Origin of the sequence: Microbacterium karelineae (genome assembly GCF_009745985.1) — a bacterium.
GTDB lineage: Bacteria > Actinomycetota > Actinomycetes > Actinomycetales > Microbacteriaceae > Microbacterium > Microbacterium karelineae.
In genome coordinates, this window is record NZ_WFIX01000182.1 from 1 (window position 1) to 57,372 (window position 57,372).

A 57,372-nucleotide genomic window follows, 5' to 3' on the forward strand; every position below is an offset into this window, starting at 1 on the left:
GCACGAAAGGGTCGCCCAGCATTGGGCGACCCTTTCGTCTACGTGAAGTCCGGCGGCGACCTACTCTCCCACACCGTCCCCGGTGCAGTACCATCGGCGCTGAGAGGCTTAGCTTCCGGGTTCGGAATGTAACCGGGCGTTTCCCTCTCGCAATAACCACCGAAACACCTACCACCACACACCCCTCAAAAGAGGCGCAGGCAAACCTGTGCTTCAACAGCTGGACACTGTTTACTTGTCCCCACAAGTACGGCGCAAACCATACCCTGAGAACCACAAAGTGGACGCGAAGATCGTTAAGAAGAACGAAGTGTTATCAAGTCATCGGCTTATTAGTACCAGTCAGCTGCACACGTTACCGTGCTTCCACATCTGGCCTATCAACCCAGTAATCTGCTGGGAGCCTCACGGGCCGAAACCCATGGAAGTCTCATCTTGAGGCCGGCTTCCCGCTTAGATGCTTTCAGCGGTTATCCATCCCGAACGTAGCCAACCAGCCATGCACCTGGCGGTACAACTGGCACACCAGAGGTTCGTCCAACCCGGTCCTCTCGTACTAGGGTCAGATCCTCTCAAACTTCCAACGCACGCAGCGGATAGGGACCGAACTGTCTCACGACGTTCTAAACCCAGCTCGCGTACCGCTTTAATGGGCGAACAGCCCAACCCTTGGGACCAACTCCAGCCCCAGGATGCGACGAGCCGACATCGAGGTGCCAAACCATGCCGTCGATATGGACTCTTGGGCAAGATCAGCCTGTTATCCCCGAGGTACCTTTTATCCGTTGAGCGACAGCGCTTCCACAAGCCACTGCCGGATCACTAGTCCCGACTTTCGTCCCTGCTCGACCTGTCAGTCTCACAGTCAAGCTCCCTTGTGCACTTACACTCGCCACCTGATTGCCAACCAGGTTGAGGGAACCTTTGGGCGCCTCCGTTACTCTTTGGGAGGCAACCGCCCCAGTTAAACTACCCACCAGGCACTGTCCCTGAACCGGATCACGGTCCGAAGTTAGATGTCCCAAGTGACCAGAGTGGTATTTCAACAACGACTCCACAATCACTAGCGTGATCGCTTCACAGTCTCCCACCTATCCTACACAAGCCACACAGAACACCAATACCAAGCTATAGTAAAGGTCACGGGGTCTTTCCGTCCTGCTGCGCGAAACGAGCATCTTTACTCGTAGTGCAATTTCGCCGAGTTCGTGGTTGAGACAGTTGGGGAATCGTTACGCCATTCGTGCAGGTCGGAACTTACCCGACAAGGAATTTCGCTACCTTAGGATGGTTATAGTTACCACCGCCGTTTACCGGGGCTTAAATTCTGAGCTTCACCAAACGGTTAACTCGTCCTCTTAACCTTCCGGCACCGGGCAGGCGTCAGTCCGTATACATCGTCTTGCGACTTCGCACGGACCTGTGTTTTTAGTAAACAGTCGTTCCCCACTGGTCTCTGCGACCCACACACCCTTTCAGCAGCAAGTGCCTATAAGTGCTGGGCGCCCCTTCTCCCGAAGTTACGGGGCCATTTTGCCGAGTTCCTTAACCACGATTATCTCGATCTCCTTGGTATTCTCTACCTGACCACCTGAGTCGGTTTGGGGTACGGGCAGCTAGAACCTCGCGTCGATGCTTTTCTCGGCAGCATAGGATCACCCACTTGAAACGCATCACGTCTCAGCCTCATGGGTCACGGATTTGCCTATGACCCGGCCTACACGCTTGCACTGGACACCATCTGCCAGCTGGGCTGCCTTCCTGCGTCACACCTGTTAATACGCTAACCGCACCAGCATGGGGTCGCGCGCTAGCCCACCCGGTGCCACCCGAAGGTGACGATGGATGGATTCGGGCGCTTAGCACCACTGGATTAGCTTGGACGGTTCTTCGCCGGTACGGGAATATCAACCCGTTGTCCATCGACTACGCCTGTCGGCCTCGCCTTAGGTCCCGACTTACCCAGGGAAGATTAGCTTGACCCTGGAACCCTTGGTCATTCGGAGGACACGTTTCTCACGTGTCATTCGCTACTCATGCCTGCATTCTCACTCGTGTGCCGTCCACGGCTGGATCACTCCGCCGCTTCACCCGGCACACGACGCTCTCCTACCCATCAACACGACTGAACCACGAAGGCTAGCCGCATGTGTCAATGCCACAACTTCGGTGGCGTGCTTGAGCCCCGTTACATTGTCGGCGCGGAATCACTTGACCAGTGAGCTATTACGCACTCTTTCAAGGGTGGCTGCTTCTAAGCCAACCTCCTGGTTGTCTAAGCAACTCCACATCCTTTCCCACTTAGCACGCGCTTAGGGACCTTAGATGGTGGTCTGGGTTGTTTCCCTCTCGACTATGAAGCTTATCCCCCACAGTCTCACTGCTGCGCTCTCACTTACCGGCATTCGGAGTTTGGCTGACGTCAGTAAGCTTTTGGGCCCCATCGGCCATCCAGTAGCTCTACCTCCGGCAAGAAACACGCAACGCTGCACCTAAATGCATTTCGGAGAGAACCAGCTATCACGAAGTTTGATTGGCCTTTCACCCCTATCCACAGCTCATCCCCTCAGTTTTCAACCTAAGTGGGTTCGGCCCTCCACGACGTCTTACCGTCGCTTCAGCCTGGCCATGGATAGATCACTTCGCTTCGGGTCTAGAACACGCGACTCGATCGCCCTATTCAGACTCGCTTTCGCTACGGCTACCCCACCCGGGTTAACCTCGCCACGTATCACTAACTCGCAGGCTCATTCTTCAAAAGGCACGCCGTCACCCCTACAAGGAGGCTCCGACGGTTTGTAAGCAGACGGTTTCAGGTACTATTTCACTCCCCTCCCGGGGTACTTTTCACCTTTCCCTCACGGTACTTGTCCGCTATCGGTCATCTGGAAGTATTTAGGCTTATCAGGTGGTCCTGACAGATTCACACAGGATTTCACGGGCCCCGTGCTACTTGGGATCCCCACAACCGCAGAACACGCATGTCGACTACGAGACTGGCACTCTCTCTGGTCCCGCTTTCAAACGGGTTCGTCTATACGCTTCTGTACGATCGGAATCACGGCAGCGACTCCTAGTAGGTCCCACAACCCCGCACGTGCAACGCCTGCCGGCTCTCACACACGCACGGTTTAGCCTCATCCGCTTTCGCTCGCCACTACTCACGGAATCACTTTTGTTTTCTCTTCCTGTGGGTACTGAGATGTTTCACTTCCCCACGTTCCCTCTACCCGCCCTATACATTCAGGCGGGAGTCACCAGAACACATAAATGCGCCTGGCGGGGTTTCCCCATTCGGAAATCCTCGGATCACAGCCCGCTTATCGGCTCCCCAAGGCTTATCGCAGATTGCTACGTCCTTCTTCGGCTCCAGATGCCAAGGCATCCACCGTCTGCTCTTAAAGACTTGAAATCACATGAGTCACAGACAAAGATCAAAAAGACCCTCGCCTGTGTTCGCTTTCTTTAAGATGCTCGCGTCCACTGTGTAGTTCTCAAAGTACGGTCGCACCCCGAACTCCACACCAACAGGTGCTTCATCCCGGGGGCCGAAAGCTGCAGCCAAACGACTGAGCCTTCAGGACCCAACAACGTGCACGCGCCCCGCTCCGACAACCCCGACGTTCCCACAACCAAAAAGGGCCGCGTACTGATCAGAACCATCATCACGAGACGCCTTGTCAAATGTTCCACCCATGAGCTCACCCCTCGAAGACATTCGCTCCGAGCAGGCGCCTTAGAACCAGACCCGATCGAAACCGGACCGATTCAAGATGCTCCTTAGAAAGGAGGTGATCCAGCCGCACCTTCCGGTACGGCTACCTTGTTACGACTTAGTCCTAATTACCGATCCCACCTTCGACAGCTCCCTCCCACAAGGGGTTAGGCCACCGGCTTCAGGTGTTACCGACTTTCATGACTTGACGGGCGGTGTGTACAAGACCCGGGAACGTATTCACCGCAGCGTTGCTGATCTGCGATTACTAGCGACTCCGACTTCATGAGGTCGAGTTGCAGACCTCAATCCGAACTGGGACCGGCTTTTTGGGATTCGCTCCACCTCGCGGTATCGCCGCCCATTGTACCGGCCATTGTAGCATGCGTGAAGCCCAAGACATAAGGGGCATGATGATTTGACGTCATCCCCACCTTCCTCCGAGTTGACCCCGGCAGTATTCCATGAGTTCCCACCATAACGTGCTGGCAACATAGAACGAGGGTTGCGCTCGTTGCGGGACTTAACCCAACATCTCACGACACGAGCTGACGACAACCATGCACCACCTGTACACCGACCACAAGGGGGCGACCATCTCTGGCCGTTTCCGGTGTATGTCAAGCCTTGGTAAGGTTCTTCGCGTTGCATCGAATTAATCCGCATGCTCCGCCGCTTGTGCGGGTCCCCGTCAATTCCTTTGAGTTTTAGCCTTGCGGCCGTACTCCCCAGGCGGGGAACTTAATGCGTTAGCTGCGTCACGGAGACCGTGGAAAGGCCCCCACAACTAGTTCCCAACGTTTACGGAGTGGACTACCAGGGTATCTAAGCCTGTTTGCTCCCCACTCTTTCGCTCCTCAGCGTCAGTTACGGCCCAGAGATCTGCCTTCGCCATCGGTGTTCCTCCTGATATCTGCGCATTCCACCGCTACACCAGGAATTCCAATCTCCCCTACCGCACTCTAGCCTGCCCGTACCCACTGCACGCTGGAAGTTGAGCCTCCAGTTTTCACAGCAGACGCGACAAGCCGCCTACGAGCTCTTTACGCCCAATAATTCCGGATAACGCTTGCGCCCTACGTATTACCGCGGCTGCTGGCACGTAGTTAGCCGGCGCTTTTTCTGCAGGTACCGTCACCCGAAGGCTTCTTCCCTACTAAAAGAGGTTTACAACCCGAAGGCCGTCGTCCCTCACGCGGCGTTGCTGCATCAGGCTTGCGCCCATTGTGCAATATTCCCCACTGCTGCCTCCCGTAGGAGTCTGGGCCGTGTCTCAGTCCCAGTGTGGCCGGTCACCCTCTCAGGCCGGCTACCCGTCGACGCCTTGGTGAGCCATTACCTCACCAACAAGCTGATAGGACGCGAGCCCCTCCCGGACCGAAAAATCTTTCCCACCATCGAAGATGCCTTCATGGTGCGTATTCGGTATTAGACGCCGTTTCCAGCGCTTATCCCAAAGTCCGGGGCAGGTTGCTCACGTGTTACTCACCCGTTCGCCACTAATCCACACCAGCAAGCTGGTGCTTCATCGTTCGACTTGCATGTGTTAAGCACGCCGCCAGCGTTCATCCTGAGCCAGGATCAAACTCTCCAAAAAGAAAAAATGCATACCCACACGGGAAAACGAGTGAGCAGCGAGTTTGATGCTGACCAATGTGATGTCATCTGACACCAAATGATCCAAAAAGGAATTGCTCTGACCAAAAGGCCAGGGACAATCAATAAATTGGCATTTGACAAGTGCACGCTGTTGAGTTCTCAAGGATCAGACGCACCCGGCCCTCAGCCTCCCGACTGAGCCCTCCGGGGCAACTTCTCTATCTTATCCCCCAGGTCCTCGCTGTCAAACCCGACACGCCGTAGCTGTGATCGAACCCAACCGCTTGAGCCCTGAGGCACAAGAGACAACCTTACGAACCGCACCTGAGTGAAACCTGAACGCCCTCGAACCGAGAAGCCTGCTCACACAGGAGCGAATCCGAACCAGTCATCTTCGCTGTGTCGCCTGTCTGGGATGAAGGAACCTTCCGGCTCAACCTCACCGCTTGGCGGCGACAAGTGAATACATTACGCGTGGCCGACACCGGCGACAAACGCGGCCACGTCCGGGCGTGTCGCGATGTCCGCGACGAGCGCCGCCGCGTCGCCGGATCCCCCGCCGAGGACGGCGCCCAGCAGGGCGACCGCCCCGATGAGCACGCCGACCAGGACGAGGATCGCGAGGATCCCTCCGACGAGGATCCCGCGTCCGGCCTTCTTCAGCCCGTGCGCGACCGCGTCGCCCTCGAGCAGCCGCGTCATCGCCTCGCGGCGCTCGTCGATCGACAGCCCGCGCCCCGTGAGGCGGGTCACGAGCTCGTCGCCCGCTCCCCTCCCGTACTCGGCCATGAGCTGCGCGCGCCCTTCGGCCGTGCGCAGTGCGCGCGATGCCTCGAGCAGACGTTTCGCCTCCGCGTCCTCCACGCCGTATCGCTCCGCGAGGCGGCCGGACATGTGCACGCCGAGCTCCTGCATGGCCTCGCGGCGGCCCTCCGTGGTGGCGAGCGCCTCCGCGCGCTGCGTGATCTCGCTGGCCTCGACCTCGATGCCGACCTTGTCGGCGTACTCGCTCGCCATGTGCACGCCGAGCTTCTGCAGCGCCTCGCGCCGGTCATCGCCCGCCATGGCGGCATCGATCACGGCGTTCGCGTCACCTGCATCGACGCCGGCCCGCCGTGAGATCTCCTGCGCAATCGCGTCGCCGTGCTGCTCCGCCACCGCGCCGGCGGCATCCCGCGCGGCGGCGCCGGGATCCGCGATCGCGGCATCGATCCCATCGCCTGACGTCCGCTGCGCCCACGGCATCGAACTCGGCCTGCTCTGATCAGTCACGGATGGTTCCTCCTCAGCCCACGCTAGCCACGATCCGCGCCCCGCGCACCACCCCGACGGATCCGCTCAGGCGAGGAACACTCCCGCGAGAGCCTTCTTCCCGCGACGCAGAACCGACACCCCTCCGGGGAGGGATCCGCCCACGACGGCCTCGTCCGAGTCGACCTTCCCGCCGTCGATCGAGACGCCGCCCTGCTTGAGGGCGCGCCGCGCCTCGGACACCGACGCGACCAGCTCGGTCGCGACCAGCGCGTCGATCACCGACGTGCCGCGCACGACGGTCGCGTTCGGGAGCTCGGCGAGTGCCGACGCGAGCGTGTCGGCGTCGAGTGCGGCGAGGTCTCCGCGACCGAACAGCGCCTCGGAGGCCGCGATCGCCTTCGTCGTCGCCTCGGTGCCGTGCACCGTCGTCGTCACCTCGAGCGCGAGCCGCTTCTGCGCCGCGCGCCGGAACGGCTCCTCGGCGACGAGCCGCTCGTATTCGGTGATCTCGTCGCGCGTCAGGAAGGTGAACACCCTCAGCCTGTCGATCACGTCGCGGTCGTCGGTGTTGAGCCAGAACTGGTACAGCGCGTACGGGCTGCACATCTCGGCGTCGAGCCAGATCGCGTTGCCCTCGCTCTTGCCGAACTTCGTGCCGTCGGAGTTCGTGATGAGGGGCGTGCCGAAGGCGTGGACCGAGACACCCTCCACGTGGCGGATGAGGTCGGTCCCGCTCGTGAGATTGCCCCACTGATCGGATCCGCCCGTCTGCAGCACGCAGCCGTACTGGCGGTGCAGCTCGAGGTAGTCGAGACCCTGCAGGACCTGGTAGCTGAACTCGGTGTAGCTGATGCCCGCGTCGGAGTTGAGCCGTGCGCTCACGGCGTCCTTCTTCAGCATCGTGCCGACGCGGAAGTGCTTGCCGATCTCACGCAGGAAGTCGATCGCCGACATCGGCGCGGTCCAGTCGAGGTTGTTGACCATGCGCGCGGCGTTGTCGCCCTCGAAGCTCAGCAGGCGCTCGATCTGGACGCGCAGCTTCGTCACCCACTCCGCCACCGTCTCGCGCGTGTTCAGCGTGCGCTCCGCGGTGGGCCGCGGATCCCCGACGAGCCCCGTCGAGCCGCCGACGAGCCCCAGCGGGCGATGCCCCGCGAGCTGCAGCCGGCGCATCGTGAGCAGCTGCACGAGGTTGCCGAGGTGCAGGCTCGGCGCCGTCGGATCGAAGCCGCAGTAATAGACGATCGGATCCCCGTCGAGGAGCTCGCGCAGGGCGCCTTCGTCGGTGGATACGTGCACGAGGCCGCGCCAGACGAGCTCGTCCCAGAGCGTGTCGAAGCTGGGATCGTTCGCCTGTGCAGCCACGGTCGCTGCGGGTGTCGTCATGGGAGCCAAGTCTACTGACCGGTGAGCGCCTGGAACGCCTGCTGGGCGCGCTCGACGAGCTCGGTCCGCTGCTCCGAGACGCGCGCGGGGGCCGTACCGCCCACACCCGCCCGCGAGGCGACGGATCCTTCGATCGTGAGCACCTCGCGCACACCCGGCGTGAGATGGGCAGACACCTCGGCGAGGAGCGCATCGTCCGCGTCCTCGAGGCCGATGCCGCGCTGCTCGCACGCGCGGACGAGTGCGCCCGAGATCTCGTGCGCGTCGCGGAACGGCACGCCCTGCTTCACGAGCCACTCGGCGACGTCGGTCGCGAGCGAGAAGCCCTCTGGCGCGAGCTGCGCCATGCGGTCGGTGTGGAAGGTGAGCGTCGCGACCATGCCCGTGAAGGCCGGCAGGAGCACCTCGAGGGTCTCGACCGAGTCGAAGATCGGCTCCTTGTCCTCCTGCAGATCGCGGTTGTACGCGAGCGGAAGCGCCTTGAGCGTCGCGAGCAGCCCCGTGAGGTTGCCGATGAGGCGCCCCGACTTGCCGCGCGCGAGCTCGGCGATGTCGGGGTTCTTCTTCTGCGGCATGATGCTCGAGCCCGTCGAGTATCCGTCGTCGAGCGTGACGAAGTCGAACTCACGCGTGTTCCACGCGATGATCTCCTCCGCGAAGCGCGAGAGGTCGATCCCCACCTGCGCCGCGATGAACGCGAACTCGGCGATCACATCGCGCGAGGCCGTCGCGTCCATCGAGTTCTCGGCGGGGCGGTCGAGGCCGAGCTCGCGCGCGACGAGCGCCGGATCCAGGCCGAGGGTCGAGCCGGCGAGAGCCCCGCCGCCGTACGGCGAGACGCCGGCGCGGACACGCCAGTCGCGCAGCCGCTCGAGGTCGCGGACGATCGGCCAGGCGTGCGCCTGCAGGTGGTGCGCGAGCAGCACGGGCTGGGCGTGCTGCAGGTGCGTGCGCCCGGGCAGGATCGCGTCGGCGTGCGCCTCGGCCTGGGCGACGAGGGCATCGACGAGCTGCAGGAGCTCGCGCGCGATGACCTCGGCGTGGTCGATGAGGTACATGCGCACGAAGGTCGCGATCTGGTCGTTGCGGCTGCGGCCGGCGCGCAGGCGGCCGCCGAGCTCGGCGCCGACCTCGTCGAGCAGCATCTGCTCCATCGCGCCGTGCACGTCCTCGTCGCCGGGGCGCGGTACGAGCTCGCCTGAGCGCACCTTCTCCGCGATGCGGTCGAGCCCGGCGTGCATCGCGCGCGCGTCGTCGGCCGACAGATAGCCGGCCTGCTCGAGCGCCGTCGCGTGCGCGTGGGATCCGCGCACATCGTAGAGGGCCAGCTTCCAGTCGAAGTGCGTCGACCTGCTGAGCGCCTCGAGCGCCGGGCTGGGGCCCGAAGCGAAGCGGCCTCCCCAGAGGGCGCCCTCGTTCGTGCCGTGCGGGGTGCTGTCGGGCTCTGTCGTGCTCACGCGCCCAGCCTAGCCGGGGACGCCGGCCGCCCCGGCGCCACGGCTCGAGCGAGGGCGGCGATCGCCCACTCGAGCGGCCCGCGTCCGAGCAGCAGCGCCCACAGCGAGCATCCCGCAAGCGTCGCCGCGGAGAGGGCCCAGAACGGCTCGATGGCGATGAAGCCGCGGTATGGGTCGACCTCCGTTCCGTCGGCCGAGCGCACCCAGACCCACACGCTCCACGCGATCAGCTGCGCGACATAGGCGGTGAGCGGCATGGCGCCGACGGCCCGCACCGGCCAGAGGATCCACCTCACCGGCGTGCGCCCGACGAGAACGCAGGCGCACACGATCGCGATGGCCAGCCCACCGGATCCGAGCATCTCCCCCACCCCGGTCCCGTGTGCCTCAGACGACAGCGCGGGAGAGCCGCTCCGGCCGACGACCGCGAAGCCGACGGCCGAGACGGCGACGCCCGCGAGACCCGCGGCGAGCACGACGCGCGCTCGCGAGAGCCCCGCGCGGCCCAGCGCGAGCCCCGCGAGGACGAAGGCGATCCAGGCGAGGAACGGGTAGTGCCACCCGAGCGCCGCGGACACGGCGCGGCCCACTGGCGTGAACCAGAACGGATCCGCATCGATCGCGGCGACCGCGAACGGCGCGATCACCGCGATGCCGACCGCCGCCGCGACGAGCGCGAGCGGTCGCCAGCGCAGCACCGGCAGGGCCAGCGCGAACAGGATCCCGTATGCCGGGAGGATCACGTAGACGGGCGTCGGGAGCAGCAGGAGGAGCACCCCGACGACGAACACGCATCCCGCGCGCACGCCGATGCGCGCCCGATCCGTCGCGAGGCGCGCGCCGGCGTGCGGCGCGGATCCGCCCGTCACGAGCGCGAGGGACACCCCCGCGAGCGTCGCGAACAGGATTGATGAATTGCCGTTCACCGCCGCCGTCCACGACGACGGGTCGCCCCATGCGAAGGCATCCGCGGTCACGACGACGTGCGCCGCGAACATGCCGAAGACCGCGAGCCCGCGCGCCAGATCGACGCCGGGCTCGCGGCCGGGATCGTCGAGCCGCGCCCGACGAGAGGGAGGTGCGCCCGCTACGCCGCGTCCTGGCGCAGCAGCCATACGAGCAGCGCCTTCTGCGCGTGCAGGCGGTTCTCCGCCTCGTCCCAGATGACGCTCTGCGGCCCGTCGATCACCTCGGGGTCGACCTCGTAGCCGCGGTCGGCCGGGAGACAGTGGATGAAGATCGCGTCGTCGTTCGCGAGCGCCATCACCTCGGTCGTGACCTTGTAGCCGCCGAGGTCGAGCAGGCGCTGCGCCTTCTCGTCCTCTTTGCCCATCGACACCCACGTGTCGGTGACCATGACGTCCGCGCCGGATGATGCCTCGGCCACGTCGGTCATGAGGGTGAGGGATCCGCCGGTCTCGCTGGCGATCGCCTCGGCGTCGGCGACGATGTCGGCCCGGGGCTGGTAGCCCTCGGGGCTCGCGACGCGCACGTGCATGCCGGCCATGACCCCCGACAGCACGTACGAGTGCGCCATGTTGCTCTTGCCGTCGCCGAAGAACGTCATCGTCAGGCCGGCCGTGCGCCCCTTGTGCTCGCGGATCGTGAGCAGGTCGGCGAGCAGCTGGCACGGGTGGAAGTCGTCGCTGAGCGCGTTGACGACCGGCACCCGCGTGCCCTCGGCCATCTCCTCGAGGCCCTTCTGCGCATAGGTGCGCCACACGATCGCCGACACCTGGCGCTCGAGCACGCGCGCCGTGTCGGCGGGCGTCTCCTTGCCGCCGAGCTGGCTGTTGGCCGTGGAGATGATGAGCGGGGATCCGCCGAGATCCGCGATCCCGACGGCGAACGAGACGCGCGTGCGGGTCGACGACTTGTCGAAGATGACGGCGACCGTCTGCGGTCCCGCGAGGGTCTTCTCGGCCCAGCGATCCTTCTTCAGCTCGGCCGCGAGGTCGAGGATCTCGGCCTGCTCGGCCGGCGTGATGCTGTCGTCGCGCAGGAAGTGACGGGTCATTCGGGGGTCTCCACATTCTCGCGGGAGGCCGTGGCGTCGAGCGCCTGGCCGAAGAGGTCGATGAACTCGTGAATCTCGTCGTCGCCGATCGTGTAGGCGGGCGCGATGCGCACGACATCCGGGGCGGGCGCGTTCACGATGAGGCCGCGGGAGAGCGCCTCGGCGGCGACGTCCGCGGCCACGGGGCGATCGAGCACGATGCCGATGAGCAGGCCCGCACCGCGTGTGCCCGCCACGAGCGGGAGCGACGCGACCTTCTCGCGCAGCTCGGCGCCGCGGGCGCGCACGTTCGCGAGGAGGTCCTCCCCCTCGATGTGCTCGAGCACGGCGTTCGCGACGGCGCTCGCGAGAGGGTTGCCGCCGAACGTCGAGTTGTGCGTGCCGGGGTAGAACAGCTCGCTCGCGGCGCCGAAGGTGACGAGGGCGCCGAGCGGGAAGCCCGCCGCGATGCCCTTGGCGAGGGTGATCGCGTCGGGGACGATGCCCTCGCGCTGGAACGCGAACCACTCGCCCGTGCGGCCGGATCCCGTCTGCACCTCGTCGAGGATGAGCAGCGCCCCGTGGCGCGACGTCAGCTCGCGCGCCCGGGCGAGGAAGCCCTCGGGCAGCTCGACGACCCCCGCCTCGCCTTGGATCGGCTCGACGAACATCGCGGCGATGTCGCCGGCCGCGAACGCGGCCTCGAGCGCCTCGAGCGTCGCGGCGATCGGCCGCACGCCCGGCATGAGCGGGGCGAACGGATCCTGGTATGCGGCCTTCGGCGTCAGCGCGAGCGCGCCCGTCGAGCGGCCGTGGAACGCGCCCTCGAGGCAGAGGATCGTGCGCGCGCCCGTGCGCCCGCCGTGCAGGCGCGCGAGCTTGATCGCCGTCTCGTTCGCCTCGCCGCCGGAGTTCGCGAGGAAGACGCGACCGGCGTCGCCGGCGCCCGAGAGGCGCTTGAGGCGCGCGGCGAGCTCGAGCTGGGCGGGCGAGGCGAAGTAGTTCGACACGTGCGCGAGGCGCGCGGCCTGCTTCGCGACGGCGTCGACGAAGACGGGGTGCGCGTGGCCGAGGCAGTTCACCGCGATCCCGCCGAGGAAGTCGAGGTAGCGCCGGCCGGCCACGTCCCACACATGGGATCCCTCACCGCGGTCGAGGTTCGCGAGGCGCCCACCGAGGCTCATGAGGTCGCGTTCGGCCGCCTGCTGCCACTCGGTCGTCGTCATGCCACGACCTCCGTTCCGATTCCGTCGCTGGTGAAGAGCTCGACGAGCACCGAGTGCGGCACCCGTCCGTCGATGATCGAGGCCTTCTCGACGCCGCCGTCGACCGCGTCGAGGCAGGCCTGCATCTTGGGGATCATGCCCGACTCGAGCCTCGGCAGGAGCGCGCGCAGCTCTCCGGCCGTGAGGTGCGAGACGAGCGAGTCGCGGTTCGGCCAGTCGGCATAGAGACCCGGCACATCCGTCAGGACCACGAGCTTCTTCGCGCCGAGGGCGCGGGCGAGGGCGCTCGCGGCCGCGTCCGCGTTGATGTTCAGCGTGTGGCCCGGGTTGTCGAGATCGGGCGCGACGCCCGCGACGACGGGGATCCGGTCGGCGCGCAGGTGGTCGAGAACCGGGGTCGGGTCGACCTTCTCGACGTTGCCGACGCGGCCGAGGCTCTCCTCGACGCCTTCGATGACGACGCCGCGACGGCGCCCGCCGAACAGCGCCGCGTCCTCGCCGGACAGCCCGACCGCGAACGGCCCGTGCGAGTTGATCTTCGCGACCAGCTGCGGGTTGATCTGGCCCGTGAGCACCATGCGGACGACGCTGATCGCCTCGGTCGAGGTGACGCGATAGCCGCCCTTGAACTCGCTCGGGATGGCGAGGCGATCGAGCATGTTCGAGATCTGCGGGCCGCCGCCGTGCACGACGACGGGCTTGATGCCCACATAGCGCAGGTAGGCGATGTCCTCGGCGAACGCATCCTGCAGCTCCTCCGAGATCATCGCGTTGCCGCCGTACTTCACGACGACGATCTCATCGCGGTACTGCTTGAGCCACGGGAGCGACTCGATGAGGGTCGACGCCTTGAACTCGGCTTCCTCGGGACTCGTGTGCTGCAGATCGATCGGTGTCATGAGGAGTATGCGCTGTTCTCGTGTACGTAGGCGTGCGTGAGGTCGTTCGTCATGATCGTCGCGGTCTCGTCGCCCGAGAAGAGGTCGATCAGGACGTGGGTGTCGCGCGGCAGGAGGTCGACCTCGTCACGCGGGCGATCGGGGCCGCCCTTCGTGCAGACCCGCACGTCGTTGATCGTCACGTCGACGTCGTACGGGTCGAAGGTCGCGCTCGTCGTGCCGATCGCGGCGAGCACGCGCCCCCAGTTGGGGTCGTTGCCGAAGATCGCCGTCTTGAAGAGGTTGTTGCGGGCCACGGACCGCGCGACCTCGACGGCCTCGTCCTCGGTCTTCGCGTGGACGACCTCGATGCGGATGTCGTGGCTCGCGCCCTCGGCGTCGCGCATGAGCTGCGCCGCGAGGTCGACGCAGAGGTCGGTGAGCGCGTCGGCGAAGGCCTCGGGATCCGGGGCGACGCCCGAGGCGCCGCTCGCGAGGAGCGTGACCTGGTCGTTCGTCGACATCGCGCCGTCGGAGTCGAGCCGGTCGAAGCTCATGCGCGTCGCGTGACGGAGCTGCGCGTCGGCCTGCTCGGGCGTGAGCTGGGCATCGGTCGTGAGGACGACGAGCATCGTGGCGAGGCCCGGCGCGAGCATGCCCGCGCCCTTCGCCATGCCGCCGATCGTCCAGCCGTCCTGCGCGCGCACGGCCTGCTTCGGCACCGTGTCTGTCGTCATGATCGCGGCGGCCGCGTCGGATCCGCCCTCGCCCGACAGCGCCGCGATCGCCTTCTCCGCGCCGTCCAGCACCCGCGCCCGGAAGACATCGTCGCCCGTGCCGATGAGGCCCGTCGAGCAGATGAGCACGTCGACCGCTCCGATGCCGAGCAGCTCAGCGGCCCGCTCGGCGGTCTGGTGGGTCGTCTGGAATCCGAAGGATCCCGTGAAGCAGTTCGCGCCGCCCGAGTTCAGCACGACGGCCTCGACCCGGCCGTCGGCCACCGCCTGCTGCGACCACATGATCGGGTTCGCCTTCGCGCGGTTCGAGGTGAACACGGCGGCGCCCGTCTTCTGCGGGCCGCGGTTGACGACGACCGCGACATCGGGCCGGCCGGTGCTCTTGAGGCCGGCGGCGACTCCCGCCGCCTCGAATCCCTGGGGTGCGGTCACGCTCACGGCGCCACTCCGTTCACGGTCAGTGCGCGGTCCTCGGGGAGGCCGAGCGCGATGTTCATCGACTGGATGGCGGCGCCCGCCGTGCCCTTCGCGAGATTGTCGACGGCGGCCACGACGACGACGCGGTTCGCCGCGCGGTCGATGGCGAGGCCGATGAGCGCCGTGTTCGCGCCCGTCACATCGGAGGTGCGCGGCATCTGGCCCTCGGGCAGGAGCTGCACGAACGTCTCGTCGCCGTACGCGCTCTCCCAGGCGCCGCGGATCTCGGCGTCCGTGGCATCGCCGGCGATCGGCGCGGAGGTGGTCGCGAGGATCCCCCGCGCCATCGGCACGATGACGGGCGTGAACGAGATGCGGGGATCCGCGGCGCCCGCGGCGCGCAGGGCCTGCTGGATCTCGGGGATGTGCCGGTGGGTGCCGCCGACCGCATACGGGTTCGCGGATCCGAGGATCTCGCTGCCGAGCAGGTGCGGCTTGAGCGCCTTGCCGGCGCCGGAGGGACCGACCGCGAGCACGCTCACGATGTCGGTGGGGTCCACGACGCCGGCCGCGACGCCCGGCGCCATGCTCAGCGAGACGGTCGACGCGTTGCAGCCGGGGGCCGCGATGCGCGTGGCGCCGACGAGGTTCTCGCGCTGCCGGCCACCGGCCACGATGAGCTCGGGCACACCGTAGGTCCACGGCTCGTGGAATGCCCCGCCGTAGAACGCGTTCCACGCGTCCTCCGAGGTGAGGCGGTGGTCGGCGCCCGCGTCGATCACGAGCCCCGCGTCGCCGAGCGCGTCGGTGTACTGCCCCGACTGCCCGTGCGGCAGCGCGAGGAACACGATGTCGTGGCCCGCGAGGATCTCGGGGGTCGTCGGCTGGATCTCGAGGTGTCGCAGCGAGCGCAGGTGCGGCTGGTGGGCGACGAGCGGGTCGCCGGCGCTCGAGTGCGCGGTGACCGTGCGGATCTCGACGTCGGGATGGTGCGCGAGCAGGCGGAGGATCTCGCCGCCCGCATAGCCGGAGGCGCCGGAGACGGCGGCCGAATACGTCATGACTTCTACCCTATTGTGCGTGAACGGATTCCCGGATTCGGCGGGCCGCTCACGCACCGTCAGGCACGCAGGCTGCAGCGACCCGCCGAGATTCGGCGGTCGCGCAGGCGCAGGACGGAGACGCTCGAGGCGAGCATCGGATCCGTCGCGCGGGTGGTCATGCGGCGAGCGTAGCAGACGGCGGCCGCCTGCCGAGAGAACACGGTCTGCGCGAGAGGACATGCAATGTCATGTGCTCTCGCGCAGAACGTGTGCGCTCGCGGCTCAGTCGCGGATCGTCGCGCCGAAGCGCTCGGCCGCGACCTGCACGCCCGCCATCTTCGCCTCGGTCGCCTCGGCGGCCGTGAGCGTGCGGTCGGGCGCTCGGAAGCGCAGCGCGAACGTCAGCGACTTGGATCCCTCGTCGATGCCGGTGCCGCGGTAGTCGTCGACGAGGCGGGTGTGCTCGAGCAGCGCGCCGGCGCCCGAGGCGATCGCCGCCCGCACCTCGCCCGCGGGGACGGACGCCGGCACGATGAGCGAGACGTCCTGCGTCGCGGCGGGGTAGGTCGACAGCGACGACACCGTCACGCGCTCGCCCGCGAGGGCGACGACGCGGTCGAGGTCGAGTTCGACGACCGTCACGCGGCCGACGAGGTCGGCACCCTTCGCGACGTCCGGGTGCAGCTCGCCGAGGTAGCCGACCTCCTGGCCCGCCACCGTGAGCGCGCCCGCGCGCCCCGGGTGGAGCGCGGCGCGGCGCGCCTGCGCGACGTCGATGGAGACGCCCGCGGCCTCGCCCACCGTTCGGACGGCGTCGAGCGCGACCTCGAGGCCCGCGGGCTCGGCCGCGCGCCCCGGCTGCTTCGGCGCGATGTCACCCGCGAACAGCATCGCGACGTGGCGCGGCTGCGGCGGGATCGAGCGGTGGATCTCGTCGAGCACGGCGTCCGACGGGCGCTCGGCCCGCGGCGGATTGCGCTCGGTGCCGTAGACGACGCCTGATTCGGGGAGGAAGACGCTGCCGACCTCGAACAGGGACAGATCGGTCGTGCCGCGCGAGAGGTTGCGATGCGCCGTCTGGACGAGCCCCGGCACGAGCGAGCGGCGCAGGAACGGCGCCGTCTGGTCGAGGGCGTTCGCGAGGCGCATCGCCGGGGCGGGCTCGCCCGACGCCGATCCGTGCAGGTCGTTCGCCTCCCTCCCCACGAACGGGAACGAGATCGTCTCGACGAGTCCCGTGGCCGCGAGCGCGTCGGCGACGCGGCGGCGGGCCTGCTGTTCCCGCGTATAGCCGCGGCCCGACGGCGGGGTCGGGAGGATCGACGGCACCTTGTCGAGGCCGTCGACGCGCGCGATCTCCTCGACGAGGGTCCACTTGTCGATGAGGTCGGGGCGCCACGACGGCGTCGTCACGTCGAAGCCGCCCTGCGTGCGGTTCACGACGCAGCCGATCTGCTCGAGGATGTCCTGCTGCCGTGCGGGCGCGTAGTCGACGCCGACGAGCTCGGATGCGAAGGTCTCCGGCAGCTCGATGCGGGCCGCCTCGTGCGCGGAGGCCAGCTCGGCGCCCGCATCCCCCGCGGTGCCGCCCGCGAGCTCGACCATGAGGTCGACGACGCGCTGCGCGGCCGCGTGTGCGACGAGCGGATCCACGCCGCGCTCGAAGCGCTTGGAGGCCTCGCTCGGGAGCTTGTGGCGGCGCGCCGTGCGGGCGATCGAGACGGAGTCGAACGATGCCGCCTCGACGACGACGTTCGTCGTGCCGTCGTTCAGCTCCGTCGTGGATCCGCCCATCACGCCCGCGAGGCCGATGGGGCCCGAGTCGTCGGTGATGAGCAGGTCCTCGTCGCTGAGCGTGCGCTCGACGCCGTCGAGCGTCGTGAGCTTCTCGCCCTTCTCGGCGCGGCGCACCGTGATGCCGCCCGTGAGGCGGTCGGCGTCGTAGCCGTGGATCGGGTTGCCCAGCTCGAGCATGACGTAGTTGGTGATGTCGATGAGCAGGCCGAGCGAGCGGATCCCCGCGAGCTGCAGGCGCGCGCGCATCCACGGCGGCGTCGGCCGCGACGCGTCCACGCCCCGCACCGTGCGGAGGACGAACTGCGCCGCGCCCGCGTTCCCGCGGATCGGGCGCGCATCCTCGACCGTGAGAGGGAACCCCTCCCCCGCGCGCACCTCGTCGGAGAGGCGATCGGCCGGATCCGAGAAGGCCGCGCCCGTCGCGAGCGCGTATTCGCGGGCGAGCCCGCGGATCGACATCGCGTAGCCGCGGTCGGGTGTGACGTTCACGTCGACCGCGACGTCGTCGAGGCCGAGCAGCGTGATCGCGTCGGCGCCGACCTCGGGATCGAGGCCCCACTCGACGAGGCGGATGATGCCGTCGTGGTCGTCGCCGAGGCCGAGCTCCTTGGCCGACGCGATCATGCCGTCGGAGACGTGGCCGTAGGTCTTCCGCGCCGCGATCGGGAACGGACCCGGCAGGACGGCGCCCGGCAGCGTCACCACGACCTTGTCGCCCGGGTGGAAGTTCCCGGCGCCGCAGATGATGCCGCGCGGGGCGTCCTCGCCGACGTCGATCTGGCACCAGCGGATGTTCTTGCCGTTCTTCTGCGGCTCGACGTCGAACGAGATGACGCGGCCGACGACGACCGGGCCGGTCACGTCGAAGCCGATGGCCTCCTCCTCCTCGAAGCCGACCGACACGAGCGACGCGAACACGTCGTCGGTCGTCGCCCCGGCGGGAACCTCGACGTGCTCACGCAGCCATGAAAGGGGAACGCGCATCAGACCACCATCCCGAACTGCTCGCTGAAGCGCACATCGCCCTCGGCCATGTCGCGCATGTCCTTCACATCGGTGCGGAACATCAGGGCCCGCTCGATGCCGATCCCGAACGCGAAGCCGCTGTACACCTCGGGGTCGATTCCCGCGGCCCGCAGCACATTGGGGTTGATCATGCCGCAGCCGCCCCACTCGATCCATCGCGCTCCGCCCGCGAAGGTCGGGTGCCACAGGTCGAACTCGGCGCTCGGCTCGGTGAACGGGAAGTAGTTCGTGCGCAGACGCGTCTCGGCGTCGGCGCCGAACAGCTGCTTGGCGATGTGGTCGAGCGTGCCCTTGAGGTGGGCCATGGTGATGCCCTTGTCGACGACGAGGCCCTCTGCCTGCGTGAAGACGGGCAGGTGCGTCGCGTCGAACTCGTCCGTGCGGGCGACCTTGCCGGGCGAGAGCACGTAGATCGGCACCTCGCGCTCGAGCATCGTGCGCATCTGCACGGGGCTCGTCTGCGTGCGCATCACGAGGTGGCGTTCGGGCGGATCCACGAAGAACGTGTCCTGCATCTGGCGCGCGGGGTGGTCCTCGTCGAGGTTGAGCGAGTCGAAGTTGAACCACTCGTGCTCGAGCTCGGGCCCCTCGACGATCTCCCACCCCATGCCGACGAAGAGGTCCGTGATCGACTCCTGCATGAGCCCGATGGGGTGGCGCGCGCCCGCGCGGGTGCGGCTCGCCACGCCTGTGATGTCGACGCGCTCGGCCTCGAGACGCGCGGCGACCTCGGCGGCCGCGAGCTCCTCCTCGCGCGCGGAGAACACCTGGTTCACGCGCCCGCGCGCCTGGCCGACGAGCTTGCCGAACTCGGCCTTGCGCTCCTTCGGCACATCGCGCATCTGCGCGTTGAAGGCGGCCAGGGGGCTGCCGTCGCCCTGGTGGGCGGCGCGCGCCTTCTTCAGGGCCGCGGTGTCGGGGGCCGCGGCCGCCGCGGCGAGCGCGTCGGCGACGGCGGCGTCCACCCCCTCGGGCGTGATCGCAGGGTTGTCAGACACGAGAGTCCATCTTACGGGGCGCCGACTGGGCGTCGACGCGCGCGATTCCCTAGGACGGCGCGTGCATCGCGACGCCCTCGTAGGTCCAGTTCGGATCGTCGGTGCGCAGCTGGCGGGCCTCGGCCGCGTTCGCCGTATAGAAGTGCTTCTCGAACTTCGCGCTCCAGAAGCGGTGCACGGGGGTCGTGCCGGACTGTCCCTGCTTCGCCGTGCAGAATGCGAGGCCCTCGTATGACCAGTTCGGATCGGTCCTGCGCACCGTCGCCGCCTCGTCGGAGTTCGTCGTGTAGAAGTGGGAGGCGAACTTCGACGACCAGAAGCGGTGCACGGCGACCGTTCCGGCCCGGCAGCTTCCGTTCGAGACGGGCCACACGCGGAAGTCGGTTCCCTCGTAGGTCCAGTTCGGGTCCGACTGACGCAGCGCCTTCGCCTCGGAGCCGCTGACCGTGTAGAAGTGAGCGTTGTCGAACTTCGGGCTCCAGAACCGGTGCACGGCGCGGCTGTCGTTCGGGTCGGGCTTCGCGGTTCCTCCCCCGCCCGTCGAACCGAACCAGTCGGTGTAGTAGTTGTAGAAGTTGCGGTTGCCGTACGACGAGCACGCGTCGCCGGTGCCGTAGCCGGCCTTCAGAGCCGCGTCGTTCGGCTGGTAGGGCGTGTAGTAGTACAGGGCGGCCGTCGCGGCGTTCGCGATGTGCACGGGCCCGGATCCGCAGCTCGCGTTCGGGTGCCAGCGCACCTGCGAGGTCTCGCCGACGGGGTACCAGTCGAAGCCGTCATCCTTCGTGTACCGCTGCAGCTGGTAGGCCGCCATGTACATCTGGTTCTGGAAGCCCTTGTACGTCGCGTCGCAGCCCGCATCGTCCGGGCAGGCGTACCCCATGGCCCAGTCGTAGCGCCAGTCGCTCGGCCATGTGTGGGTGACGAGGCCCTGCTCCTTCTGCAGCATCACCGTGAGCACCTTCTCGCTCACCTTGCAGGCCTTCGACACCTTCGCGATGATCTGCGCGGCCGACTCGTTTCGCGCCCCCTGGTACGAGCCCGTGCAGTAGCTGTTCGGCGACTTCGAGGCCGTGTTCATCCGGAAGTCCTTCAGACACGTGTAGTCCGACTGGCAGCTCTTCACCTTCTGGTCGAAGAAGTACTGGAGCTGCTTCGCCGTCATGGTGCCCGACCTGTACATCTTGGCGTTGCTGATGATGTTCCCCGCGCTGAAGCCCGACAGGGTCGCCGCGTGGATCGTGTCATCGTGCGTCGAGTAGCCGCCCGGGTCGGCCTCGTCCTCCGTGTTCGACCCGATGTAGTCGCCGTCCTCCGGCGTCGGGATGTCGACGAGAGCGGTCTCGGCGGCCACCCGGGGCGCGACCGCCACGTCGGCGGTCGCCGCCCCCGGGAGCAGCGCGATCGTCAGCGCACCGATCGCGGCGACGGCGAGAGCGAATCGCCGCGGGGGCGTGCGGAACAGCGGCATACGTTGAGTACTCCTGTGGATCGGGTCGGGTGATGACCTACGCGGCGCCGCGACCGGGGTCGGTCTTCGTCGCGCCCTTCTGCGCGGCGATGATCTCCGTGACCGTGCCTTCGTGGGCGCGTGGGTCGTCGCCGTCCGGCCCCTGCAGGATCGCGCGCGTCTTCGGCGAGCGGCGGCTGCGCTTCTCGGCCCAGCTCGCAAGCCACGACAGCAGGAGGCACATAACGATGTAGATGCCGCCGATGACGATCGCGGCGGGCAGGATGGGACGATCCAACTGGGCCTGGCTCGCCAGGAGCTTCGTGTAGTAGAGCAGCTCGTGGTACGTGATGATGAACCCGAGTGCGGTGTCCTTCAGCGTGACGACGAGCTGCGCGATGATCACGGGCAGCATCGCGCGCACGGCCTGTGGGAGCAGGATCAGCATCATGACGCCGCTCTTGCGCAACCCGATTGCGAAGCCGGCCTCCCTCTGCCCGCTCGGGAGCGACTCGACGCCCGCGCGGAGCGCCTCGGCGAGGACGGAGCCGTTGTACGCCATGAGCGCGAGCACGACGGCCCAGTAGGGGTCCAAGCTGATGCCGAGCGCAGGCAGGCCCGAGTACAGGATCAGCATGAGCACGAGCACGGGGACGGCGCGGAAGGCCTCAGTGATCACCGTCACGGGGATCCGCACCCACGCGTGATCCGACAGCCGTCCGATCGCGAGGACGAAGCCGAGCGCGAGGCTCAGGACCCCGGCCATCGCGAACGCTCTGAGCGTGTTCAGGACCATCTGGCCGATGGAGGCCCACACGGTCGTGAAGGTGAACACGCTCCACTTCTCGGCGGAGAACTGCCCCGTGAGGGTGAACCGCCACAGCACGAAGCCGATGACGGCCACGACCACGACGACTGTGGCGACCGCGAGGATCGCGTTGCGGCGCTGGGCCCGGGGCCCAGGCACGTCGTAGAGAACAGAGGTCATCGCGCGATCCTCCAGCGCTTCTCGAGGACGCGCTGCAGCCAGGTGAGCAGCATCACCGCGGCCACGAAGAACGCCGCGACCCAAAGCAGGACAGTGAAGGAAGTGCCGGGCCTCGTGTGCGAGTTTGAGATCGTCGACTGGAGCGCGGGAAGGACGGCGATCGAGAACCCGGCCGCGACCGTGGTGTTCTTGAGCAGCGCGATGAGCACGCTCATCATGGGCGGCACGACCGAGCGGAACGCCTGCGGCAGCACGATGAGGCTCATCACCTGCCCGAACGGCAGACCGATCGCGCGGGCCGCCTCGGCCTGGCCGACCGGGACCGTGTTGACTCCGGCGCGCAGCGTCTCAGCCACATAGGTGGCCGTGTAGATGCCGATGGCGAAGATGCCGAGGACCGCGTTCGGCAGGCTGGGCAGCGCGAGCGCGCTGTACCCGAAGACGAAGAAGAAGAACACGAGCGTCAGCGGGGTGTTGCGCACGAGGTTGACGTACGCCCACCCCACGCCGCGTGCGATCGGCACGGGCGAGACGCGCATCGCGCCGACGATCGTGCCGAGCACGAGCGCGATGAGACCGCCGAAGAAGAACACCAGCAGCGTGAAACCGATGCCCTCGCGCCAGAGATCCAGGTTGCCGAAGATGGCGTCCACACGCCCTCCTTCTGTGGTGTCGGTGCGGGGCCGCGATGCGCGACCCCGCACCGGGGGTCACATGACCGGGTCGACCGCGGGCTGATCGATCTCGATGCCCGACTGCCCGAGCGTCGCGTCGAAGATGGCCTGCCACTCGTCGCCGCCCTCGGTGAACATCGTGTTGATGAACTCCTGCAGCGCCGTGTCGTCCTTCGGGAGGCCGACGCCGTAGCGCTCCTCCGTGAAGAGGCCGTCGAGCACCTTCAGCTCGTCGGGGCTCTGGGCCGCGTAGCCGATGAGGATCGCCGCGTCGGTCGTGACGGCGTCGACCTTGCCGGACAGCAGGTCCTCGACGCACTGGGAGTAGATGTCGTACTCCGCGGTGTCGATCTCCGGGAAGTTCTCCTTGATGTTCTGGATCGGCGTGGACCCCGTCGCCGAGCAGACCGTCATGCCGTTGAAGTCAGAGACGTCGCTGACCTCGGTCATCTCACTGTCGGCCGCCACGAGGAAGCCCTGGCCGGTCTCGAAGTACGGACCCGCGAAGCTGACCTGCTCCTTACGCTGGTCGGTGATCGAGTACGTCCCGACGTAGTAGTCGATGTCGCCGTTGACGAGCGCCTGCTCGCGGTTCGCGGACGCGATCGGCTCGTAGGTGATGTCGTCCTCGGCGAAGCCGAGCTCGGCCGCGATCCAACGCGCGATCTCGATGTCGAAGCCGCTGCGCTCGCCCGTGGTGGCGTCGAGGAAGCCGAGGTTCGGCTGATCCTCCTTGACGCCGATCACGGGGCCGCCGTTGTCGACCATCGCGTCGTAGGTGGGGCTGCCCTCGAGGACGACGTCCTCCGCGACCTCCTGCTCGGGGGCGTCGCCTCCGTCGCCGCCCGGCGTGCCGCTGTTGCAGGCCGCGAGGGCGAAGAGCGCTCCGGCGGCGAGACCCGCCGCCGCGATGTTGCGGAACTTTCGCATGGGATTCCTCCTGGTTGGTGGTGGCGCCGGGTGCTGTGCTGACGGTGGCGCCCGTGGGGGAGCTACTGGGTGAGGATCTTCGAGAGGAAGTCCTTGGCTCGGCCGGACTGCGGGTTCGTGAAGAACTCGTTCGGCGTCGCCTCCTCGACGATCTCGCCGTCGGCCATGAAGACGACCCTGTCGGCGGCCTTGCGCGCGAAGCCCATCTCATGGGTCACGACGATCATCGTCATGCCCTCCTTCGCGAGGTCGACCATGACGTCGAGGACCTCGTTGATCATCTCGGGGTCGAGCGCGCTCGTCGGCTCGTCGAAGAGCATGACCTTCGGGTGCATCGCGAGGGCGCGCGCGATCGCGACGCGCTGCTGCTGCCCGCCGGACAGCTGCGCGGGCAGCTTGTCGGCCTGGTGGGCGATGCCCACGCGGTCGAGCAGCTCGCGCGCCTCCTTGTCGGCGTCGGCCTTCTTCAGGCCGCGCACCTTGATCGGCCCGAGCGTGACGTTCTCGAGGATCGTCAGGTGGCTGAAGAGGTTGAACGACTGGAAGACCATGCCGACCTCGGCGCGCAGCCCCGCGAGGGCCTTGCCCTCCTTCGGGAGCTCCCTGCCGTCGATCGTGATCGACCCCGACGTGATCGTCTCGAGTCGATTGATCGTGCGACACAGCGTCGACTTGCCGGACCCGGAGGGCCCGATCACGACGACGACCTCGCCCCGATGGACGGTGAGTTCGATGTCCTTCAGCGCGTGGAAGTCACCGTAGTGCTTCTCGACGTGCTCTATGACCACGAGCGGCTCTGCCATGTGGGTCAGCCTAGGCGCACCGAGCCCGTCGTATCTACGCCACGCGCCGTCGAAACGCAGGCGTTACATGCCGCGTGGCCGCGCTCTCACGCGGAGCGGTGCGCGAACGCCGTCTCGTAGAGGCAGACGCTCGCCGCCGTCGCGAGGTTGAGGGACTCCGCGTGTCCGTAGATGGGCAGGCGCAGGCTGCGATCGCAGAGGGCGAGCGCCTCATCCGTCAGGCCGCGCGCCTCGTTGCCGAACACCCACGCCGTCGGGTTCTCGAGCGCCCCCTCGGCGCGCGCGCCGAGCAGATCCTCGCCCTTCACGTCGGCCGCGAGCACCTGCAGCCCCGCGCCCTTCATGCGACCCGTGACGTCGGCCAGGTCGGCGTCGACCGCGAACGGCACGTGGAAGAGGGATCCCGTCGTCGACCGCACGACCTTGGGGTTGAACGGATCCACCGTCCGGCCCGTCAGGACGACGGCGTCCGCGCCCGCCGCGTCGGCCGCGCGGACGATCGTGCCGAGATTGCCGGGATCGCGGACCTCCTCGCAGATCACGACGAGCTTCGGCTCCCCCGTGAGGATGTCCTTGAGCGCCGTCGGGTTCTGCCGCGCGACGGCGACGAAGCCCTGCGGTGTCACGGTGTCGGACATCGCCGCGACGACCTCCTCGTCGGCGTAGTCCCACTCGAGATCGGGGTTCTCTCGCTGCGCGTCGTCGATCAGCGCCCGGATGTCGGCGTGCTTCTCGAGCCCTGTCGGGGTCGCGTAGAGCTCCTCGACGAGGTCGGGGCGGTACGTCAGTGCCTCGCGCACGGCCTGCGGCCCTTCGAGCAGGAAGCGGCCCGTCTCGCGGCGCGCGTTTCGCTGGCCGAGCTTGCGGATCGTCTTGACGCGGGCGGCGCGGGGATTCTCGAGCATGCGCACGAGTCTATGGATGATGCCTGGGTCTCCCCTATCGTGGCGGAGCATGACCATCGAGATGGGCATCGTGCTCGCCATCGTCGCCGCGGCCCTCGTCCTGTTCGCGACGCAGAAGCTGCCACTCTACGTCACGGCGCTCGGGATCCTCGTGACCGTCGTCGTGATCCCCTTCCTCGCCGGGATCCCCGGGATCCGCGAGCTGCCTGTCGACCTCGCCGCCGCCTTCCCGACCGTGGAAGAGGGCCTGTCGGGGCTGTCGAGCCCCGCCACCGTGACGGTGCTCGCGATGTTCATCCTCTCGGCGGGGATCCAGCGCTCTGGCCTCCTGCACGTCGCGGGTCGGCGTCTGCTGCCGATCATCGGCACCTCCGAGATCCGCCTCATGCTCCTCGTCACGGGCCTCGTCGGCATCGTGTCCGGCTTCATCAACAACACCGCCGCCGTCGCCGTCGCGATCCCCTTCGTGCTCGAGATCAGCCGATCGATCGGCGTGAACGCCTCCAAGGTGCTGATGCCGCTGAGCTTCGTCGGCATGCTCGGCGGGATGCTCACCGTCATCGGCACGTCGACGAGCATCCTCGGGACGTCGATCCTCGCGGCGAGCCCCGAGTTCAGGCGCCAGATGGGGCTGTTCGAGTTCGCGCCCATCGGACTGCTCGTGCTCGTCGTCGGGATGGCGTATCTGCTCACGGTGGGCCGCCTGCTGCTCCCCGATCAGGGGGTGAGCGGCTCGGCGACGGACGCGGGGCCCGACGACGCCGAGGAGTTCGTCGTCGAGATGCGGATCCCCGCGGGCAGCGAGTGGATCGGCGAGGACGCGGGATCCACGACCCTCACGACGACGATCGGCGTGACGCTGCTGCGCGTGATCCGCGACGGCGACGAGATCGACGAGGACGCCCCGCTCGCGGCCGGCGACGTGCTCGTCACGCGCGGCACGATGCGGCAGGTCGCCGATGCGATCGCGCACGACGACGTCGACGTGGCGACCGATATGAACGGCGGCGGGCGGATCCCCGCCGGCGAAGGGCTGCTCGTGCGCGCGATCCTCCGCAATCGGTGGTTCTTCGACGGTCAGCGCGCCGGCACGACCGGCTTCGCGAGGCGCTTCCGCGCCCGCCTCGTCGGGATCGAGAGGACGGGCCTGCGGGCCGCGCGGCTCGCCGAGGAGCGGCTCTCGGTCGGCGAGATCGTGCTGCTCAGCTCGTCGGAGGACGAGATGCCGCGACTGCGCCGCCACCCCGACCTCGTGCTGCTGAGCGAGTTCGAGGACGAGTACGACCGACGGCGCATGTGGCTCGTGGGCCTCATCATGCTCGGCGTCGTGCTCGCGGCGGCGCTCACGCCCCTGCCCATCGTCGTGACGGCGCTCATCGGGGTCGTCGTGATGGCGGCGACGGGCTGCGTGACGACGGAGGACGTCACGAGCGGCGTGCCGTGGGACATCATCTTCATGCTCGCGGGCGTCATCCCGCTCGGCATCGCGATGACGAAGTCGGGCACGGCGGCGTGGATCGGCGATGGCCTCGCGCACCTCGCCTCGGGGTGGCACCCGCTCGTCGTGCTCATCGCGCTGTACGTCGTGACGACGCTGCTGACCGAGGTCGTCAGCAACAACGCGTCGGTCGTGATCCTCATCCCGGTCGCGATCGCGCTGTCGACCGGTCTCGGGATCCCCCTGATCGCGCTCGCCGTGACCGTGATGTTCGCGGCGTCGACGAGCTTCCTGTCCCCCGTCGGGTACCAGACGAACGCGATGATCTTCGGCACCGGCGTCTACCGATTCACCGACTTCGCCCGCGTCGGGGCGCCGCTGAACGCGATCCTCGCGGTCGTGACGTCCGTCGCGATCTGGTGGATGTGGATCCGGTGACCCGTCCCGGAACGCGAATGAGGGGCACCCCGTGCGGGGTGCCCCTCATTCGGAGGATGCGCGTGCTTACGCGGCCTTCGCGGCGTTGACGTCGCCGGGCAGCGCGCCCTTGGCGACCTCGACGAGCTTCGCGAACGTGGACGCGTCGTTGACGGCGAGCTCCGCGAGCATGCGACGGTCTACCTGCACGCCAGCCAGGTTCAGGCCCTGGATGAAGCGGTTGTAGGTGAGGCCGTTGGCGCGGGCGCCGGCGTTGATGCGCTGGATCCACAGGCGGCGGAAGTCGCCCTTGCGCTTGCGGCGGTCGCGGTACGCGTAGACGAGCGAGTGGGTGACCTGCTCCTTCGCCTTGCGGTACAGACGCGAACGCTGGCCCCGGTAGCCGGAGGCGCGCTCGAGGATGACGCGACGCTTCTTGTGCGCGTTGACTGCGCGCTTGACTCTTGCCATGAGTGAGTTTCCTTAACCGATTGCGGGTCGCTCAGCGACCGAGGAGCTTCTTGACCGTCTTGACGTCGTTGCCCGAGACCAGCTGGTCCTGGTTCAGACGACGCTTGCGGCGCGTGGACATGTGCTCGAGGTTGTGACGCATGCCCGACTGCTGCTTCTTGAGCTTGCCGCTGCCGGTGATCTTGAAGCGCTTCTTGGCGCCCGAGTGGGTCTTCTGCTTCGGCATTGTTCGTGACTTTCCTTGACGTGTGCGCCCGTGGCGGGCGACGTGGGTGCTGCCCGCCTCGCGACGGGAAGACATTCGGGGTGTGACTACTCGCCCGTGGGAGCCTTGCCGGCGTGCTTCGCGTCGCGGGCGGCCTTCTTGTTGGCCGCGCGCTGAGCGTTCTGCTCGGCCTTCGCCTCGGACTTGTTCTTCGCGGGCGCGATGATCATGACCATGTTGCGTCCGTCGATCTTCGGCCGCGACTCGACGGATCCGAGCTCGGCGACCTCCTCGGCGAACTTCATCAGGAGGCGCACGCCCATCTCAGGGCGCTGCTGCTCACGGCCGCGGAACAGGATCATGGCCTTGACCTTGTCGCCGGCCTTGAGGAATCCCTCGGCGCGCTTGCGCTTGGTGTCGTAGTCGTGCTGGTCGATCTTCAGGCGGAAGCGGACTTCCTTGAGGACCGTGTTGGCCTGGTTGCGGCGTGCTTCCTTGGCCTTCTGCGCAGTCTCGTACTTGAACTTCCCGTAGTCCATGATCTTGGCCACGGGAGGACGCGACTCGGGAGCCACCTCGACGAGGTCGAGGTCGGCCTCCTGCGCGAGGCGGAGCGCCACCTCGCTGCGGACGACGCCGATCTGTTCGCCACCCGGTCCGATGAGACGGACCTCGGGAACGCGAATGCGCTCGTTGATGCGGGGATCGCTGATGCGGAACTCCTAGTGTGCGGTAGTCGATGAGCCACCATGATGCGAGGATCGCGCCACGGGCGGGAGAGAGATCAGCATCCACCCGTGCGACGCGTGAAGGTTCGCGCACACCATCCACCCTGAGAGCGACGCCGGTTCGCGCCGCCCCGATCCGCCTCGCGGCGGACGGAGTGTCAAATGACCCGGTAGCCTGGAGCGGCAAGCGCGGGTGGGATGAAGATCCTCTTTCGTCCGGAAAAAGATCCGGAGCCCGGAGCAGTCTACCAGAGAGCAGTTCATGAGCACCACTCGCGGCGATCAGGCCACGCACACCCACTCCTTCGACGCCGAACGCCTGGCCCGTTGGGAGGAGCAGGCGAGCGCGTCGGCCGCCACAGAGGCGGCGCGCGACATCGCCGATGTCGCCGCCGTCGAGGTCATCGCGACGTCGTGCGTGCACCTCATGAGCGCGGCGGCCGTCAAGCTCGGCCTGGGCGAGGAGCCCGCCGCCGCCGACCTCCTCGACCTCGACGAGGCGCGCAAGCTGATCAACGCGCTGGCGGGACTGGTGACCGCGGCGGCGCCCGAGATCAGCGACATGCACGCTCGCCCGATCCGCGATGGGCTGCGCTCGCTGCAGCTGCGCTTCCGCGAGATCTCGACGATCCCCGACGCACCGGGGAAGGGCCCGGGCGAGAAGTACACGGGCCCCGTCATCTGACGGGAGACGGTCAGGGGGTCGGCGCCGGTGGCGTCGACCCCCTTCTTGCCCTGCGTCCGATAACGTTATACATTGCGTTTGTTGGCCAACGCAACATAAGGATTCACCGCGGATTCCTTGACCCGAACACCACGCCGACGCGGTCGTCGGCACACGAAAGGTTGACCATGCGCACACGGACCATCAGCATGCTCGTCGGCGGAGCCACCGCCTTCGCGCTGCTTGCGGGATCACCCGCCCTCGCCGCTCCCCCGGCGCACGCCCCCGGCCTCGCGGCGAAGGACACGCTCGCCGCCGTCGCCCCCGATGGTCTCCGCATCGGCGGCGCGGCCGCCGGCGGCGGCCACCACGGCGCCGCCGACTATCCCGATCCCTTCACCTCCGACGAGCCCTACCGCGACCTGCTCGCGGCGGAGTTCACGTCGCTCACGCCCGAGAACCAGATGAAGTGGGATCACCTGCGCCCGTCACGCGACGAGTTCGCGTTCGACGACGCCGACGCGATCGTCGACTTCGCCGAGGAGAACGGCCAGATCGTGCGCGGGCACACGCTGTTCTGGCACAGCCAGAACCCCGCCTGGCTCGAGGACGGCGACTACTCGGACGCAGAGCTGCGCGAGATCCTGCACGAGCACATCTCGACGGTCGTCGGTCGGTACGCCGGACGCGTCGCCCATTGGGAGGTCGCGAACGAGATCTTCGACGACGCGGGGAACCTGCGGACCGAGGAGAACATCTGGATCCGCGAGCTCGGCCCCGAGATCATCGCCGACGCCTTCCGCTGGGCCCACGAGGCCGACCCGGAGGCCGTGCTGTTCTTCAATGACTACAACGTCGAGGGCCTCAACCCGAAGGCCGATGCCTACTACGCCCTGATCCAGGACCTCCTCGCCGATGGCGTGCCCGTCGACGGCATGGGGCTGCAGTCGCACCTCGGCACGATGTACGGCTACGACCCGACGCTTCCGGAGAACCTCGCCCGATTCGGCGCGCTCGGCCTCGAGACCGCGATCACCGAGCTCGACGTGCGCATGGAGATCGCGGACGGCGCCGAGCCGACACCGGAGCAGGTCGCCGACCAGAACGAGTTCTTCGAGTTCGTCCTGACCTCGTGCCTCGAGGAGTCCAGCTGCGGATCGTTCACCCTCTGGGGCGCATCCGACCTCTACTCGTGGGTGCCGAACACCTTCGAGGGGCAGGGCTCGGCGACGCCGTGGACTGAGGACCTCGAGCGCAAGTCGGCGTACTGCGTCCTGCAGACGACGCTCCTGAGCGCCCAGCCGGGCGGCGAGGCGCGCGCGGCGCACCACCCGGCCTACGCGGGCTGCCGCGCGGCCTGAGCCATACGCGCGCCGGGACACCCGACGGTGTCCCGGCGCGCGTCAGTCCGCGCTCGCCTCGAGCGCGACCGTCATCGAGTCGACGAGCACCGCGATGCGGTCGTCGGCCGACCAGCGGCGCGCGAGGCGCTGCATCACGGTGTCGAGCTCGGCCCTGTCGAGGCCCTGCATGAGCGAGAGCGTCACGATGACCTCGGGGCCGCGCAGTCGCGCCTCGGGGTCGCCGTCCGAGACGCGGAGGTCGTGGACCGCCAGCTCGGATCCGATCGACTCGGCGAAGGCGCGCGCGACCTCGGGGGCTCGGTGCGCCGGAACCCATGGCTGCGATTGCGCGATCGCCCACACGGCCGGCCGACGCACGACGAACTCCGTCGGGCTCGTCGGATCCACCACGACGAGGTCGGTGTCCTCCCCCGCCGCGGCGAGAGCCGCCCGAGTGCCCGCCACGGGGATCGGCCGCGCCTGACCGTTCCACGCGCGCATCGTGTCGGTGCAGGTGAAGACCGGCAGAACCGTGCGCCCGTCGGGCGCCTTCACCGTGACGATCGACAGCTCCTGCGTCTTGTCGACCGTGAGCCCCGTCGGACCGACACCCTCATCGCCCTTCTCGGCGACCAGCGGTACGAGCAGGCGCGCCTCGCGCAGCGCATCGACGACGCCCTCGGCGGATCCCTCGCCCGCGCGGAAGCGCGTCAGCTGATCCCATAGGCGCGGATCAGCGGATCCGTCATCGCCCGCCGCCGGGTTGGGCTGGAACGCACGCCCCTGCCAGGGCTGTCCCGCCGAGTCGACCGCGTTCCCCGCGAGATGCGCGAGGTGGTCCGGGAGAGCGGCGTCCGCTCCCCCGTCGTCCGGATCAGACGGCAGCGACATCCAGCGCCTCGGCGAGCGTGAACGCGCCCGAGTACAGCGCCTTGCCCACGATCGCGCCCTCGACGCCGTCCGCGACGAGGTCGCGGAGCGCAGCGATGTCGTCGAGGTTCGAGATGCCGCCCGACGCCACGACCGGCTTGTCGGTGTGCTCGGTCATCTGACGCAGGAGGTCGATGTTCGGGCCCTTGAGCGTGCCGTCCTTCGTCACATCGGTCACGACGTAGCGGGGGCAGTTCGCGCGCTCGAGCCGGTCGAGGACCTCCCAGAGGTCACCGCCGTCCTTCGTCCAGCCGCGCGCCGCGAGCGTCGTGCCGCGCACGTCGAGGCCGACGGCGATCGCCTCGCCGTAGCGCGCGATGACCGCCTCGGTCCAGTCGGGGTTCTCGAGGGCCGCCGTGCCGAGGTTGACGCGCTCGGCACCCGATGCGAGCGCCGCTTCGAGCGACGCGTCGTCGCGGATCCCGCCCGAGATCTCGACATTCACGCCCTTCATGTGCTTGATGACCTTGCGCAGGATCGGCGTGTTGCTGCCGCGCCCGAAGGCCGCGTCGAGGTCGACCAGGTGCAGCCATTCGGCCCCCTGATCGCGCCACTGCTCCGCCGCCTCGAAGGGGTCGCCGTAGTTCGTCTCGGATCCGGCCTCGCCCTGGGTCAGTCGCACGGCCTTGCCGCCCGCGACGTCGACGGCGGGAAGAAGAATCAGTCCTGGTGTGGACGCGAAATCGTTCATCTCTCCTCGATGGCCGCGGGACCCTCCCGCGTGACGCACAAGCGTCAACGTTAGACCTGTCTGCGCGCAGGATCCAATCGGCGCGCAACACGCGGCCGCGCGGATCAGTCGCGCAGCGTGCCGAGCCAGTTGCGCAGCAGGGCGATGCCCGCCTCTCCCGACTTCTCGGGATGGAACTGCGTGGCGGCCAGGGGGCCGTTCTCGACGGCCGCGAGGAACCTCGAGCCGTGCGTCGCCCACGTGAGGGCGGGCTCGGGGAACGGCGGCTCGACGTCGAGCTCCCACGACTGCGCGGCGTAGGAGTGCACGAAGTAGAAGCGCTCGTCCTCGAGGCCCGCGAACAGGCGCGAGCCCTCGCCCGCCTCGACGGTGCTCCACCCCATGTGCGGGACGACGGGCGCCTCGAGCCGCGACACGACGCCGGGCCACTCGGCGAGCCCCTCGGTGTCGACGCCCCGTTCGATGCCGCGCTCGAACAGCACCTGCATGCCGACGCAGATGCCGAGCACGGGGCGGCCGCCGGCGAGGCGGCGCCCGATGAGCTCGCCGCCGCGGATCGCGTTCAGCTGCTGCATGACGGCGCTGAACGCCCCCACCCCGGGGACGAGGAGGCCGTCGGCGTCGGCGACGAGGCCGCGATCGCGTGTGAGGCGCACATCGGCGCCCGCCTCCTCGAGGGCCTTGACGGCCGAGTGGACGTTGCCCGAGCCGTAGTCGAGGACGGCGACGATCGGGGCTCCCGCCATCAGAGGGCGCCCTTGGTCGACGGGATCCCGTGCACGAGCGGGTCGAGCGCCTTCGCCTGACGGAAGGCACGCGCGAGAGCCTTGTACTCGGCCTCGGCGATGTGGTGCGGATCGCGGCCGCCGAGCACACGCACGTGCATCGTCAGCCCCGCGTGGAACGCGATCGCCTCGAATGTGTGTCGCACCATCGATCCCGTGAAGTGGCCGCCGATGAGGTGCATCTCGAAGCCCGCCGGCTCGCCCATGTGGACGAGGAAGGGTCGGCCCGAGATGTCGACGACCGCCTGCGCGAGCGCCTCGTCGAGAGGCACGAGCGCATCGCCGTATCGCGAGATGCCGGCCTTGTCACCGAGCGCCTCGCGGATCGCCTCGCCGAGCACGATCGCCGTGTCCTCCACCGTGTGGTGCACGTCGATGTGGGTGTCGCCCGTCGCCTTCACGCGCAGATCGGTCAGCGAGTGCTTCGCGAACGCCGTGAGCATGTGGTCGAAGAACGGCACAGAGGTGTCGATGCTGCTCTGTCCGGTTCCGTCGAGGTCGAGCTCGAGCTCGATCGACGACTCGCTCGTGGTGCGTGTGCGGCTCGCGGTGCGGGCATTCGTCATGCCTCGATCCTATTCGCCCCGGCACCTCACGCGTCGCGGATGCTCGCGAGCGCGTCGAGGAAGGCGGTCGTCTCGTCGGCCGTGCCGGCCGAGACCCGCAGGTGGCCCGGGATGCCCACGTCGCGGACGAGCACGCCGCGGTCGTAGAGACGGCGCCACGTGTCGTGCGGGTCGTCGACGCCGCCGAACAGCACGAAGTTGCTCCACGAGGGGTACGGATCGTAGCCCAGGGCCTCGAGCGTGGCCGAGATGCGGTCGCGCTGGGCGATGATGTCGTCGACCGTGCGCAGCATCGCCTCGCTGTGCCGCAGTGCGGCCGTCGCGGCCGCCTGCGTGACGGCGCTGAGGTGGTACGGCAGCCGCACGAGGCGCAGCGCGTCGATGACCGCCGGGTCTGCCGCGAGGTAGCCGACGCGGGCGCCCGCGAAGGCGAACGCCTTGCTCATCGTGCGCGACACGACGAGACGCTCTCGGCCGGGCAGGAGCGTGATCGCCGATGTCGCGTCGTCCGGCGCGAACTCGAAGTAGGCCTCGTCCACGATCACGATGCCGCGACTCGCCTCGTAGACGCGCTCGACCACCTCGATGGGCAGCGGCGTGCCCGTGGGGTTGTTCGGCGCGCAGAGGAAGACCACATCGGGATCGGCCTCGCGCACCTGCCGCGCGGCGTCGTCGGGCTCGATCTCGAATCGCGGGCCCCGCGTGCCCGCGATCCACTCCGAGCCGACACCGCGCACGAGCAGCGAGTACATCGAGTAGGTCGGGGCGAAGCCGAAGGCCGTGCGGCCGGGGCCGGCGAAAGCCTGCAGGAGGTGCTGCAGCACCTCGTTGGACCCGTTCGCCGCCCAGATCTGCTCGGGGGCGAGCCCGTGGCCGAGATACGATGCGAACGCCTCGCGCAGCTCGGTGAACTCGCGGTCCGGGTAGCGGTTGAGGCCCGCGATGCTCTTCGCGACGGATTCCGCGATGTCGTCGGCGACCTCGGGAGGGATCGGATGCGTATTCTCGTTGACGTTGAGCGCGATGGGAAGGGACGCCTGGGGCGCGCCGTAGGGCTTCTGCCCGCGCAGGTCGTCTCTGAGGGGGAGGTCGTCGAGTGTCGCCGTCACGGTGACAATGCTACGGCCGCCGACCGCCGTCAGCGCCCTTCGGAGTACTCGGCGGGAAGCGAGATCGTCTGACCGGCCGCGACGAGCGAGCTCTGCAGCTGGTTGAGGGAGACGATCTCGGCGACGACATCGCGCGGATCGGACTGCGGGGCGACCTGCTGCGCGATCGTCCAGAGCGAGTCGCCCGGCATGACCGTGAGGCTCGCGAACGTGCCCGCGGGCGCACCCTGCTCGTCGGAGCCGAGCGCGGAGCCGCCGCCGAGGATCGCGATGCCGAGCGCCGCGACGACGGGGACGGCCGCGAGCGAGGCGAGAACGCGACGACCGCGGCGCGTGATGCGCAGACGCGTGCGCATGGTCGGGATGTGCGTGGCGGGGGCCGCGAGGGTGACCGTGCTCATCTGGAGACCTTCTCTCGTATCGATGTACCGAACTTATCTTCGAATGTTCGAAGAAGTCAACCCCGTCTTCGAAGATCCCGGGGGCCGATTCGACGACACACTCGAACAAACATCCCGAAGATCGCACCGTCTCAGGTAGCGTTCCTCGTGACGAAGACCACCCCATCAGCGACCACTGACATTCGAAGAGGAGCAGCGGATGAGCGCCGAAGAGAAGACGCAGCCGGGCCCACGGGCGCGCCGCCGCAAGAACCTCAGCGAGAAGCAGCTCGCGATCCTCGAGGTGATCCAGCGCTCGATCCAGGTGAACGGCTACCCGCCGAGCATGCGCGAGATCGGCGACGCCGTCGGCCTCAAGTCGCTCTCGAGCGTCACCCACCAGCTCGGCCAGCTCGAACTCAGCGGCTACCTCCGGCGCGACCCCGGCAAGACGCGCGCGATGGAGGTGCTCGTCGACCTGCCCGGCACATCGACCGAGAACCCCGCCGACTCCGCGCCGGCCGTGGGAGATGCCGCGATGGTGCCGCTCGTCGGTCGCATCGCCGCGGGCACGCCGATCACCGCCGAGCAGCAGGTTGAGGAGATCTTCCCTCTCCCCCGCCAGCTCGTCGGCGGCGGCGACCTGTTCATGCTGAAGGTGTCGGGCGACTCGATGATCGACGCGGCGATCTGCGACGGCGACTGGGTCGTGATCCGCGCGCAGAGCACGGCCGAGAACGGCGAGATCGTCGCGGCCATGCTCGACGGCGAGGCCACGGTCAAGACCTTCCGCCGGCGCGACGGGCACGTGTGGCTGCTGCCGCGCAACTCGGCGTTCGAGCCGATCGTCGGCGACGAGGCCGTCGTGCTCGGGCGCGTCGTCGCGGTCATGCGCGCGGTCTGACGCGATCGCAGCGCGGCACGCACGGCGCGCCGAGACCCTTCGGTGCGGGACGAGACGCGACGGCGCGTCGACGCGGGTGCGCACACGCGTCGCCGTGCCATAGCGTGGAGGACATGTCGCAGCCTCAGCCGCTCCCCTACGGCACCTGGCCGTCGCCGATCCGCCCCGAGGACATGCCCACGGGTTCGCTCCGCCTCGGCCGCGCCCGCTACGTCGGCGACGAGGTGTGGTGGGCCGAGTCGGTGCCGGCCGAGAAGGGGCGCACGGCCGTGCTGCGCACCGGCCATGCCGAGCCCGTGCTGCCTGCCCCGTGGAGCGCGCGCTCGCGCGTGCACGAGTACGGCGGCGGCGCGTGGACGATGCTCGAGGGCGAGCGCTTCGCCTTCGTGAACCAGGCCGATCAGCGCGTGTACGCGTCTCGTCCCGGCGCGGATCCGACCCCGCTGACGCCCCACGACACCCGGCTCGCCCACGGCGATCTCGTCTGGGCGGAGGGCGCGCTCTGGGCCGTGCGCGAGACGCACGAGGCCCCCCGGCAGACGCCGCGGCGCGAGATCGTGCGGATCCCCACCTCCGGCTCCGGCGCGACGGACCCGGACGCGGTGACCGTCGTCGTGGGCGGCAGCGACTTCCTCGCCTTCCCCGCACCCCGCGCCGGCCGGATCGCGTGGATCGCGTGGGATCACCCCGACATGCCGTGGGATGCGGCGGAGCTGCGCGTCGGCGCGCTCGCCGACGACGGCACGGTCTCCGACTGGGTGCGCGTCGCGGGCGGGCGCGGCGCGGCGGGCGGCGAGAACGTCGCGGCCCTGCAGCCCGAGTGGACGGGCGACGACGATCTGCTGTTCACGCAGGACCCGCCGACCGTCATCACGCGGGCCGATCCGGCCCGCGGCGCACGCTGGAACCTCTTCCTCATCCGCTTCGACGACGACCTCGCGCACGCATCGCCGTCGCCCGTGTACCTCGTCGACGGCGACACGGGCGGCCCCCTCTGGAGCCTCGGATCGCGCTGGTTCGCCTCCCTCGACGACGGCAACGTCGTCGCGGTCGTCGCCGACGGCCGCTCCCGCCTCGTGCTCGTCGATCCCGTCTCGGGCAGCGTGACGGAGCTCGAGACGCCGCTCACGGGCGATGTGCAGGTGCAGGACGTGCGCGGGCGGCGGGTGCTCCTCACCGGGGCCGGCGCGACAGTGCCCGGCGGCCTGTGGGAGCTCGACGTCTCGGCCCGCTCGCTCCGGGCGCTCCGTGGCGGCGAAGCGGATCCGACCTCGGCCGCCCACGGCGCCGCGGTGCCGATGACGTTCCCCGGACCGCTGGGCCCCGTGCACGCGTTCTTCTTCCCCCCGTCGAGTCCTGACTTCACCGGACCGGACGACGAGCTGCCGCCCGTCGTCGTGCTCGTGCACGGCGGGCCGACGGGGCACGTGACGGGCGACCTGTCGCAGAACGCCGCCTTCTTCACGAGCCGCGGCATCGGCGTGCTCGACGTCAACTACGGCGGTTCCTCCGGATACGGCCGCGCCTACCGCGAGCGCCTCGCCGGCGGGTGGGGCATCGCGGACGTCCAGGACGTCGCTGCGGCCGCGCGCGGGCTCGTCGATGCGGGCCTCGCCGACCCCGCACGGCTCGCGATCAAGGGCGGATCCGCCGGCGGCTGGACGGTGCTGTGCGCCATCGCCGACACCGATGTGTTCGCGGCGGGCATCAGCCGGTACGGCGTCGCGGACCTGCGGATGCTGCTCGCCGAGACGCACGACTTCGAGGCGCGCTACCTGGACGGCCTCGTGGGGCCGCTCCCCGAGGCCGAGTCCGACTACATCGAGCGATCTCCCCTGTCGCGCCCCGAGAGCCTCACGACGCCGCTGCTGATCCTGCAGGGATCCGAGGATCCCGTCGTGCCGCCGTCGCAGTCCGAGGCCCTGCGCGACGCGCTCGCCGCCAACGGCGTGCCCCATGCGTACCTGCTGTTCGAGGGCGAGAGCCACGGGTTCCGCCAGGCCGACACGATCGTGCGCTGCTTCGCGAGCGAGCTCGCGTTCCTCGGCCGGGTGCTCGGCTTCGACCCGCCCGGGGCCGACCCGCTTCGTCTCGACTGACGTGGGCGCGCGCATCGGGCCCGTCTCGCTCGTATGGGCGGACGCGGGCGCGGCGCGATCCGCGACCGGTCGCGCGCTGCTGGCCGGGCTGATCGCGGAGCTCGCGCCCGGCGCGGATCCGGCCGTGTCACGTGAATGCCCCCGCTGCGGCGCGACGGACCACGGGAGGCCGCGAGCCGATGACGCGCCCGTCGCGGTGAGCGTGAGCTACGCCGGCGGCGTCGTCGTCGCAGCCGCCGCGCGGAGCGAGCACGTGTCGGCGCTCGGCGTCGACGCCGAGCCGGAGCGCGACGGCCCGCTGGCAGAGCTCGCGCCGCTGTTCGCTCCCGCGACTCCGCCCGATGTGCGCGGCTGGACGATGATCGAGGCGGTCGTCAAAGCCGACGGGCGCGGGCTGCGCGTCGCGCCCGGCGAGGTGCGGTTCCGCGCGCCGCGCACGGCGACTCGGTTGCCGGGCGCGCGCATCGCCGCGCTGCCCGACGCGTGCGGCACCTTCGAGGTGGCCCCCGCGCCCGCCCCGCCGGGGATGGCGGTGAGCGTCGCTATTCGCCGAGCGCGACCTCGCTGAGGGGCGCGGGGGCCACGCCGTCGGCGTTCGGCAGGTCCGGCAGCTCCTCCCGGCGGAGCCACGCCTCGAACAGCGGCCCGAGGCTCGCGCCCGAGACCTCTTCGCACAGCCGCACGAGGTCGTCTGACGTCGCCGTGCCGCCGCCGTGCCGCGATGTCCACGCCCGCAGGATCCGGAAGAACGTCTCGTCCCCGACCTCGAGCCGGAGCGCGTGCAGCGTCAGGGCACCGCGCTTGTACAGGCGGTCGTCGAACATGCGGTCGGGACCCGGATCCCCGATCCGCAGGTCCTGCGGCTTCTCGCGCAGCCGCGCGTGGTGCGCGAGCGCGATGGCATGGGCGGAGTGCCCGCCCGCGCGCTCCGACCAGAGCCACTCGGCGTAGCACGCGGGGCCCTCGTTAAGCCAGATGTCGCGCCACGACGCGAGCCCGACGCTGTTGCCGAACCACTGGTGGGCCAGCTCGTGAGCGATGAGCCGCTCGAGCGTGCCCTCGCCGTCGATGTGGTTCGCTCCGAAGACCGCCGCCCCCTGCGCCTCGAGCGGCATCTCGAGGTCGTCATGGGTCACGACGACCGTGTAGGCCGGGAAGGGGTAGGCGCCGAACGCGTCCTCGAAGGCCGCCATCATGCGCGGCAGCGACGCGAAGTCCGCGGAGACCCGCTTCGCGAGAAGCGGCGGGTGGTGGATCTCGCCCGCGACGCCCGCGAGGTCGACCTCGCGGCGGGTGTAGCGGCCGATGTGCACGGCGACGAGGTAGCTCGCCGTCGGCTGCGTGTGGGCGAACTCCCACGTGCGCCGGCCGCCGCGCGCGGCGACCGATCCCCGCTCGCCAGCGACGACGTCGTAGGCCGCCTCGGTCGTGAGGGAGATCCGATAGGTCGCCTTGTCGGCGGGGCGGTCGTTGCACGGGTACCAGGTCGCGGCGCCGACGGGCTGCGACGCGACGAGCGCGCCGTCCTCGAGCTCCTCCCAGCCCACCGCGCCCCACGCGCTGCGCCGCGGGCGCGGGGATCCGGCGTAGTCGATCGTGACCTCGACGTCGTCGCCCTCCGCGAGCGCTCGCGTCAGGCCGATCTCGAGGCGGTTCTCGCGCTGCCGGAACGACGCCTTCTTGTCACCGGCGACGCGCACGCGGCTCGCCCGCAGCCCTGAGAGGTCGAGGGACAGCGCCCGTGTCCGCTCCACGGCACGGCAGGTGAGCGTCGCGCGCCCCTCGAGGCGGTTGGACGAGACGCGGTAGTCGAGTGCGAGGTCGTAGTGGCGCACGCCGAACCGCGGATCCCCCACCTGCGGTGCGTACGGGTCGTCGGCCGCGTGGCGATCGCGGCGGGTCACGAGGCGTCCGCCTGGTATGCGCGCACCGTGACGGCGCGCCACGGGCCGATCGGGTTGCCGCTCCATCGCGATCCCACGGGGACGTCCTCGCCGCGCATCACGAGCGACGCGGGGCCGACCGTGGCGTCGGCGCCGATGCTCGCCGCGGGCAGGACGACGCTGTGCGGACCCAGCGTCGCGCCCCGCTCGAGGGTGACGGTGTCGATGCTCATCACCCGATCATGGAACAGATGCGTCTGAACCACACATCCGCGGTTCACGGTCGCGCCGTCGCCGAGCGTGACGAGGTCGGGCTCGGGCAGCCAGTAGCTGTCGGTCCACACGCCGCGGCCGACCTTCGCGCCGAGCGACCGCAGCCACAGCGCGAGGGCGGGCGTGCCCGCCGCGGCATTCGCGAACCACGGCGCCGCCAGCATCTCGGTGAAGGTGTCGGACACCTCCGTGCGCCAGACGAAGCTCGACCACAGCGGGTGCTCGCCGCGGCGGATCCGCCCGACGAACGCCCATTTCGCGAGGGTCGTGATCCCGGCCGCGACGGCGCCCGCGAGGATCATCACGACGCCGGACAGCAGCCAGGCGACGAGGACTCCCCACGCATCGATCATCGCGGCGAGGGATCCCATGACGGCGAGCCCGAGAGCGCACGTGACGAAGACGGGCACGATGCGGCACAGCTCCCACAGCGCGCGGGCGACGCGCAGCGCGGGGCGCGGCCGGTAGGTGCGCTCGAGATCGGCGTCGTTCACGACGCGGCGCAGCCGCACCGCCGGCGAGCCGAGCCACGAGGATCCGGACTTCGCCTTCTCGGGGGCGACCGACAGCACGGCGACGAGCGCGTTCTTCGGCACGCGGTGGCCGGCGGCCGCGAGCCCGGAGTTGCCGAGGAACGCGCGCTTGCCGATGCGCGCCTTCGCGAGCCGCATGCGGCCGCCGCGCAGCTCGTAGGTCGCGACCATCGTGTCATCGGCGAGGAAGGCGCCGTCATCGATCCGGGTGAGCGACGGCAGCAGCAGCACCGTCGAGGCCTCGACCTCGCGCCCGACGCGCGCGCCGAGCATGCGCAGCCAGATGGGCGTGAACAGGCTCGAGTAGAGCGGGAACAGCAGGGTGCGGGCGGAGTCGAGCAGCCGCTCCGTCGTCCACGCCTGCCATGCGATCCGGCTGCGCACGGGGTGCTCGCCCTCGCGCAGGCCGAGCGCGAGCAGGCGGACGAGCCCCACGACGGATCCCGCGAACACCACGCCAGCCACGAGGACGGCGGGGACGAGCCACGCGAGCGCGCCCGGGATCGCGTGCGCGAGCGAATCGGCGCCGCGCACGCCGAGCGCGAGCACTGCGCCGCCCGCGGCGAACGCGACGAACGGCAGCAGGCCGAGGCCCACCGACGAGGCGGCGTACGCCCACAGCCACCGGCGCGGCGAGGCGGGCCGCGATCCGGTGTGCGGGGCGGACGCGCCCCCGATCCGCGCGGCGGGCGACCCGGCCCAGCGCTGCCCCGAGCGCACACGGCCGAACACGGCGGATCCGGGAGCGACCTCCGCGTCTCGGCCGATCTTGGCGCCGGGCGCGAGCGTGCTGCGCGCGCCGATGGTCGCGCCGGCGCCGATGCGGATCCCGCCGATGCGGACGGTGCCGCCGTCGATCCACGAGCCGCTGAGGTCGACCTCGGGCTCGATCGCCGCCCCACGACCGACCTGCAGCATGCCCGTCACGGGCGGCAGCGTGTGCAGGTCGACGTCGCGGCCGATCTTCGCCCCGAGGGCGCGCGCGTAGTACGTCACCCACGGCGCGCCCGCGAGGCCGACGGGGTCGATCTGGTGCGCGATCTGCTCGGCGAGCCAGAGGCGCAGGTGCACCGATCCGCCGCGCGGATAGTCGCCAGGAGCGACGCCCGCGAGGAGGATCCGCGCGGCGAGCGCCGAGATCGACATCCGCCCGAACGGGGTGACGAACACGACGATGCCCACGATCACGAGCCACAGCGGCGCGGCGGGAAGGAACTCGAAGCCGGGGACCAGCGCAAGGATCGCGCTCGCCGTGAGCAGCCACGTCATCCACCTGGCGCCCGTCAGGACGAAGAGCGGCGCGCTCGCGAGGGTCTGCGCCCACTGCATGCGCCGCGGCGTCGGGCGCGCCGAGGTGAAGCCCGCCTCGGCGCCGGCGTCGGCATCGTCCTCCCCGTCGCCGACCGCCGCCGCCATCTGCCCGAGCCGCGGCAGGTCGTAGACGTCCGCCATCGTGAACTCGGGGGCGCGCGTGCGGATGCGCGAGACGAGCTGCGCGGCCGCGAGGGATCCGCCGCCGAGGGCGAAGAAGTCGGCCTTCTCGTCGCCGGGGTGCGCGCCGAGGACCGCCGCCCACTGCTCCGCGAGCCACGCCGCGGTGCCCGACAGGCTCGATGCCTCATCGCCCGCGCTCTCGAGCGGCCACGGGAGCGCCGCCTTGTCGACCTTGCCGGACGTCCGCACCGGCAGCTCGTCCATGACGGCGAGCACGGGGATGAGCGGGGCCGGCAGCGCCTCCGCGAGCTCGGCGCGCGCGGCGGCGCGGTCGAACTCGCCCACGGGCACGACGTAGCCGACGAGCAGGGGCACCCCGCCCGCGGACTGCCGCACGGCGACCGCCGCGGCCGAGACCGCGCTGAGCGCCTGCAGGGCCGCCTCGACCTCGCCGAGCTCGATGCGGCGCCCGCCGATCTTGACCTGGTCGTCCGCGCGGCCCTGGAAGACGAGGCCCTCCGGATCCGCGCGCACGAGATCGCCCGAGCGATAGGCGCGATCCCAGCCGAGGCTCGGCATGGGGGCGTACTTCTCGGCGTCCTTCGCGGGATCGAGGTAGCGCGCCAGACCGACGCCGCCGATGATCAGCTCGCCCACCTCGCCGTCCGCGACGGGCGCGCCGTCCGCGTCGACGACCGCGAGGGACCAGCCGTCGAGCGGCAGTCCGATGCGGATGGGCGCGGATCCGTCCATGCGCGCGGCGCACGCGACGACGGTCGCCTCGGTCGGCCCGTACGTGTTCCAGACCTCGCGCTCCTCGCCGACGAGGCGGGACGAGAGCTCGGGCGGCAGCGCCTCGCCGCCGAAGATGAGCAGGCGCAGGTTCTCGATGGCGTCCTCGGGCCAGAGCGCCGCGAGGGTCGGCACGGTCGAGACGACCGTGATGCCGTGCCCGACGAGCCAGGGACCGAGATCCTCCCCCGAGCGCACGAGCGCCCGGGGCGCGGGCACGAGACAGGCGCCGTGGCGCCACGCGAGCCACATCTCCTCGCACGACGCGTCGAAGGCGACCGACAGGCCCGCGAGCACGCGATCCCCCGGGCCGAGCGGCGCGTCCTGCAGGAACATGCGGGCCTCCGCGTCGACGAAGGCGGCCGCCGAACGATGCGAGACGGCCACGCCCTTCGGGACGCCCGTCGAGCCGGAGGTGAAGATGATCCACGCATCGTCATCGAGCCCCGGCCGCTCTGCGCGCGCCGCGGGACGGGCGCTCGGGTGCGGGTCGTCGCCGTCGAACAGGCGCGCGCCTGTCGCCTCGCCGTCCGCGGGGGCGTAGATCCCGCCCGCGCCGATGACTCCCGCCACGCGCGCCTCGCCGAACACGAGCTCGGCCCGCTCGGCGGGGTCGTCCGCGTCGACGGGGACGTAGGCGGCGCCGGCCGCGAGGATCCCGAGGATCCCGAGGTACAGGGAGCGATCGCCCGACGGCATGCGCACGCCGATGCGGTCGCCCCGGCGCACGCCGGCCGCGTGCAGGCGATCCGCGGTGCGGTTCACGAGCGCGAGCAGCTCGCCGTAGCTGAGCGCGCCCCTCTCGTCTTCGAGGGCCGAGGCGTCGGGGCTCGCCGTGGCCGAGGCGCGCAGGATGTCGACGAGGGTGCGCGGCTCCGGCGCGGCGTGGCCGCGGTCGAGCGTATCCTGCCCCACGTCACGCGCTCCGGCGAATCGAACGGGTCATCGTCGCGGCGAACGCGGTCTGCGGCGTGCGGTGCATCGTGTGCGGTTCCTCGGGTCGATCCGGCGCCCGCCGACGGGCGGACAACCGCTCAGGGTAGCGGCCCGAGGGAAACGGACGGGAAACTCGTCGAGGCTCAGGCCGCGAGGAACGGCCCCAGCTCGGACGCGAGGCGCTCGCTCACCCGCGCGCGCACGAGCGTTCCCGCCTCCTCGTGGCTCTGCTCGAGGAACTGGCCCGACTCGTGGATCGCCGAGATGAGATCGCCGCGGCTGTACGGCACGAGCGCCCGCACCTCGACCTCCGGGACGGGCAGCGCGCCCTCGACCATCCGGCGCAGCTCGGCGATCCCGTCGCCCGTGTGCGACGACACGAACGCCGCCCGGGGCGCGAGCCCTGCGAGGACGAGGCGCTCCGAGTCGCCGACGAGGTCCATCTTGTTGAACACGACGATCTCGGGCACATCGCGTGCCCCGACGTCGGCGAGCACATCGCGCACCGTCGCGAGCTGGCCGGCCGGATCCGGGTGGCTGCCGTCGACGACGTGCACGATGACGTCGGCGCCCGCGACCTCCTCGAGCGTCGAGCGGAACGCCTCGACGAGCTGGTGCGGCAGGTTGCGGACGAAGCCGACGGTGTCGGCGAGCGTGAACACCCGACCGTCCTCCGTCTCGGTGCGCCGCACGGTCGCGTCCAGCGTCGCGAACAGCGCGTTCTCGACGAGGACGCCCGCCTGGGTGAGGCGGTTGAGCAGGCTCGACTTGCCGGCGTTCGTGTAGCCGGCGATCGCGACCGACGGAACCGTGTGGCGGGTGCGTTCGGCGCGCTTCGCCTCGCGCGCCGGCGCGAAGCCGCGGATCTGCCCCCGCAGGATGGCCATGCGCGTGCGGATGCGACGACGATCGAGCTCGATCTTCGTCTCGCCGGGACCGCGCGAGCCCATGCCCGCGCCGCCCGCGCCGACCTGGCCACCGGCCTGGCGGCTCATCGAGTCGCCCCAGCCGCGCAGGCGCGGCAGCAGGTACTCGAGCTGCGCGAGCTCGACCTGCGCCTTGCCCTCGCGGGTCTTCGCGTGCTGCGCGAAGATGTCGAGGATCACGGCCGTGCGGTCGATGACCTTGACCTTGATGACGTCCTCGAGCGCGCGACGCTGGCTGGGCGCGAGCTCGGTGTCGGCGATGACGGTGTCTGCGCCCTCGGCCTTCACGATGTCGCGCAGCTCCTCCGCCTTGCCGCGCCCGACGTAGGTGGCGGGGTCGGGGTGCGGGCGGCGCTGCAGCGCGCCGTCGAGGATGATCGATCCGGCCGTCTCGGCGAGAGCCGCGAGCTCGAGCAGCGAGTTCTCGGCGTCCTCGAGCGAACCCGCGGAGTACACGCCGACGAGAACGACGTTCTCCATGCGCACCTGGCGGTACTCGACCTCGGTGACGTCCTCGAGCTCGGTCGACAGGCCGGGCACGCGGCGCAGCGCATGCCGCGCCTCGAGATCCCACTGCTCCCCGTCGCCGCCGCCGCGCGTCGTCTCGTCGGCCTGCAGCGCCTGGGCGGGCCCGAACACGCGCGTGGAGGAATGGGCGGCGTCTCGGGAGAGGATGCGCTCGACGGCGTCGTCGTCGCGCGGAGCGGACACCGTTCGGTCGCCGGTGTCTGTGGGTTCGACCACGTGGGTCCTTTCGTGGAGGGGTCTCAAGCCTTTCAGGATACCGCGCCGAACCCGTGAGGGGACGGTTCCGACGAGAAGGCGACTCCGGTAGGCTCGCCGTTCATGGGGGAACACTATTTCAGTGCAGCGCCCTCGAGCCCTGAACAGCTCCGCCGGATCCGCATCGCCCTCGACGGGCGCGATGTCGAGATCACGACGGCGCGCGGGGTGTTCAGCCCGGAACGGATCGACAAGGGCACCGAGGTGCTCCTCGCGAACACACCCGACGCCCCCGCCGGAGGCGACTTCCTGGATCTCGGGTGCGGCTGGGGCTCGATCGCGCTGACGATGGCGATGCAGGCGCCGCACGCCCGCGTCTGGGCGCTCGACGTCAACGAGCGCGCGCTCGACCTCGTGCGCCGCAACGCGGCCGATCTCGGGCTCGACAACGTCCACGCCGTGACGGCGGACGAGATCCCCGACGACGTCGTGTTCCGCACGATCCGCTCGAACCCGCCGATCCGCATCGGCAAGCCGGCCCTGCACGAACTGCTCGAGACGTGGATCCCGCGCCTCGACCGGCACAGCGATGGCTACTTCGTCGTGCAGCGCAACCTCGGCAGCGACTCGCTGCACCGATGGATGGACCAGACCTTCATCGACGGGTTCTCGAGCAGGCGCCACGCGACCGCGAAGGGCTTCCGGGTGCTCAAGGTGCGCCACCACGGGGATCCGCCCACGGGCCCGATCCCGACCAGCTGACGCCGCTCACTCCCGCTGCGCGAGCGCGGCCCTGGCGTGCGTCGCGACCGCTTCGCGGATCGCGGCCAGCGCGGGCGAGTCGATGTTCCACTGCTGCCAGAACAGCGGCTCGGTGAGATCGGGCGCCCCAAGCGCGCGCAGGGATCCTCGCTCGATCGACGGCAGCGCCTGAGCGGGCGGGAGCATCCCCCACCCCATGCCGAGCCGGATCGCGGCCGCGTAGTCCTCCGACGCCGGCACATAGTGCCGCGGTGGGCCGACGGGGTCGACGCCGTGCGCGCGCAGCCAGTCGGACTGGATGTCGTCGGAGCGGTCGAAGTCGATGAGGGGCGCGGCCGCGAGCGCGTCGCGGGAGACTCCGGCCGGCAGCCAGCGCGCGATGAATGCGGGGGTCGCGACCGCGACGTACTCCGTCGCGCCGAGCGCCGTCACGGAGCAGCCGCCGATCGGGCGCCCCTCCGACGTGATCGCGGCAAGCGCCGATCCCGTCTCGAGCAGGGTCGCCGTGCGGTCCTCGTCCTCCCGCAGGAGCTCGAAGGTGACCTCGTGTGCGCGGGTGACTGCCTCGAGCGCCGGCAGCAGCCAGGTCGCGAGCGAGTCGGCGTTGACGGCGATCGGCACGTGCATCGCCTCGCCGCGCTCGAGGCCGAGCGACACGGAGGCCTCGTGACCGACGACCTCGTATTGGCGGGCGAGGCGCAGGACCGTCGCGCCCGCCTCCGTCGGCCGCACGGGGCGCGAGCGCACGAGCAGCACGCGGCCGAGCTGGGATTCGAGGGCGCGCAGCCGCTGGCTCACGGCCGACGGCGAGATCCGCAGTCGCCGGGCGGCCTGCTCGAAGGATTCCTCGTCGACGATCGCGGCGACGGTCTCGGCGAGCTCGGGGGCAATCCACATAAGCGTTCCTTCATCAACGTGCGATGAGCCACATCTGCTTTTGATTCTGCCACGCGGGCGCCGAGCATGGAGGCATGTTCACCGCGCTGCTCTCGGGGCTCGGCCTCTGCCTCTCCCTCATCGCCGCCCCCGGCGCGCAGAACGTGTTCCTGCTGCGGCAGGGGATCCGGGGCGCCGGGGCGAGCCGCCGCCCCGCGATCATGCTCGCGGCCGTGTGCCTCGCCTCGGACATCGCGCTGATCTCGGCGGGCGTGGGCGGATTCGGCGTGGTGATCGAGAGCGCGCCGTGGGTCTTCGACGCCGCGCGCTGGGCGGGCGTGCTGTTCCTCGCGGGCTACGGCCTGCTCGCCGGGTGGCGCGCCGTGCGCGGGGGCGGCGAGACGATCGACGTCAGGCCCGCGGAGCCCGTGGTGCGCGAGGAGACGCACGGCCAGACGCTCACGATCACCACCGCTCCCCCGCGCGCGGCCACCGCGCTTCTCCCCGCGGTGCTCGCGTGCCTCGCGATCACCTGGCTCAACCCGCACACGTACCTCGACACCGTGCTGCTGCTCGGATCCGTGTCGACGACCTACGGCGACGCGCGCTGGTTCTTCGCCGCCGGCGCGATCCTCGGCAGCGCGGCCTGGTTCGCGTTCCTCACCTTCGCCGCGCGGTACGCCGCCCGCTGGCTGCGGTCTCCGCTCTCGTGGCGCGTGCTCGACGCCGCCATCGCGGTGGTCATGCTGGGCCTCGCGACGCTGCTCGCGCTCGGCTGATCCGCCAGGGTCGCCAGCGATCGTCAGTCGGACCGGCCGTCCACTGGCGATTCGCGGCGACCCATCTCGCGCTCAGGCCAGAGTGACGGTCCCGGAGTACACGAGCGTGGCGGGTCCCGAGAGGGCGACGCGCTCGCCATCGGGCCCGGGGACCATGCGCACGCCGAGCGTGCCGCCCGGCACCTCGACGCTCCACCGATCCGGCGCCCCCTGTCCCGCCCAGCTGCGCACCGCGAGGGCCGCGGCGACCGTGCCCGTGCCGCAGGAGAGGGTCTCGCCGACGCCGCGCTCGAAGACCCGCATGCGCACGCGCCCGATCCCGCCCGACACGAGCGGATCCGAGGGCACGACGAACTCGACGTTCGCGCCATGCGCGGGGGCCGGGTCGATCACCGGGATCACCCCGAGGTCGAGCCCCTCGAGCTCCGCGTCGCTCGCGAGCGCGACGACGATGTGCGGATTGCCGAGGTCGACGCCCATCCCGGGGCGCGCGATGTCGAGGCCCTTCGCGCGCACGAGCGGATCGCCCGCCTCCGCGCGCCAGCGACCGAGGTCCACCTCGAACCCGGCATCGCTGCGCGTGACGGCCTTCACTCCGTCACGCGTGCCGACCGGGAGCGTCGATCCCGGATCCAGCGTGGCGAGCCCGGTGTCGAGCAGGTAGCGCGCGAACACCCGCACGCCGTTGCCGCACATCTCCGCGACGGATCCATCGGCGTTGCGGTAGTCCATGAACCACTCGGCGGCCGGATCCGCGGCGAGCGCGGCCGCGCCGGCGTCGATCGCGCGGGATCGGACGACGCGCAGCAGCCCGTCGGCCCCGATCCCGAAGTGGCGATCGCAGAGCGCCGCGACCTGGTCGGCCGAGAGGTCGATCTCCCCGTCGGGGTCGGCGACGATCACGAAGTCGTTGCCGGTGCCGTGGCCTTTGGTGAAGGGGATCTCGGGCATGCCGCCAGTCTACGGACCTCATCCCCAGGTATGACGCCGCGAGGCGAGGATCGTCCCTTGCTCCGATGTGCCCGGCCGGGCACCCGCGAAGGATGGATGTCATGATCACCGCTGAGAACCTCACCAAGCGCTTCGGCGCACAGACCGCCGTCGACGACGTGTCGTTCACCGTGAAGCCCGGTCAGGTCACGGGATTCCTCGGACCGAACGGCGCCGGCAAGTCGACCACGATGCGCATGATCATGGGGCTCGACCGCCCCACGAGCGGATCCGCGGCCGTGAACGGCCGCCCGTTCGCCGAGCATCCCGACCCCATGCGCCAGGCCGGCGCGCTGCTCGATGCGAAGGCCGTGCACCCCGGCCGGCGCGCGGTCGACCACCTGCGCCTCCTCGCCGCGACGAACGGGCTTCCTCGCCGCCGCGTCGACGACGTCATGGAGCTGACGGGCATCGCCGCCGTGCAGAGGCGCCGCATCGGCGGGTTCTCGCTCGGCATGCACCAGCGCCTCGGGATCGCCGCCACCATGCTGGGAGACCCGCAGGTGCTGATGTTCGACGAGCCCGTCAACGGCCTGGACCCCGAGGGCGTGCACTGGGTGCGCGGATTCGCCCGCGCCCGCGCCGCCGAAGGCCGCACCGTCTTCATCTCGTCGCACCTCATGAGCGAGATGGCGCAGACCGCCGACCACATCATCGTGCTCGGTCGCGGGCGGGTCCTCGCCGACGCCCCGATCGATGAGTTCATCCGCGCATCCGAGAACCCCACGACGCGCGTGCGGGTGTCGGACGCGACGGTGCTCACATCGCTTCTCGCCGCCGACGGCGTGGCGATCACGCAGACGGCCGGCGACGAGCTCGAGGTCGCGGGGATCCCCGCGCACCGCATCGCGCGCGTCGCAGCCCTCGAAGGGCTCGACCTGCACGAGCTGACGCCCGTCGCCGCGTCCCTCGAGGACGCGTACCTCGCCCTCACCGACGACGCCACCGAGTACCGCAGCGACGCCGCCGCGCTCGCCGCCTGACGCTCCTCACGACGCCGCTCCTCACGACAAGGACCTCACGACATGACCACCGTCACCGCCCCCGCCCCGTCCCCCGCCGCCCGCGCGGCGGGTCCGTCCCCCGCCCGCGTGCGGTTCTCCACTCTCCTGAAGGCCGAGTGGATCAGCCTGTCCAGCCTCCGCGGCACCACCGTGGCGCTCGTCATCGGCACCGCGCTCGTGCTGCTTCCCGCGATCGCGATGTCGCTCATCTTCGGATTCGAATACGTCGACGCCGGCGGCGGACCCGCCGCGCAGGCGATGCTGCCGAGCGCGACGTCGCTCGCGATGAACGGCGCGATGTTCGCGATCGCCGTCGCGACGATCGTCGGCGCCGCCGCCTATGCGAAGGAGCACTCCACAGGGTCCCTCCGCACGCAGCTCGCCGCGTCGCCCCGTCGCGCCGCGATGCTCGCGGCGAAGACCGTCGTCGTCGGCGCGAGCGTGTTCGTCGCGTCCGCGATCGCCTTCGCCCTCGCGCTCGTCGTCGGCGCCGTCATCATGTCGACCTTCGGCATCTCGATGACCTTCGGCGACCCGCTCCTCGAGATCGTCCTGCCGATCCTCGGCGGCGCGCTCTTCACGGCGTGCGTCGCCGTGTTCTCGATCGGCGTCGCCGCGATCCTCCGCTCCGAGACGTGGGCGGTGACGCTCGCGCTCGTCTTCCTCTTCCTCGTGCCGACCATCCTCATGCAGCTGCCGTGGGAGTGGGCCACCCAGATCGGCGACGTCCTGCTCGGGACGACGGGCCAGACCCTCACCGTCGTGCACGCCGAGATCACAGGCGAGCTCGTCGCCGATGTGCTGATCACGATCGGCTGGGCGGCCGTCGCGTTCTTCGGCGGTGCGGCCGTCGCGACGCGGAAGGACGCGTAGATTCGCACACGATGAGCCCGTCGACGCCCGCCTCGCCCGTCCCCCCTCCGGGGCCGGGCGAGGCGTCCGCCGTCGAGCTGCCGCGGCCGCCCGGCGTCTTCCGCCGATGGATCGACCACCACCCCCGCGCGATCGACGCGCTCATCGCGATCGTCGCGGTCATCGCGCCCCACGTGCTGCTCGTCATCGCCCTGGGATCGGCACCGGAGGACGGACCGCGCACGATCGTCGTGTCGATCATCGGAACCGTCGTGCTCACCGCCGGCGTGATGCTGCGCCGCCGGTGGCCGTTCCTCCTTCTCGTCCTCGCGCTCGGCGTCTCGGCGGCCAGCTCGGGGAACGAGGGGGCCGCGAGCGGTGCCGCGGCGTGGGTCGCGCTCTACTCGCTCGGCGTGTTCGCCGGCGTGCGGCGGGCGTGGATCGGGTTCGGCATCGCCGCCGCCGCGTCCTTCGTCCTCATGCAGTTCGACGCCGACCGGGCGGCGGGCCCCTGGTGGGCGCTCCTGATCGCCGACGTGCTGCAGGTGGGTGCGGCCTTCGTCATCCCCACCCTCGTGGGGCTCTGGATCGGCGGGCGCCGCCGATACGAGCACGCCCTCATCGCGCGCGCCGAGGACCTCGCGCGCGAGCGGGACCAGCGCGCCCGGCTCGCCGTGTCGGAGGAGCGGACGCGCATCGCCCGCGAGATGCACGACATCGTCTCGCACAGCCTCACGGTGATGATCACGCTGTCGGAGGGCGCGGCGGCGCAGGCCGAGGTGGGATCCGATCGCGCGCCCGACGCGATGCGCCGCGTCGCCGACACGGGGCGTGAATCTCTCGCCGAGATGCGCCGCCTGCTCGGCGTCCTGCGCTCCCCCGACACGCCCGCCGAGTTCGCGCCGCAGCCCGGGGCGGACTCGCTCTCCGCGCTCATCGCCCAGTTCCGCGACGCCGGGATGCCGGTGACATGGCGCAGCGAGGGAGAGCCCCTCGCATCGGGCGGCGTCGCGCTCACGACCTATCGCATCGTGCAGGAGTCGCTCACGAACGTCCTGCGCCACGCTCCTGGATCCCCGGCCGTCGCTGTGAGCGTGCGCAACCGCGACGGGCGGGTCACCATCACCGTCGACAGCGACCTCACTCGCGACCCCCTCCCGTCCGACGGCGACGGACGCGGCCTCGTCGGCATGCGCGAACGCGCCGCCCTCCACGGCGGCGAGGTCGTCGCCGGTCCTCGACCCGACGGGCGCTGGCGCGTGCGCGCGACGCTCCTGCTGGATCCCCCACGAAAGGCATCGGAATGACGAACGAGACGATCCGCGTCGCCCTCATCGACGACCAGGAGCTCGTGCGCATGGGGCTGCGCATGATGCTCGATCCCCTGCCCGACATCACGGTCGTCGGCGAGGCCTCCGACGGGCGCCAGGCGATCGACCTCGCGCGCGCGGGCGGCGTCGACGTGATGCTCATGGACGTGCGGATGCCGGGCGTCGACGGCATCGCGGCGACCGAGGCGATCACGGCCGCGTCCGGTGCCCCGCGGGTGCTCGTGCTGACGACCTTCGACCTCGACGAATACGCGTTCGGCGCGCTCCGCGCCGGCGCGAGCGGCTTCCTCCTCAAGGATGCGCGCCCCGAGGATCTCTTCGGGGCGATCCGCGCCGTGCACTCGGGCGACGCGGCGCTCGCGCCCCGCGTGACGGCGCGGATGATCGAACGATTCGTCGATGCCCCCGCGCCCCGCGCCGAACAGGACCCGCTGCTCGAGACGCTCACGCCACGCGAGCGCGAGATCCTCGTCGCGATCGGCGAGGGGCTCTCGAACGACGAGCTCGCGGAGCGGTTCTTCCTGTCGGTCTCGACGGTGAAGACCCACATCGGCCGCCTGCTGCAGAAGCTGGGGGCACGCGACCGGGTCCAGCTCGTCATCCGCTCCTACGAGTGGGGGCTCGTCGGGTGACGCCTCACGTGTCGATCCAGCGAACCCGTTCGTAGCGGCGGAACCAGCCGACCTGGCGGCGCGCGTACCGCCGGGTGAGGGACTGCGTCTCGGCGATCGCCTCGGCCTCGGTGCTCTCCCCGGACAGCTGTGCGAGCGCCTGCGCGTAGCCGATCGCGCGGCTCGCGGTCTTCCCTCGCTCCAGACCGAGATCGCGAAGCGCCGCGGTCTCGGCGAGCATGCCCTGCCGCCACATGCGCTCGACGCGGCGGTCGAGCCTGTCGACGAGGACGGGGCGCTCGGTCCGCAGGCCGAGGATCGTCGACGCCCGCCACGGCGTCGGCGCATCGGGCAGAGCGGCTCCGTGCCCGTCCCTGCCCTGCTCGATCACCTCGAGGGCGCGGACGACGCGGCGCGTGTTGCGCGGATCCACCCTGTCTGCCGTCGCGGGGTCCCTGTGCCGCAGCTCGTCGTACAGCGCGCCCGCTCCCTCGCTCTCGAGGCGTGCCTCGAGGCGGGCGCGGAGGGCGTCGTCGCGGGGCGGGAACCGGAAGTCGAAGAGCACGCTCGAGACGTACAGGCCGGATCCCCCGACGAGGATCGCATGGCGTCCGCGCGCGATCGCGTCGTCGATCGCGCTGCGCGCGGCCGATTGGTAGGCGGCGACGGCCGCTTCCTGGGTGATGTCGAGGACGTCGAACAGGTGGTGCGGGATGCCGCGCCGCTCGTGCGGCGCGAGCTTGGCCGTGCCGATGTCCATGCCGCGGTACAGCTGCATCGCGTCGGCGTTCACGATCTCGGCGGGCGTGCCGGATGCGTCGAGGGCCTCGGCGAGGTCGAGCGAGAGCTCGCTCTTGCCCGTTCCCGTCGCGCCGACGACCGCCCACAGCCCCGGCGCGCTCGCGGTGCCGGCGACGTCTGGAGGGAGGAGGCTCACGCCCCGGCGCGGATCGTCGGCAGCCCGAGCGTGACCGCGCCGCCGGCGGCCGGGCTCCCGGATGCCGGGACGGCGCACGAGGCGGCCTGCGCCCGGTCGTATGCGTCGCCCGCGCGCGTGCGGCGCACGCGCAGCGGCGCGCCATCGGTGCTGTCGGCGAGGAGGTGGGACGGCGCCGCGTGTGTGACCGTGACGGTGACGACGTCGCCCGGGCGCGGGAGGTCGGATCCGTCCGGCACCTCGAAGTGCACGAGGCGGTTGTCCTCGGCGCGGCCGGTCAGGCGGTGGGTCGCGGCGTCCTTCTTGCCCTCACCCGTGGAGACGAGCACGTCGAGGGTGCGCCCCAGCTGCTTCTCGTTCTCTTCGAGGGTGATGCGCTGCTGCAGGGCGATGAGGCGGTCGTAGCGTTCCTGCACGACGTGCTTCGGCACCTGGTTCGGCATCGTCGCGGCGGGTGTGCCCTCGCGGATCGAATACTGGAAGGTGAAGGCGCTCGAGAAGCGCGCCTGCTCGACGACGCGCAGGGTGTCCTCGAAGTCGTCGTCGGTCTCACCGGGGAATCCGACGATGATGTCCGTCGTGATCGCGGCCTGCGGGATCTTCTCTCGCACGCGGTCGAGGATTCCGAGGAACCTCTTCGAGCGATAGGAGCGGCGCATGTCCTTGAGCACCTTGTCGCTGCCGGACTGCAGCGGCATGTGGAGCTGCGGCATGACGTTCGGCGTCTCGGCCATCGCGTCGATCACATCGTCGGTGAAGGCCGCCGGGTGCGGGCTCGTGAAGCGCACGCGCTCGAGGCCGTCGATCTCGCCGCAGGCGCGCAGCAGCTTGCTGAACGCCTCGCGGTCGCCGAACTCCACGCCGTAGGTGTTCACGTTCTGGCCGAGCAGCGTGACCTCGATCGCCCCGTCGTCGGTGAGGAGCCTGATCTCCTCGAGGATGTCGCCGGGACGCCGGTCCTTCTCCTTGCCGCGCAGGCTCGGCACGATGCAGAAGGTGCACGTGTTGTTGCATCCGACCGAGATCGACACCCAGCCCGAGTGGTGCGAGTCGCGCTTCGTCGGGAGCGTCGACGGGAACACCTCGAGCGACTCGAGGATCTCGAGCTCCGCCTCGTCGTTGTGCCGCGACCGCTCGAGCAGCTGCGGGAGCGACCCCATGTTGTGGGTTCCGAAGACGACGTCGACCCACGGCGCCTTCTCGACGACCGCGTCCTTGTCCATCTGGGCGAGGCAGCCGCCGACCGCGATCTGCATGCCGTCGCGCTCGGCCTTCTTCGACTTCAGGTGGCCGAGCGTGCCGTAGAGCTTGCCGGCCGCGTTCTCGCGCACGGCGCACGTGTTGATGATGACGACGTCGGCGTCCTCCCCGTCGGCCGCGGGGACGTAGCCGGCGCTCTCGAGCGAGCCGGACAGCCGCTCGGAGTCGTGCACGTTCATCTGACAGCCGAAGGTGCGCACCTCGTACGAGCGGGCGCGGCCCGCGGCGTCGACAGCTGCGGGCGAGGGCTCGATGAGCGTCGGAGCGCTGGAGGGCGTGGTGATCACGAGGACGATTCTACTTTCCGCGCGGGCACCGGGGGTGTGAGGACCCTCTATCGGAAGCGCACGCCGCCGCCCCGCGCCTCGTCGAGCGCCTGGTTCGCGACGCTCATGGCGAGAGAGCCGCCGTAGCCGCGGCGCGACAGCTGGCCGATGAGGCGGCGCAGCGCCGTGTCGTGGTCGTGGCGCACGAGCGCGGGCGCCTTGGAGCGCGCGAACTCGAGGGCGCGCTCGTGGTCGTCGTCGGGGAGCTCGGCGAGCGCCGCGTCGATCGCCTCGCGCGCCACGCCCCGCTGGGAGAGGCTCTGCCCGATCGCGCGCCGCCCCTGGTTCTTGCGGGTGACGGCCGCGTAGACGAGCTGCTCGGCGAGCCGGTCGTCGTCGATCGCGCCGACGCGCGTGAGCCGGTCGACGATGTCGTCGACGTCGTGCGGGGGGACGCCGTCGCGTCGCAGCCGGTCGCGAGCCTCGCGCTCCGACAGCGAACGGGTCGCCAGGGCGCGCGTCAGGCGCGCCTCAGCGCGCGAGGTCGCCTCAGCGGCCTCCGCGTCGCCGTCGGATTCCCCGCCATCCCCGGGCCCCGCCGCGCCTCTCGCCCCGGCGCTGCCGCCGGGGCGGGCGGCCGAGCCCTCGGCGCCCGCGGCACCGAGGGGCGGCGCGGCACCGAGGGGCGGCGCGGTGCCCATCGGCGACGCGCCGCCCCGGGCGGACGGCCCGCCGGCGCCGCCGCGCCACGTCGTGTGCCACCCGTCGATCTCGCCGGCCGGGTCCGCCGCGCCGGTCGCGCCCGCCGAGGTGTCGCGCCTGACCGGCGCGTCCGGTGCCTCCCCGCCGAACAGCGGGACCACGGGGGCGAGATGCTCGCCCCCGAGGTTCTGCCCTGCCATGTCGGTGCTCACGCCGTGCGGCGCGCCGCGATGTCGTCGACCGGTGCCTCGACCTCCACGACCGCATCCGGGTCGTCGAGGATGCCGAGCTTGATCTTGATCTTGGTCTCGATCTCGAGCGCGACGTCGGCGTTCTCGATGAGGAAGCGGCGCGCGTTCTCCTTGCCCTGGCCCAGCTGGTCGCCGTCGTACGTGTACCACGAGCCCGACTTCCGGACGATGCCGTGCTCGACGCCGAAGTCGATCAGCGAGCCCTCGCGCGAGATGCCGGTGCCGTACAGGATGTCGAACTCTGCCTGCTTGAACGGCGGCGCCATCTTGTTCTTGACGACCTTCACGCGGGTGCGGTTGCCGACCGCGTCGGCGCCGTCCTTCATCGTCTCGATGCGGCGGATGTCGAGGCGCACCGAGGCGTAGAACTTGAGGGCCTTGCCGCCTGCCGTGGTCTCGGGCGAGCCGAAGAACACGCCGACCTTCTCGCGCAGCTGGTTGATGAAGATCGCCGTGGTCTTCGTCTGGCTGAGACCACCCGTGATCTTCCGGAGCGCCTGCGACATGAGGCGTGCCTGCAGGCCGACGTGCGCGTCGCCCATCTCGCCCTCGATCTCGGCGCGCGGCACGAGCGCCGCAACCGAGTCGATGACGACGAGGTCGATCGCGCCCGAGCGGATGAGCATGTCGGCGATCTCGAGCGCCTGCTCGCCCGTGTCGGGCTGCGAGACGAGGAGCGAGTCGATGTCGACGCCCAGGCTCTTCGCGTACTCGGGGTCGAGCGCGTGCTCCGCGTCGACGAAGGCGGCGATGCCGCCGGCCGCCTGCGCGTTGGCGATGGCATGGAGCGTGAGGGTCGTCTTACCCGACGACTCGGGACCGTAGATCTCGACGACGCGGCCGCGCGGGAGGCCGCCGATGCCGAGGGCGACGTCGAGGGCGATCGACCCCGTGGGGATGACCTCGACCGGCGCGCGCTCCTCGCTGCCGAGGCGCATGACCGCGCCCTTGCCGAACTGCCGATCGATCTGCGCAAGTGCCGTCTCGAGGACCTTGTCGCGATCTGCCGCTGCTGCCATGATGGCTCTCCTTCGTCTGCTCGTGTACCGCCGCCCATAGGCTGTCGTGACCCGACTCAGGTGGACGGATTCTTCGACAGGGCGCGTGGCGTCTGCCGCCGTTCGTCACGTTACGGAGCACCACTGACAAACGAAGCCGGTGGTCGCCGGAATGTGGAGAACTCGTGCGAGACCCACGTTGGGGACGAGCCTACGCCCGCTAGAACAGATCTTCGAACGCGACGCG

Annotated in this window: 47 protein-coding genes and 3 rRNA genes; 12 read left to right on the top strand and 38 right to left on the bottom strand. The window is 70.0% G+C overall.

Going from position 1 to position 57,372, the window contains the following annotated elements; genetic code table 11:
• Nucleotides 1-47 precede the first annotated feature (47 nt).
• The 20 genes from rrf to GB932_RS09170 all read right to left on the bottom strand — a co-directional run bounded on the left by rrf (nucleotide 48) and on the right by GB932_RS09170 (nucleotide 25,276).
• Nucleotides 48-164, bottom strand: a 5S ribosomal RNA gene (gene rrf, locus GB932_RS09075).
• Nucleotides 165-312: 148 nt separating this feature from the next.
• A 23S ribosomal RNA gene (locus GB932_RS09080) occupies nucleotides 313-3,412 on the bottom strand.
• Nucleotides 3,413-3,784: 372 nt separating this feature from the next.
• Nucleotides 3,785-5,312: ribosomal RNA gene (locus GB932_RS09085) — 16S ribosomal RNA — on the bottom strand.
• The 16S, 23S and 5S rRNA genes sit together here, the layout of an rRNA operon.
• Nucleotides 5,313-5,782: 470 nt before the next feature.
• Nucleotides 5,783-6,586: a hypothetical protein gene (locus GB932_RS09090; protein WP_156760381.1), complete on the bottom strand. Its 804-nt coding sequence runs from the start codon at nucleotides 6,584-6,586 to the stop codon at nucleotides 5,783-5,785.
• A 66-nt stretch (nucleotides 6,587-6,652) separates the two neighbouring features.
• Complete coding sequence (gene tyrS / locus GB932_RS09095; RefSeq protein ID WP_156760382.1) at nucleotides 6,653-7,954, bottom strand: tyrosine--tRNA ligase; 1,302 nt, start codon at nucleotides 7,952-7,954, stop codon at nucleotides 6,653-6,655.
• Between the two features lie 11 nt (nucleotides 7,955-7,965).
• Nucleotides 7,966-9,411: an argininosuccinate lyase gene (argH, locus tag GB932_RS09100; protein WP_156760383.1), complete on the bottom strand. Its 1,446-nt coding sequence runs from the start codon at nucleotides 9,409-9,411 to the stop codon at nucleotides 7,966-7,968.
• The gene (locus GB932_RS09105; RefSeq protein ID WP_156760384.1) at nucleotides 9,408-10,526 is read right to left on the bottom strand and encodes a heparan-alpha-glucosaminide N-acetyltransferase domain-containing protein; all 1,119 of its coding nucleotides are present in this window, start codon (nucleotides 10,524-10,526) and stop codon (nucleotides 9,408-9,410) included. Before GB932_RS09105 ends, argH begins: the two co-directional genes overlap by 4 nt.
• The gene (argF, locus tag GB932_RS09110; protein ID WP_156760385.1) at nucleotides 10,499-11,428 is read right to left on the bottom strand and encodes an ornithine carbamoyltransferase; all 930 of its coding nucleotides are present in this window, start codon (nucleotides 11,426-11,428) and stop codon (nucleotides 10,499-10,501) included. The genes GB932_RS09105 and argF overlap by 28 nt, the downstream gene beginning before the upstream one ends.
• On the bottom strand, nucleotides 11,425-12,633 hold the full coding sequence (locus GB932_RS09115) for an acetylornithine transaminase (RefSeq protein ID WP_156760386.1): 1,209 nt from the start codon (nucleotides 12,631-12,633) through the stop codon (nucleotides 11,425-11,427). Before GB932_RS09115 ends, argF begins: the two co-directional genes overlap by 4 nt.
• A complete protein-coding gene (gene argB, locus GB932_RS09120) occupies nucleotides 12,630-13,532 on the bottom strand; it encodes an acetylglutamate kinase (RefSeq protein ID WP_156760387.1) in 903 nt (300 codons plus the stop codon). Before argB ends, GB932_RS09115 begins: the two co-directional genes overlap by 4 nt.
• Nucleotides 13,529-14,686 carry a bifunctional glutamate N-acetyltransferase/amino-acid acetyltransferase ArgJ gene (argJ, locus tag GB932_RS09125; protein WP_156760388.1) on the bottom strand — a complete coding sequence of 386 codons (1,158 nt, stop codon included), beginning with the start codon at nucleotides 14,684-14,686 and terminating at the stop codon, nucleotides 13,529-13,531. The genes argB and argJ overlap by 4 nt, the downstream gene beginning before the upstream one ends.
• Nucleotides 14,683-15,726 (bottom strand): N-acetyl-gamma-glutamyl-phosphate reductase, encoded by a 1,044-nt coding sequence (argC, locus tag GB932_RS09130; RefSeq protein WP_156760389.1) that lies wholly within the window; start codon nucleotides 15,724-15,726, stop codon nucleotides 14,683-14,685. The genes argJ and argC overlap by 4 nt, the downstream gene beginning before the upstream one ends.
• A gap of 264 nt (nucleotides 15,727-15,990) precedes the next feature.
• Nucleotides 15,991-18,489 (bottom strand): phenylalanine--tRNA ligase subunit beta, encoded by a 2,499-nt coding sequence (pheT, locus tag GB932_RS09135; protein ID WP_156760390.1) that lies wholly within the window; start codon nucleotides 18,487-18,489, stop codon nucleotides 15,991-15,993.
• Entirely contained in the window at nucleotides 18,489-19,529 is a 1,041-nt protein-coding gene (gene pheS / locus GB932_RS09140) for a phenylalanine--tRNA ligase subunit alpha (protein WP_156760391.1), read from the bottom strand. The genes pheT and pheS overlap by 1 nt, the downstream gene beginning before the upstream one ends.
• 49 nt (nucleotides 19,530-19,578) lie before the next feature.
• Nucleotides 19,579-20,997 carry a hypothetical protein gene (locus tag GB932_RS09145; RefSeq protein ID WP_156760392.1) on the bottom strand — a complete coding sequence of 473 codons (1,419 nt, stop codon included), beginning with the start codon at nucleotides 20,995-20,997 and terminating at the stop codon, nucleotides 19,579-19,581.
• 37 nt (nucleotides 20,998-21,034) lie between these two features.
• The gene (locus GB932_RS09150) at nucleotides 21,035-21,964 is read right to left on the bottom strand and encodes an amino acid ABC transporter permease (RefSeq protein WP_156760393.1); all 930 of its coding nucleotides are present in this window, start codon (nucleotides 21,962-21,964) and stop codon (nucleotides 21,035-21,037) included.
• Nucleotides 21,961-22,617, bottom strand: coding sequence for an amino acid ABC transporter permease (locus tag GB932_RS09155; RefSeq protein WP_156760394.1), 657 nt, complete (start codon nucleotides 22,615-22,617; stop codon nucleotides 21,961-21,963). Before GB932_RS09155 ends, GB932_RS09150 begins: the two co-directional genes overlap by 4 nt.
• Before the next feature lie 57 nt (nucleotides 22,618-22,674).
• Nucleotides 22,675-23,568: a glutamate ABC transporter substrate-binding protein gene (locus GB932_RS09160; protein WP_156760395.1), complete on the bottom strand. Its 894-nt coding sequence runs from the start codon at nucleotides 23,566-23,568 to the stop codon at nucleotides 22,675-22,677.
• A gap of 62 nt (nucleotides 23,569-23,630) precedes the next feature.
• Nucleotides 23,631-24,371, bottom strand: coding sequence for an amino acid ABC transporter ATP-binding protein (locus GB932_RS09165; protein ID WP_156760396.1), 741 nt, complete (start codon nucleotides 24,369-24,371; stop codon nucleotides 23,631-23,633).
• 86 nt (nucleotides 24,372-24,457) lie between these two features.
• The gene (locus GB932_RS09170) at nucleotides 24,458-25,276 is read right to left on the bottom strand and encodes a TrmH family RNA methyltransferase (RefSeq protein WP_156760397.1); all 819 of its coding nucleotides are present in this window, start codon (nucleotides 25,274-25,276) and stop codon (nucleotides 24,458-24,460) included.
• Nucleotides 25,277-25,325: 49 nt separating this feature from the next.
• Between GB932_RS09170 and GB932_RS09175 the strand changes: the two genes are divergently transcribed.
• Nucleotides 25,326-27,152: an SLC13 family permease gene (locus GB932_RS09175; RefSeq protein WP_156760398.1), complete on the top strand. Its 1,827-nt coding sequence runs from the start codon at nucleotides 25,326-25,328 to the stop codon at nucleotides 27,150-27,152.
• A 66-nt stretch (nucleotides 27,153-27,218) separates the two neighbouring features.
• Here the strand turns inward: GB932_RS09175 and rplT are convergent, their stop codons facing one another.
• The 3 genes from rplT to infC all read right to left on the bottom strand — a co-directional run bounded on the left by rplT (nucleotide 27,219) and on the right by infC (nucleotide 28,520).
• The gene (gene rplT, locus GB932_RS09180) at nucleotides 27,219-27,602 is read right to left on the bottom strand and encodes a 50S ribosomal protein L20 (protein ID WP_156760399.1); all 384 of its coding nucleotides are present in this window, start codon (nucleotides 27,600-27,602) and stop codon (nucleotides 27,219-27,221) included.
• A gap of 31 nt (nucleotides 27,603-27,633) precedes the next feature.
• Nucleotides 27,634-27,828, bottom strand: coding sequence for a 50S ribosomal protein L35 (gene rpmI / locus GB932_RS09185; protein ID WP_110590365.1), 195 nt, complete (start codon nucleotides 27,826-27,828; stop codon nucleotides 27,634-27,636).
• Nucleotides 27,829-27,914: 86 nt separating this feature from the next.
• On the bottom strand, nucleotides 27,915-28,520 hold the full coding sequence (gene infC, locus GB932_RS09190; RefSeq protein WP_156760400.1) for a translation initiation factor IF-3: 606 nt from the start codon (nucleotides 28,518-28,520) through the stop codon (nucleotides 27,915-27,917).
• Between the two features lie 277 nt (nucleotides 28,521-28,797).
• Here infC and GB932_RS09195 point away from each other — a divergent pair, with 277 nt between their 5' ends.
• A complete protein-coding gene (locus tag GB932_RS09195; RefSeq protein ID WP_156760401.1) occupies nucleotides 28,798-29,220 on the top strand; it encodes a DUF1844 domain-containing protein in 423 nt (140 codons plus the stop codon).
• Nucleotides 29,221-29,387: 167 nt separating this feature from the next.
• The gene (locus GB932_RS09200) at nucleotides 29,388-30,560 is read left to right on the top strand and encodes an endo-1,4-beta-xylanase (RefSeq protein WP_156760402.1); all 1,173 of its coding nucleotides are present in this window, start codon (nucleotides 29,388-29,390) and stop codon (nucleotides 30,558-30,560) included.
• 42 nt (nucleotides 30,561-30,602) lie between these two features.
• On the opposite strand, the gene GB932_RS09205 is transcribed toward GB932_RS09200, so the two are convergent.
• From GB932_RS09205 to GB932_RS09230, 6 genes are all read right to left on the bottom strand, one after another.
• On the bottom strand, nucleotides 30,603-31,433 hold the full coding sequence (locus GB932_RS09205) for an SseB family protein (RefSeq protein WP_156760403.1): 831 nt from the start codon (nucleotides 31,431-31,433) through the stop codon (nucleotides 30,603-30,605).
• On the bottom strand, nucleotides 31,417-32,163 hold the full coding sequence (gene priA, locus GB932_RS09210) for a bifunctional 1-(5-phosphoribosyl)-5-((5-phosphoribosylamino)methylideneamino)imidazole-4-carboxamide isomerase/phosphoribosylanthranilate isomerase PriA (protein ID WP_156760404.1): 747 nt from the start codon (nucleotides 32,161-32,163) through the stop codon (nucleotides 31,417-31,419). Before priA ends, GB932_RS09205 begins: the two co-directional genes overlap by 17 nt.
• Nucleotides 32,164-32,267: 104 nt before the next feature.
• Entirely contained in the window at nucleotides 32,268-32,909 is a 642-nt protein-coding gene (gene hisH / locus GB932_RS09215) for an imidazole glycerol phosphate synthase subunit HisH (protein ID WP_156760405.1), read from the bottom strand.
• On the bottom strand, nucleotides 32,909-33,514 hold the full coding sequence (gene hisB / locus GB932_RS09220) for an imidazoleglycerol-phosphate dehydratase HisB (RefSeq protein ID WP_156760406.1): 606 nt from the start codon (nucleotides 33,512-33,514) through the stop codon (nucleotides 32,909-32,911). The genes hisH and hisB overlap by 1 nt, the downstream gene beginning before the upstream one ends.
• 26 nt (nucleotides 33,515-33,540) lie before the next feature.
• The gene (locus GB932_RS09225; RefSeq protein WP_156760407.1) at nucleotides 33,541-34,623 is read right to left on the bottom strand and encodes a histidinol-phosphate transaminase; all 1,083 of its coding nucleotides are present in this window, start codon (nucleotides 34,621-34,623) and stop codon (nucleotides 33,541-33,543) included.
• Nucleotides 34,624-34,652: 29 nt separating this feature from the next.
• Complete coding sequence (locus tag GB932_RS09230) at nucleotides 34,653-35,024, bottom strand: LysM peptidoglycan-binding domain-containing protein (protein WP_156760408.1); 372 nt, start codon at nucleotides 35,022-35,024, stop codon at nucleotides 34,653-34,655.
• 199 nt (nucleotides 35,025-35,223) lie between these two features.
• Here GB932_RS09230 and lexA point away from each other — a divergent pair, with 199 nt between their 5' ends.
• The 3 genes from lexA (at nucleotide 35,224) to GB932_RS09245 (ending at nucleotide 38,574) form a co-directional block, all read left to right on the top strand.
• Nucleotides 35,224-35,907, top strand: a complete 684-nt coding sequence (gene lexA, locus GB932_RS09235) for a transcriptional repressor LexA (RefSeq protein ID WP_156760409.1) — start codon at nucleotides 35,224-35,226, stop codon at nucleotides 35,905-35,907.
• 113 nt (nucleotides 35,908-36,020) lie between these two features.
• The gene (locus GB932_RS09240) at nucleotides 36,021-38,006 is read left to right on the top strand and encodes an alpha/beta hydrolase family protein (RefSeq protein WP_156760410.1); all 1,986 of its coding nucleotides are present in this window, start codon (nucleotides 36,021-36,023) and stop codon (nucleotides 38,004-38,006) included.
• 1 nt (nucleotide 38,007) lies between these two features.
• Nucleotides 38,008-38,574, top strand: a complete 567-nt coding sequence (locus GB932_RS09245) for a 4'-phosphopantetheinyl transferase family protein (RefSeq protein WP_156760411.1) — start codon at nucleotides 38,008-38,010, stop codon at nucleotides 38,572-38,574.
• On the opposite strand, the gene GB932_RS09250 is transcribed toward GB932_RS09245, so the two are convergent.
• From GB932_RS09250 to hflX, 3 genes are all read right to left on the bottom strand, one after another.
• Nucleotides 38,549-39,910, bottom strand: coding sequence for a M1 family metallopeptidase (locus GB932_RS09250; protein WP_231916096.1), 1,362 nt, complete (start codon nucleotides 39,908-39,910; stop codon nucleotides 38,549-38,551). The genes GB932_RS09245 and GB932_RS09250 overlap by 26 nt on opposite strands.
• Entirely contained in the window at nucleotides 39,907-43,836 is a 3,930-nt protein-coding gene (locus GB932_RS09255; RefSeq protein WP_156760413.1) for a Pls/PosA family non-ribosomal peptide synthetase, read from the bottom strand. Before GB932_RS09255 ends, GB932_RS09250 begins: the two co-directional genes overlap by 4 nt.
• A gap of 164 nt (nucleotides 43,837-44,000) precedes the next feature.
• Nucleotides 44,001-45,527, bottom strand: coding sequence for a GTPase HflX (gene hflX / locus GB932_RS09260; protein ID WP_156760414.1), 1,527 nt, complete (start codon nucleotides 45,525-45,527; stop codon nucleotides 44,001-44,003).
• A 102-nt stretch (nucleotides 45,528-45,629) separates the two neighbouring features.
• Here hflX and GB932_RS09265 point away from each other — a divergent pair, with 102 nt between their 5' ends.
• Nucleotides 45,630-46,268, top strand: a complete 639-nt coding sequence (locus GB932_RS09265) for a class I SAM-dependent methyltransferase (RefSeq protein WP_156760415.1) — start codon at nucleotides 45,630-45,632, stop codon at nucleotides 46,266-46,268.
• Between the two features lie 6 nt (nucleotides 46,269-46,274).
• On the opposite strand, the gene GB932_RS09270 is transcribed toward GB932_RS09265, so the two are convergent.
• On the bottom strand, nucleotides 46,275-47,165 hold the full coding sequence (locus GB932_RS09270; protein WP_156760416.1) for a LysR family transcriptional regulator ArgP: 891 nt from the start codon (nucleotides 47,163-47,165) through the stop codon (nucleotides 46,275-46,277).
• A gap of 74 nt (nucleotides 47,166-47,239) precedes the next feature.
• On the opposite strand from GB932_RS09270, the gene GB932_RS09275 reads away from it, so the two are divergent.
• Complete coding sequence (locus GB932_RS09275) at nucleotides 47,240-47,923, top strand: LysE/ArgO family amino acid transporter (RefSeq protein WP_156760417.1); 684 nt, start codon at nucleotides 47,240-47,242, stop codon at nucleotides 47,921-47,923.
• 72 nt (nucleotides 47,924-47,995) lie between these two features.
• Here GB932_RS09275 and dapF read toward each other — a convergent pair whose 3' ends face one another.
• Nucleotides 47,996-48,874, bottom strand: a complete 879-nt coding sequence (gene dapF / locus GB932_RS09280; RefSeq protein WP_156760418.1) for a diaminopimelate epimerase — start codon at nucleotides 48,872-48,874, stop codon at nucleotides 47,996-47,998.
• A gap of 101 nt (nucleotides 48,875-48,975) precedes the next feature.
• On the opposite strand from dapF, the gene GB932_RS09285 reads away from it, so the two are divergent.
• Genes GB932_RS09285 through GB932_RS09300 form a run of 4 tightly spaced genes read left to right on the top strand, consistent with a single transcriptional unit; the run spans nucleotide 48,976 to nucleotide 52,732 of the window.
• A complete protein-coding gene (locus tag GB932_RS09285; RefSeq protein WP_156760419.1) occupies nucleotides 48,976-49,896 on the top strand; it encodes an ABC transporter ATP-binding protein in 921 nt (306 codons plus the stop codon).
• Between the two features lie 42 nt (nucleotides 49,897-49,938).
• Nucleotides 49,939-50,790, top strand: a complete 852-nt coding sequence (locus GB932_RS09290) for an ABC transporter permease (RefSeq protein WP_156760420.1) — start codon at nucleotides 49,939-49,941, stop codon at nucleotides 50,788-50,790.
• Nucleotides 50,791-50,801: 11 nt separating this feature from the next.
• A complete protein-coding gene (locus GB932_RS09295) occupies nucleotides 50,802-52,076 on the top strand; it encodes a sensor histidine kinase (protein WP_156760421.1) in 1,275 nt (424 codons plus the stop codon).
• A complete protein-coding gene (locus GB932_RS09300) occupies nucleotides 52,073-52,732 on the top strand; it encodes a response regulator (protein ID WP_156760422.1) in 660 nt (219 codons plus the stop codon). Before GB932_RS09295 ends, GB932_RS09300 begins: the two co-directional genes overlap by 4 nt.
• A 4-nt stretch (nucleotides 52,733-52,736) precedes the next feature.
• Here GB932_RS09300 and miaA read toward each other — a convergent pair whose 3' ends face one another.
• Genes miaA through recA form a run of 4 tightly spaced genes read right to left on the bottom strand, consistent with a single transcriptional unit; the run spans nucleotide 52,737 to nucleotide 57,146 of the window.
• On the bottom strand, nucleotides 52,737-53,648 hold the full coding sequence (gene miaA / locus GB932_RS09305) for a tRNA (adenosine(37)-N6)-dimethylallyltransferase MiaA (protein WP_231916097.1): 912 nt from the start codon (nucleotides 53,646-53,648) through the stop codon (nucleotides 52,737-52,739).
• A complete protein-coding gene (miaB, locus tag GB932_RS09310) occupies nucleotides 53,645-55,192 on the bottom strand; it encodes a tRNA (N6-isopentenyl adenosine(37)-C2)-methylthiotransferase MiaB (protein WP_156760709.1) in 1,548 nt (515 codons plus the stop codon). The genes miaA and miaB overlap by 4 nt, the downstream gene beginning before the upstream one ends.
• Before the next feature lie 50 nt (nucleotides 55,193-55,242).
• A complete protein-coding gene (locus GB932_RS09315; protein WP_231916098.1) occupies nucleotides 55,243-56,088 on the bottom strand; it encodes a regulatory protein RecX in 846 nt (281 codons plus the stop codon).
• The gene (gene recA, locus GB932_RS09320; RefSeq protein WP_156760423.1) at nucleotides 56,085-57,146 is read right to left on the bottom strand and encodes a recombinase RecA; all 1,062 of its coding nucleotides are present in this window, start codon (nucleotides 57,144-57,146) and stop codon (nucleotides 56,085-56,087) included. Before recA ends, GB932_RS09315 begins: the two co-directional genes overlap by 4 nt.
• Nucleotides 57,147-57,372: the final 226 nt, after the last annotated feature.

What these genes read in the sequence shown, in the direction of transcription:
- tyrS (WP_156760382.1), bottom strand. Translation starts at nt 7,954, where the DNA reads ATGACGACACCCGCAGCGACCGTGGCTGCACAGGCGAACGATCCCAGC.
- GB932_RS09150 (WP_156760393.1), bottom strand. Translation starts at nt 21,964, where the DNA reads ATGACCTCTGTTCTCTACGACGTGCCTGGGCCCCGGGCCCAGCGCCGC.
- GB932_RS09300 (WP_156760422.1), top strand. Translation starts at nt 52,073, where the DNA reads ATGACGAACGAGACGATCCGCGTCGCCCTCATCGACGACCAGGAGCTC.
- recA (WP_156760423.1), bottom strand. Translation starts at nt 57,146, where the DNA reads ATGGCAGCAGCGGCAGATCGCGACAAGGTCCTCGAGACGGCACTTGCG.
- GB932_RS09275 (WP_156760417.1), top strand. Translation starts at nt 47,240, where the DNA reads ATGTTCACCGCGCTGCTCTCGGGGCTCGGCCTCTGCCTCTCCCTCATC.
- GB932_RS09270 (WP_156760416.1), bottom strand. Translation starts at nt 47,165, where the DNA reads ATGTGGATTGCCCCCGAGCTCGCCGAGACCGTCGCCGCGATCGTCGAC.
- rpmI (WP_110590365.1), bottom strand. Translation starts at nt 27,828, where the DNA reads ATGCCGAAGCAGAAGACCCACTCGGGCGCCAAGAAGCGCTTCAAGATC.
- GB932_RS09195 (WP_156760401.1), top strand. Translation starts at nt 28,798, where the DNA reads ATGAGCACCACTCGCGGCGATCAGGCCACGCACACCCACTCCTTCGAC.
- GB932_RS09285 (WP_156760419.1), top strand. Translation starts at nt 48,976, where the DNA reads ATGATCACCGCTGAGAACCTCACCAAGCGCTTCGGCGCACAGACCGCC.
- argB (WP_156760387.1), bottom strand. Translation starts at nt 13,532, where the DNA reads ATGACACCGATCGATCTGCAGCACACGAGTCCCGAGGAAGCCGAGTTC.
- GB932_RS09200 (WP_156760402.1), top strand. Translation starts at nt 29,388, where the DNA reads ATGCGCACACGGACCATCAGCATGCTCGTCGGCGGAGCCACCGCCTTC.
- GB932_RS09115 (WP_156760386.1), bottom strand. Translation starts at nt 12,633, where the DNA reads ATGACGACGACCGAGTGGCAGCAGGCGGCCGAACGCGACCTCATGAGC.
- argF (WP_156760385.1), bottom strand. Translation starts at nt 11,428, where the DNA reads ATGACCCGTCACTTCCTGCGCGACGACAGCATCACGCCGGCCGAGCAG.
- GB932_RS09145 (WP_156760392.1), bottom strand. Translation starts at nt 20,997, where the DNA reads ATGCCGCTGTTCCGCACGCCCCCGCGGCGATTCGCTCTCGCCGTCGCC.
- GB932_RS09290 (WP_156760420.1), top strand. Translation starts at nt 49,939, where the DNA reads ATGACCACCGTCACCGCCCCCGCCCCGTCCCCCGCCGCCCGCGCGGCG.
- GB932_RS09265 (WP_156760415.1), top strand. Translation starts at nt 45,630, where the DNA reads ATGGGGGAACACTATTTCAGTGCAGCGCCCTCGAGCCCTGAACAGCTC.
- GB932_RS09230 (WP_156760408.1), bottom strand. Translation starts at nt 35,024, where the DNA reads ATGAGCACGGTCACCCTCGCGGCCCCCGCCACGCACATCCCGACCATG.
- lexA (WP_156760409.1), top strand. Translation starts at nt 35,224, where the DNA reads ATGAGCGCCGAAGAGAAGACGCAGCCGGGCCCACGGGCGCGCCGCCGC.
- rplT (WP_156760399.1), bottom strand. Translation starts at nt 27,602, where the DNA reads ATGGCAAGAGTCAAGCGCGCAGTCAACGCGCACAAGAAGCGTCGCGTC.
- GB932_RS09165 (WP_156760396.1), bottom strand. Translation starts at nt 24,371, where the DNA reads ATGGCAGAGCCGCTCGTGGTCATAGAGCACGTCGAGAAGCACTACGGT.
- GB932_RS09170 (WP_156760397.1), bottom strand. Translation starts at nt 25,276, where the DNA reads ATGCTCGAGAATCCCCGCGCCGCCCGCGTCAAGACGATCCGCAAGCTC.
- GB932_RS09205 (WP_156760403.1), bottom strand. Translation starts at nt 31,433, where the DNA reads ATGTCGCTGCCGTCTGATCCGGACGACGGGGGAGCGGACGCCGCTCTC.
- pheT (WP_156760390.1), bottom strand. Translation starts at nt 18,489, where the DNA reads ATGCGCGTTCCCCTTTCATGGCTGCGTGAGCACGTCGAGGTTCCCGCC.
- hisB (WP_156760406.1), bottom strand. Translation starts at nt 33,514, where the DNA reads ATGACGAATGCCCGCACCGCGAGCCGCACACGCACCACGAGCGAGTCG.
- hisH (WP_156760405.1), bottom strand. Translation starts at nt 32,909, where the DNA reads ATGGCGGGAGCCCCGATCGTCGCCGTCCTCGACTACGGCTCGGGCAAC.
- GB932_RS09175 (WP_156760398.1), top strand. Translation starts at nt 25,326, where the DNA reads ATGACCATCGAGATGGGCATCGTGCTCGCCATCGTCGCCGCGGCCCTC.
- argC (WP_156760389.1), bottom strand. Translation starts at nt 15,726, where the DNA reads ATGACGTATTCGGCCGCCGTCTCCGGCGCCTCCGGCTATGCGGGCGGC.
- priA (WP_156760404.1), bottom strand. Translation starts at nt 32,163, where the DNA reads ATGAACGATTTCGCGTCCACACCAGGACTGATTCTTCTTCCCGCCGTC.
- GB932_RS09240 (WP_156760410.1), top strand. Translation starts at nt 36,021, where the DNA reads ATGTCGCAGCCTCAGCCGCTCCCCTACGGCACCTGGCCGTCGCCGATC.
- GB932_RS09160 (WP_156760395.1), bottom strand. Translation starts at nt 23,568, where the DNA reads ATGCGAAAGTTCCGCAACATCGCGGCGGCGGGTCTCGCCGCCGGAGCG.
- dapF (WP_156760418.1), bottom strand. Translation starts at nt 48,874, where the DNA reads ATGCCCGAGATCCCCTTCACCAAAGGCCACGGCACCGGCAACGACTTC.
- GB932_RS09105 (WP_156760384.1), bottom strand. Translation starts at nt 10,526, where the DNA reads ATGGCTGCTGCGCCAGGACGCGGCGTAGCGGGCGCACCTCCCTCTCGT.
- GB932_RS09295 (WP_156760421.1), top strand. Translation starts at nt 50,802, where the DNA reads ATGAGCCCGTCGACGCCCGCCTCGCCCGTCCCCCCTCCGGGGCCGGGC.